Below are 56,095 nucleotides of genomic sequence, written 5' to 3'. Positions count from 1 at the left end.
ACCTGTCACGGCCAGGGCGAGGTCGCCGTGGTCCAGCGCTCCTTCCTCGGTGAGATCCGCACCCTGCGCCCCTGCGCGGCGTGCCGCGGGTACGGCTCGATCATCCCGGACCCCTGCCGTGAGTGCTCCGGCGACGGCCGGGTGCGCTCGCGCCGCACCCTGACGGTCAAGATCCCGGCCGGTGTCGACCACGGCACGCGCGTCCAGCTGACCGGTCAGGGCGAGGTCGGCCCGGGCGGCGGCCCGGCGGGTGACCTCTACGTGGAGATCCACGTCGACCCGCACCCCACCTTCACCCGCCACGGCAACGACCTGCACACCACGATCTCGCTGCCGATGACGGCGGCCGCCCTCGGCACCCAGCTCACGCTGCCCCTGCTCGAGGCCGACCTGCCCGCCTCGTCCGAGGAGTCGTCGGAGACGACGACGACCTACGACCTCGACATCCGGCCCGGCACGCAGGCGGGCAGCGAGCAGGTGATCCGCGGCTTCGGTGTCCCGAGCCTGCGCGGCGGTCGCGGTGACCTCGTCGTCAGCATCGCGGTGGAGACCCCCACCCGCCTCGACCCGCGCCAGGAGGAGCTGTTGCGCGAGCTCGCGGCGATCCGGGGCGAGGAGCAGCCCGACGGCAAGAACGAGGCGCCCCACAAGTCGATGTTCGGTCGGCTCCGCGACGCCTTCCAGGGCTGAGCCGGGGTGTCGCTCCCGGTCCACCTCGTCGAGTTGCTGGACGGAGCCGCGCCCGGCTCGCTCGTCGAGGTGACCGGCGACGAGGCGCACCACGCGGTCGCCGTACGACGCCTCCGCGAGGGTGAGCAGGTCGTCCTCACCGACGGCCGGGGCACGTCGGCCACCGGGACGGTCGCGTCGACGGGCAAGCGGGTCTTCTCCGTCACGGTCGGCTCCGTCGCGCAGGATCCCCGCCCGGAGCCGGCGATCACCGTGGTGCAGGCCCTGCCCAAGGGCGACCGCGGGGAGCTCGCGGTCGAGGTCCTCACCGAGGTCGGCGTCGACCGCATCGTGCCGTGGGCGGCCTCGCGGTCGGTCGCGGTCTGGAAGGGCGAGCGGGCCACGAAGTCCCACGCGAAGTGGCAGTCCACCGCTCGGGAGGCGGCCAAGCAGTCGCGCCGCTCCTGGCTCCCGGGCGTCACCCCGCTCGCCTCCACCGCCGACCTCGCGGCCGTCGTCGCGGAGGCCGACCTCGCGGTCGTGCTGCACGAGGACGCCACCCTGCCGCTGGGCGCGCTCGAGGTCCCCGAGGCCGGCCGGGTGGTGATCGTCGTCGGGCCCGAGGGCGGCATCAGCCCCGACGAGCTGGAGCAGCTGGGTGACGCCGGCGCCCACGCCGTACGCCTCGGGGCCGAGGTGCTGCGCACCTCCACGGCCGGCGTCGTCGCCGCGGCCGCGGTGCTGGCCCGCACCAGCCGCTGGGCCTGACGCGCCGGGAGCTACTCGACGACCGTGATCCGGCGGGTGTCGGAGTCGGTGGTGCCGTCGAGGTTCTTGACCGTCGCGATCACCTCGTACTCGCCGGGCCGGAGGTCGTCGCTGCGCTGGCCGATGGAGAAGGAGCCGGGGGAACCGTTCGTCTGGTCGAGCGTGGAGGTCGCGGGTCCCAGGACCACAGCGGTGCTGCCCACCCGCTGTATCCGCACCGTGACGAGGCCGTCGGCGCTGGTGGCGCGTCCGTCGACCCAGACCGTGCGGTCCGCGCGCACGGTCCGGCCATCCGAGGGCTCGGACAGCGACACCGGGGCGAGCACGTCTCGGTCGGGCGATCCCGTCAGCGGCGCCGTCGTCGGCACGCCGAGGATCGTGTCGGTGACCTGCCCCTCGAGCTGGACGTCGACGGGCACGCTGCCGTGGCCGTAGGTGGCCTGGGCGGTGCGCACGAGCTGCTCGAGCGCGAGCCGGGCGTCCTCCTCGCTCATGTCCGCCGGACGGTCAACCGGAGCGCCGTTGAGGATGACCGTGACCCCGTCCGGCCCGGGCAACCACTGGCGGAGGGCCACCCCCTCGGGCCAGGGGGAGCGGTAGTCGGGGTCGAGCGCGTCGCCCCGGAGGGCCGCGTCGATGCCGAGGACCACCCGCGAGTCGCGATCGATGTCGGGCCGGAGCTCGCGGTAGAGACGTGGGCCAGCCGCGGTGTCGCCCACGAAGTAGACGGCCCCCATCTCGACTGTCACGCCTCCGTCGGTCCCTGACTCGTCCGTCTCGGCTCCGTCGGTTGCGACAGGGTCGGAGGTCGACGCGGGGCCCACAGGGTCCGGCTCCTTCGTCTGCGTCGGGCCACCGGTCGTCACCGCGAGGGCCGTGACCACGGACGCGGCGACGAGCCCGGCGCCGCCGACCACCCACCACCCGCGACGGGTACGACGACCGGTGGGCGCGGTGGCGGCCCGGATGGCGTCCAGCCGGTCAGCAGGCTCGACGTCGTCGGCGACCTCGTGGAGCAGGTCCCGGATCAGCTGGTCGTTCATGACGGGTCCTCCCACCAGTCGCCGAGCAGGTCGCGCAGGGCAGCGCTGCCTCGGGATGCATGTGACTTGACGGCGCCGCGCGAGACACCGATCGCCTCCGCGATCTGCGCCTCCGACCAGTCCAGGTAGTAACGCAGGACGAGCACCTCGCGCTGGCGCTCGCTGAGCTGGCGCAGCGCTTCCCGGACGGCCTCACGGCGGGCGCCGGCCACGCTGGGTCCGTCGACGGTGCCCTCGCCCGGCGTGGTGGCGCGCACGTGCCGTTCGACGACGGCGCGGTGGCGCAGCGCCGACCGGGAGCGGTTCACGACGGCCTGGCGCAGGTAGGCGAGCGCCTTCTCGGGGTCGCAGAGCCGCGACCACTTGCCGTGCATCGCGACGAACGCGTCCTGCACGACGTCCTCCGCTGCCTGCTGGTCGTGGACGAGCAGGGTGGACAGCCGGACGAGCTGTCGCCAGTGGGCGGCGTACAGCTGCTCGACCGCGACGTCTGCGTCCGCGCCGACGAGGCTCAGGTGGTCGGGCACCGAAGTCCTTCCTCGGCGGGGGCTGGTCTGGATGGTCACGGCAAGGTGACGCGCCAGCACTCGATCCGGTTGACGGCTACTGCACCGTGATCGTCTTGGTGTCGACGGCCGGTCCGGGACCCTCGGTGCCCCCGGTGGGGTCGTCGGTCTCGCACTGCACCACGACCTCGCCGGTGACTCCGTCGAGCGGGAGGTCCACCTCGAACGGGAACAGCTTGTTCTCGATCCAGCCGCCCGTCTGGTAGCCCTCGAGCGCGATCTCCTCGCCGTCCTGCAGCAGGCGGCACGGCCCGCTGGCCTCGAACGAGTTCGCCACGCCGGTCACCGTCACCGTGTCGCCGGTGACGGTGTCGCCCTCGGCGGGCGAGGTGATGTTGACGAGGTTGAGGGTGCGCAGCACCGAGGCCGCCTCGAACGGCGCGTCCGTCGGCAGTCCGAGGAGCGGTGCCCCGCCCTCCCGCTGGACCTGCACGGGCACCCGCTCCTGCTGCACGCCCTGGAGGGTCCGGACGAGCTGCTGGACCGCGAGCTTCGCGTCGCGCCTCGACATCCCGTCAGGACGGTCGGTGAACCCGTCGGCGGGGATCTCGACCAGCAGCACCCCGTCCGTGGCCTGGACCGAGGAGATCTCCACGCCGGGCCAGAGGGTGCGGTAGTCCGGGTCGACGGGCTGGCCCCCACCGGCGACGATGCGAGCGGCGTCGGTCAGCGGGTCGCCCTCGACGCGCTGGAACTCCCGGAACAGCACGGTGCGTCCGCCCGGGCCGTCCCCGGCGAAGTAGACCGGGACCGCGGTGCCGGCCGCCGCAGGCTCCGACGGGGACTCGGCGGGCGACTCGGTCGGGGACGCCGGATCTGACTGGTGCCCGGCGTCGGACCCGGTCTCCGAGGGCTGCGGTTCCTCGGTCGCGGTGCCAGTGTCGTCCGAGACCGGCGTCGGGTCGTCGCTGCACGCGGCCAGGGCGAGGCCGCTCGCCACGACGACCGCCGTGGCGCCCGCCCAGCGTCGTACGGCATGGGCGCGAGCCGGTCGAGCGGTGGTGGGGAAGGTCATGCTCGTCACGGTAGTAGGACGCGCGGTCACCGCTTCCGGTCCCACGCCGCGCCGCCAGAGCCTAGGCTTGGCCCCATGAGCGAGACGGCCTCCGACTGCATCTTCTGCAAGATCGTCGCCGGCGAGGTCCCGGCCGACGTGCTCGGCCGCAACGACCACGCCGTCTCGATCAAGGACCTCAACCCGCAGGCGCCCTTCCACGCCCTGGTGATCCCGGTGGACCACCACGACAACGCCGCGGCCTCTGCGGCCGCCGACCCGGCCAGCATCGGTCACCTGGTCGTCCTCGCCGACGAGGTCGCGCGCGAGGCCGGCAACTCCGACTACCGGCTCGTCGTCAACACCGGCGCGGGTGTCGGCCAGACGGTGTTCCACACGCACGTCCACGTGCTCGGCGGCTCGTCGCGCCTGTCCGAGAAGCTGGTCTGAGGGCATGGTCGGCCGCACGAACCGCACCCGGCCCGCGCTCGCCGCGCTGCTCGCCGCCGGGCTCCTCGCCCTGTCCGCCTGCAGCGGGAGCGACGACGCCGGGACCGCTGACCAGACGGCGACCCAGCCTGCGGACTCCCCGACGAGCTCGTCCACCCCCGAGGCCGACGAGGCCGGCCAGTCCGCGCAGGCCGGCCACAGCGGGCACTACGCGGAGCCCGCGAGGTCCCGGCCGCTACGACCCGGCGAGACGCGGGCCACGATCGCCATGCCCGGCGCCTACACGCCCTCGGCTCCCTACGGCACCGGCACCGACGACTACCGGTGCTTCCTCCTCGACCCCGAGCTCGACCGGGACGCCTGGCTCACCGGCACGCAGGTGCTGCCCGGCAACCCCGACGTCGTGCACCACGTCATCCTGTTCCAGGTCCCTCCCCGACAGGTCGCCGCAGCCGAGGCGAAGGACGCCGCGGAGGAGGACGAGGGCTGGACCTGCTTCGGCGGCACCGGGCTCGACCGCTTCCAGAACGTCGACCGGTCCTCGTGGATCGGTGCCTGGGCGCCGGGGGGCAAGGAGTCGGTCACCAAGCCCGGCTACGGCATCCGCCTGCGCAAGGGGAGCCGGATCGTGATGCAGGTCCACTACAACCTGCTGGCCGGGCAGCAGCCCGACACCTCCGCCGCCCAGCTGCGCCTCGCGCCCGGCAAGCGCGACTACCAGGCGCTCAGCACGATGCTGCTGCCCGCGCCCGTGGAGCTGCCGTGCCGGCCGAAGCACTCCGACGGGGAGCTGTGCGACCGCGACGCGGCGCTCGCCGACGTCAAGGAGCGCTTCGGGGCGGAAGGCAACACCGCCGACCTCCTCTACTTCCTGTGCGGCGGCGAGCCGCGTGCGGGTGAGGTGCAGTCGTGCGTCCGCACCCTCGGCGAGCCGATCACGATCCACGGGGTCGCCGGCCACATGCACCTCCTGGGCCGCTCGCTGAAGATCGAGGTCAACCCGGGGACACCGCAGGCGCGCACCATCCTCGACATCCCCGTCTGGGACTTCGACGACCAGGGCAGCCGTCCGATCGACCCGATCCACCTCGAGCCCTTCGAGCAGGTCAAGGTCACCTGTCGCCACGTCCAGTGGCTCCGGGACCGGCTGCCCTCCTTCGAGGGGCAGCCGGACCGATACGTCGTGTGGGGCGAGGGCACCACCGACGAGATGTGCCTCGGGATGCTCCAGGTGACGCGGCCCTGACGGGGGCAACCCCTATACAGGTGGGCCGTACGCCGACGGCTCGGTAGCATGGTGGGGCTCTACCACCGACCCGGAAGGCCGCCCGCACGGGCATCCATGACTGCGACGAACCAGCCAGGCTCCCCCCAGGAGCGACCGACCCACACCGTGGTCGTCCCCAACAGCATCGACATGGTCTCCGTCCTGGGCCCGGGTGACGAGCACCTCCGGCTGATCGAGCGGGCCTTCGACGCCAGCGTCCACGTCCGGGGCAACCGGATCACGCTCGCCGGCGAGTCGGCCGAGGTCGCCACCGCCGAGCGCCTCCTCGACGAGATCGTGACGCTGGTCCGCACCGGCCAGGGCGTGACCGGCGAGACGGTCGAGCGGATCATCCAGATGCTGCGCACCGAGACGCAGGAGCGCCCGGCCGACGTGCTGAGCCTCAACATCCTGTCCAACCGGGGTCGCACGATCCGGCCGAAGACGCTCAACCAGAAGCGCTACGTCGAGTCGATCGACAAGAGCACGATCACCTTCGGCATCGGTCCGGCCGGCACCGGCAAGACCTACCTGGCGATGGCCAAGGCCGTGCAGGCGCTGCAGGCCAAGGAGGTCAACCGGATCATCCTGAGCCGTCCCGCCGTCGAGGCAGGGGAGCGGCTCGGCTTCCTGCCCGGCACGCTCAGCGAGAAGATCGACCCCTACCTGCGGCCGCTCTACGACGCGCTGCACGACATGGTCGACCCCGAGACGATCCCCAAGCTGCTCGCCGCCGGCACCATCGAAGTTGCCCCGCTGGCGTTCCTGCGAGGTCGCTCGCTCAACGACTCCTTCATCATCCTCGACGAGGCGCAGAACACCACGCCCGAGCAGATGAAGATGTTCCTCACCCGCCTCGGCTTCGGCTCGCGCATCGTCGTCACCGGCGACACCAGCCAGGTCGACCTGCCGTCCGGGACGAAGTCGGGCCTGCGGGTCGTGGAGGGCATCCTCGACGGCGTCGAGGACATCTCCTTCTGCCGCCTCACCGGCACCGACGTCGTACGCCACCGCCTCGTCGGTCGCATCGTGGAGGCCTACGAGGTCTTCGACGCCCGGACGCAGGACGGTGCGAGGTCGAAGCCGAAGTCCGGACCCAAGAGCACCACCGGCCCGCGGAGCCAGCGATGAGCATCGAGGTCCTCAACGAGTCGGGCCTCGAGTTCGACGTACGCCGTCTCTCCCGGCTCGCGCGCTTCGTGATGGAGCAGATGCGCGTCCACCCGCAGGCCGAGCTGTGCATCAAGGCGGTCGACGAGGACACCATCGCCGAGCTCAACGGCCAGTGGATGGAGAAGGAGGGCCCGACCGACGTGCTCGCCTTCCCGATGGACGAGCTGCGCCCCGGCAAGGTCAACGAGGAGCCCGAGGAGGGCGTCCTCGGTGACCTGGTGCTGTCGCCGGCGGTGGCCGAGCGGCAAGGCGAGGAGGCCGGTCACGGGCGCGAGGCCGAGATCGACCTGCTCACCGTCCACGGCATCCTGCACCTCCTCGGCTACGACCACGCCGAGCCCGAGGAGCACGCGGTGATGTTCGGGTTGCAGGGCGAGCTGCTGGAGAAGTGGCGCGCGTCGGTCGAGCCTGCCTGACATGACCGCCGACATCTGGCAGCTCGGCTCGGCCGCACTGCTGGTCGTCCTCGCCGGGCTCTTCTCGGCCGCCGACGCCGCCCTGGGTGGCTTCTCGCGCGCCCGGGCGGAGGAGCTGAAGGCCGAGGGCCGGCCCGGTGCCGTGCGCCTGGTCAAACTCCTCGACGACCCGGCCCGCTACCTCAACACCGCGCTGCTGATGCGCCTGCTGTGCGAGATCAGCGCGATCGTGCTGGTCGCGACATGGGCGCGCGACGCCTACCAGGGCTCGCCCGTCCCGACCTTCCTCACCACGATCGGCGTGATGCTGGTCGTGTCCTTCGTCGTGATCGGCGTCGCGCCGCGCACCATCGGCCGCCAGCACGACGTGCGCGTGGCGCTGGCGTCGGCGGGTCCGCTGTCGCTCGTGACGACGATCCTCGGCCCGATCCCGGCGCTGCTGATCCTCCTCGGCAACGCGATCACGCCCGGCAAGGGGTTCAGCGAGGGCCCGTTCTCGACGGAGACCGAGCTGCGCGAGCTCGTCGACCTCGCCGAGGCCGGAGCGATCATCGAGTCCGGCGAGCGCAAGATGATCCACTCCGTGTTCGAGCTCGGGGACACGATCACCCGCGAGGTGATGGTCCCGCGCCCCGACGTCGTCTACATCGAGCGCCACAAGAACATCCGCCAGACGCTCTCCCTCTTCCTGCGCAGCGGATACTCCCGCATCCCGGTCATCGACGAGAACCTCGACGACATCGTCGGCATGGCCTACCTCAAGGACCTCGTCCGCCGTGACTTCGAGGCCCCCGACGTCGAGTTCACGCAGCGCGTGGACGAGGTGATGCGGCCGGTGCACTACGTCCCCGACTCCAAGCCCGTCGACGCGCTGCTCACCGAGCTGCAGGCCCGGCGCCAGCACATCGCCGTGGTCGTCGACGAGTACGGCGGCACCGCCGGGCTCATCACGATCGAGGACGTGCTGGAGGAGATCGTCGGCGAGATCACCGACGAGTACGACGCCGAGGAGGTCGAGGTCGAGCACCTCGACGGCGGCGCGATCCGGGTGTCGTCGCGCTACCCGGTCGACGACCTCGACGAGCTGGTCGGCTTCGACGTCGAGGACGACGACGTCGACAGCGTCGGCGGGCTGATGGCCAAGCACCTCGGCAAGGTCCCGCTGCCCGGCTCGGTGGTGGAGTGCCACGGGCTCCGGCTCGAGGCCGAGCGCGCCACCGGACGACGCAACAAGATCGAGACCGTCCTGGTGACGGTGCTCGCGCCGGAGTCCGACGCCACGGACGACGACGCCCCGATCGGCTCCGCCGGCCGCTGACTAGGGTTGCTCGCATGAGCAACGACGCCGTCGACCTCAGTGCCGAGGACGCCAAGCTGGTGACCCTCGCCCGCGCGACGCGTGCGCGGGCGCGCGCCGACGAGGGCGCCGCGGTGCGCGACCTCGACGGCCGCACCTACGCCGCCGCCAGCGTGCGTCTCGAGCACCTCGACCTGTCGGCGCTCGACGTGTGCGTGGCGATGGCGGTGTCGTCCGGCTCGGCCGGTCTGGAGGCCGCTGTGGTGCTGGCCGACGGCGAGCCCGTCCTCGCCGCCGTCCGTGACTTCGCCGGCACCGGCGTGCCGGTGCACCTCGGTGACGCGCGCGGCGCCATCGCCCGCTCGCTGGCCACCTGAGAGCCGGCTCGACCGCAACCTGCTCGCGCGAGCGGCCCGGGATCGCTAGCGTGGAGACGTGCGAACGGCTGTTGGTCGCGAGCAGCATGCTGCCGGGGAGGCGAGGCTCAGGGAGTCCTACGCCGCCCTGCCGCCGGGTGCGCCCGTGCGGCTGGCCAAGCGCACCAGCAACCTCTTCCGCGGCCGGTCGGAGTCCCGGGTCGGCCTCGACGTCTCGGGGCTGACCGGTGTCGTCGAGGTCGACGGCGACGTTGCCGAGGTGCAGGGGATGTGCACCTACGAGCACCTCGTCGAGGTGACCCTCGCGCACGGCCGGATCCCGCTGGTCGTGCCCCAGCTCAGGACGATCACGCTCGGGGGCGCGGTCACCGGCCTCGGCATCGAGTCGACGAGCTTCCGCAACGGCCTCCCGCACGAGTCGGTCCTCGAGATGGACGTGCTCACCGGGGCCGGCGAGGTCGTCACGACCAAGCCGGGCGACGAGCTCTTCGACGCCTTCCCCAACTCCTACGGCTCCCTCGGCTACGCCACCCGGCTGCGGATCGAGCTCGAGCAGGTGCCGCCGTACGTCGAGCTCCGGCACGTCCGATTCCCCGACGCGGCCTCGCTCGCCGAGGCCGTCGCCCGCGTGGTCGACGAGCGGGCCTGGGCGGGGGAGAGCGTCGACGCAGTCGACGGCGTCGCCTTCGCCCCCGACGAGCTCTACCTCACGCTCGCGCGCTGGACCGACGCCCCCGGTCCGACGAGCGACTACGCGGGCCAGCAGGTCTTCTACCGCTCGCTCCAGCAGCGCAGCACCGACCGGCTCACGATCAACGACTACCTCTGGCGCTGGGACACCGACTGGTTCTGGTGCTCGCGCGCCTTCGGCGCACAGCACCCGCTCGTGCGGCGCGTCTGGCCGCGGCGGCTGCGGCGCTCGGACGTCTACTGGAAGCTGGTCGCGCTCGACCGCCGCCTCGGCGTCGCCGACCGGCTCGACCGGCGCGCCGGTCGAGCCCAGGGCGAGCGCGTCGTGCAGGACGTCGAGGTCCCGGTCGAGCGGCTCCCCGAGTTCCTGTCCTGGTTCGACCGGGAGGTCGGCATGCGCCCGGTGTGGCTGTGCCCGCTGCGGCTGCGCCGCGGTGCGGACGGCTCCGGCGACCGGCCGTGGCCCGGCTACCCGCTCAGCGCGGCCACGACCTACGTCAACGTGGGCTTCTGGGGCATCGTCAACGTCGGTCCCGACGCACCCACGTCCCCGCGCAACCGGGCGATCGAGGCGAAGGTCTCCGAGCTCGGTGGCCACAAGAGCCTCTACTCCGAGGCCTTCTACGCGCCGGAGGAGTTCGACCGCCTCTACGGCGGCCAGCACCTGGCCGCCGTCAAGGCCGCCCACGATCCCGACGACCGGCTGACGTCCCTCTACGACAAGGTGGTGCAACGACGATGACCTTCCACACGGACCCCGGCTCGCGACGCGGTGCGCCACGCCTGACGATCGGCGACGCGATGGACCGGCTGGTGAGGGGCGGACTGCCTCTGCACTTCACGGCCTACGACGGGAGCAGTGCAGGGCCGCCGAGCGCGGACGTCGGGATGCAGCTGCTCAACGAGCGCGGGCTCGCGTACCTGATGACGGCGCCCGGCGACCTCGGCATGGCGCGGGCCTACGTCAGCGGCGACCTCGACCTGTCAGGCGTCCACCCCGGCGACCCCTACGACGCGCTCGTGCTGCTCAAGGACCACACGAAGTTCCGGGTGCCGGCGCCGTCCGAGGCGGTGCACATCGCCCGCAGCCTCGGCCTGTCCCACCTGCGCCCGCCCGCCCCGCCCCCGCAGGAGCACCTGCCGCGGTGGCGCCGGGCGGTCGAGGGCCTGCGCCACTCGATGACGCGCGACGCCGAGGTGATCTCCCACCACTACGACGTCTCCAACCGGTTCTACGAGATGGTGCTCGGCCCGTCGATGGCCTACACCTGCGCACTCTACGAGACACCCGACGCGACCCTCGAGGACGCGCAGACGGCGAAGTTCGAGCTCGTCTGCCGCAAGCTCGACCTGCAGCCCGGCCAGCGCCTGCTCGACGTCGGCTGCGGCTGGGGGACCATGGTCCGCCACGCCGCCCGCGAGCACGGCGTACGCGCCCTGGGCGTGACGCTGTCGCTCGAGCAGGCCCAGTGGGCCAAGGACGCGATCGACCGCGAGGGCCTCGGCGACCTGGCCGAGGTGCGCCATCTCGACTACCGCGACGTCGTGGAGTCCGGCTTCGATGCCGTCAGCTCGATCGGCCTCACCGAGCACATCGGCGTGCGCAACTACCCCGCGTACTTCCGCCACCTCCGCGACCGGCTCAGGCCCGGCGGCCGCCTGCTCAACCACTCCATCACCCGGCGGCACAACCGCCGGACGGAGACCGGCCACTTCATCGACCGCTACGTCTTCCCCGACGGGGAGCTGATCGGCTCGGGCACGATCATCCGCGCCGCGCAGGACCAGGAGCTCGAGGTGCAGCACAGCGAGAACCTGCGCCTCCACTACGCCGCGACGCTCCGCGACTGGAACCGCAACCTCGTCGAGCACTGGGACGAGTGCGTGGCCGAGGTCGGGGAGGGGACGGCCCGCGTGTGGGGCCTCTACATCGCCGGCTCGCGCATCGGCTTCGAGCGTGACGAGGTCGAGCTGCACCAGGTCCTCGCGACCCGCAACCACGACGACGGCAGCTCCGACTTCCCGATGCGTCCCGACTGGTGAGCCACCGATAACCTCGTCGGGTGAGCACCCGTGCAGCCCAGTTCCAGGCGACCGTACGTCGCCGCGAACCGCTCTCGGACCACCTCGTCCGGCTGGTGCTGGGCGACATCGACGGCTTCACCTCGACCGGGATCCCCGACGAGTGGGTCGGCCTCGTGGTGCCCGGCCAGTTCCAGAGCCGCTACTACACAGTGCGCTCGTGGGACGGTCACGAGCTGACCCTCGACGTCGTGGTCCACGACGTCGGGCTCGTCACCGAGTGGGCCATGCGCGACTGCGTCGGCGACACCGTCACGATCACCGAGCCGAAGGCCTCGTTCGCCCCGCCCCCGGGGGCGTCCTGGCTGCTGCTCGTCGGCGACCTGACGGCCATGCCCGCGATGGCCCGCATCGCCGAGTCCCGACCCGACCTGTCCACCCGCGTCATGGCCGAGGTCCCCGACGACCTGGCCGGCTACCTGCCGGCCGGCGTCGACGTCACCTGGCTGGCCCCGCCGGCGCCCGGGCAGAGCGCGCTCGCGGAGGTGGTCGAGGGCATCGAGTGGCCGCAGGGCGAGGGCTACTTCTGGATGGCCGGCGAGTCCGCCCAGATGCGGGCGATCCGCAAGCACCTGATGCGCGAGGTGGGCCTGCCGACCAGCCACTACGACGTCATGGGCTACTGGCGGGCCACGGCCGCCCGGCAGCCACGCGCAGTCGACCCCGGACCGATCTGGCGCGCGGGCAAGGCGGCGGGCAAGACTGACGAGCAGATCTGGGCCGACTACGACGCTGCCAGGGAGACGAGCGATGGCTGACCACGACGACGAGCCGGACGCCGAGCTCGAGCTGGACGACGACGAGCTCGACGACGACGAGTTGGACGACGACTTCGACCTGTCCGGCGTCGCGCCCGCGGCCGCGTTCTACGAGGCACCGGAGGGCTACCGCAGCGGCTTCGCGTCGTTCGTCGGCCGTCCCAACGCGGGCAAGTCGACGCTGACCAACGCGCTCGTGGGGCAGAAGATCGTCATCACGTCGTCCAAGCCGCAGACCACCCGCAACGTGGTGCGCGGCATCGTCCACCGCGACGACGCCCAGCTGATCCTGGTCGACACCCCCGGACTGCACCGTCCCCGCACGCTCCTGGGCGAGCGGCTCAACGACCTCGTGCGCACGACGTGGGCGGAGGTCGACGTGGTGGCCGTCTGCTTCCCCGCCAACGAGAAGATCGGGCCGGGCGACCGGTTCATCGTCACCGAGCTCGCCAAGGTGCGCCGCACGGTGCGTATCGCGGTCGCCACCAAGACCGACCTGGTGACCCCCGAGCAGCTGGCGACCCACCTGATGGACATCGCCGCGCTGGGCGAGGAGACCGCCACCGAGTGGGCCGAGATCGTGCCCGTCTCCGCCGTGGCGGGCGACCAGGTCGACCTGCTCGCCGACCTGCTCGTCGGGCTGCTGCCGGAGGGGCCGCCGCTCTATCCCGACGGCGACCTCACCGACGCGCCCGAGGAGGCGCTGGCCGCCGACCTGATCCGCGAGGCCGCCCTCGAGGGCGTGCGCGACGAGCTGCCGCACTCGATCGCCGTGGTGGTGGAGGAGATGGGCCTGCGCGAGGGGCGTCCCGACGACAAGCCGCTGCTCGACATCGTGGCCAACCTCTACGTCGAGCGCGACTCCCAGAAGGGGATCATGATCGGCCACAAGGGCTCGCGCCTGCGCTCGGTCGGCACGGCTGCCCGCAAGCAGATCGAGGCGCTGCTCGGCACGCCGGTCTACCTCGACCTGCAGGTCAAGATCGCGAAGGACTGGCAGCGCGACCCGCGCCAGCTGCGCAAGCTCGGCTTCTGAGACCTAGGCCGGCAGCCAGCAGATGCCGTAGCGCTGGCCGGCAGCCCACTGCTCGCGCGTGGGGCTCTCCTGCGACCAGCTGAAGTCCAGCGGGTCGTCGGTGGCACCCGCCGCGACGTCGCGGCAGACCGGGTCCATCCGCGCGGCGACGGCGTCCCGTGCGGGCAGCTTCCGGCCGGGGATGTCCACGGTGGCGGCCGCCCGCCACGCGTGCTTCGCGCCGCACGTCACCCGCCGGAACCCGGGGGTTCCGGGCGCAGCGGTCGCGCACATCGCCGGGCCGTCCCACCCCTTCGTCCGCCGCGGGAGGCGCATCAACGTGCCGGGCGACGCCACGGCGACGATGTCGCAGCGGAACCAGTCGGCCCCGGCATCGGCCCGCGCCTGGCTCGGGCCGAACCAGACGGCTCGCACCATGCTCAGCCTCAGCTCGCGCGGCGTACGGCCGAGGTGCCGGGGGAGCCGGCCGGTGCAGGCGCGGCTCATCTGACGCTGGGCGGCCTCCGAGTCCACGCGCCGGGTGAAGCCGGCCTTCGTCGTGAGGTCGAGCGTGCCGACGAAGTAGGTCTGGGCGGTGTGCGGGCGGCGGCACGCCACCGGTGCGGTGCGGCCGACCACGGCGACGGCCTGGCGCATCGTCAGCGCGTGGCACTCGCCGACCTCGGGCGTCGGACCCGGGTCCGCGGTGGGCGTCTCGGCGGGGCTGGCGGACGCCGACGGCGAGGGCGCCGTGTCGTCGGCGGGTGCGCCGGTGGGCGAGGTGCAGGCCGGCAGCAGGACGGCTGCGACGAGAAGGCTCGCGAGTGTCGCGAGGACCCCTCTCACGGCATCACCAGGGCCGCGACGGTGGCGCCCAGCTCGTACGCCGACTCGCGCTCCGCCGCGCCCACGTCGCCCAGGACCTCGAGGACCGGCGCGCTCTGTCGCCACCCCAGCGCACCCACGATCGACTGCACGGAGCGCACGGCCCCCGTCGTGTCGTACCGGCCGTGCACGAAGAGCCCGAAGGGCTTGCGGCCGCCCTCCGCCATCGCGGCCGATCCGTCGTCGGTGAGGGCGCCGCCCGCCTGGAGGAAGATGGAGTCGAAGAAGTGCTTGAGCGCGCCGCTCATGTAGCCGAAGTTCGCGGGGGTCCCCAGCACGTAGCCGTCCGCGGCCAGCACGTCGTCCGCATCGGCCTCGAGCGCCGGACGGACGAGGACGTCGACGCCGGTGATCGCCTCGTCGGAGGCGCCGGCCACGACGGCATCGGTCAGCGCGGCCACCGAGGGCGTGGGCGAGTGGTGGACGATGAGCAGGCGCGGCACGGAGCCGAGGCTACTCACGGTCCCGTGAGCGGCGTACCGTCGTGCCGTGAGCTTCGAGGTGGCGGGTGAGGCCTACGACCGGTTCATGGGTCGCTACTCGCAGCCGCTCGCGGCCCGCTTCGCCGACCTGCTCGAGGTGGGCGCCGGGCAGCGGGCGCTCGACGTCGGCTGCGGGCCCGGTGCGCTCACCGCTCCGCTGGTCGCGCGTCTGGGCGCCGACCACGTGTCCGCCATCGACCCCTCGGCGCCGTTCGTCGAGTCGTGCCGGTCGAGGTTCCCCGGCGTCGACGTGCAGCAGGGCACCGCGGAGTCGCTGCCGTGGCAGGACGGCTCGTTCGACGTCACCGGCGCCTGCCTGGTCGTCCACTTCATGACCGACCCGGTCGGGGGGATGTCGGAGATGAAGCGGGTGACGAAGGCGGGCGGCTGGGTCGGAGCAACCGTGTGGGACCTCGCCGGGTCCCGCGCGCCCATGGCGCCGCTGTGGACCGCCTTCGCGGAGGTCGCGCCCGAGCAGCCCGACGAGACCGACTTCCAGGGCGGTTCGCGCGAGAGCCTGGTCTCGATCCTCGAGGGCGCCGCGCTGCGCGACGTCGAGGTCACCGAGCTGGCGGTCACGGTCACCCACCCGACCTTCGAGGAGTGGTGGCAGCCCTACCTCCACGGCGTCGGGCCGGCCGGCGAAGCCGTCGCGTCGCTCGACCCGGAGCGGCGGCAGCAGGTCGAGGCCGCGCTGCGGCGCGACCTCGGCGACGGCCCGTTCGACCTCACCGCGGTGGCCTGGGCCGGTCGCGGGCGGGCCTGACCCGTCTCATCCAGCGGGAGACCGGGGGCGGCTCGGGCCGTCGCGGGCTACTCTGGTCGCGTCATGATGCGCAGCCTTCTCCTCCTTCGCCGCCGCAGCGAGGCCTGAACCCGGCCCCCTCGTTGCGGAGTGTGGCGCGTGCCGGTCGCCCTTCGCACCCGAGCAGCACATCAGCAGGAGACCAGGACCTCATGACCAACCTGAGCAACACCGCCAACCAGCAGGGCACCAGCCCGATGCCGTTCGCCCGCTACACGCCGTTCGTGCCCGTCGACGTGCCGGACCGCACGTGGCCGACCAAGAAGGTCGAGAAGGCGCCGCGCTGGCTGTCCACCGACCTCCGCGACGGCAACCAGGCGCTGATCGACCCGATGACGCCGGCCCGCAAGCTCACGATGTTCGAGCTGCTGGTGTCGATGGGCTACAAGGAGATCGAGGTCGGGTTCCCCAGCGCCAGCCAGACCGACTTCGACTTCGTGCGCAAGCTCGTCGAGGAGGACCGCATCCCCGACGACGTACAGATCTCGGTGCTGACCCAGGCCCGTGAGGACCTGATCGAGCGCACCATCGACTCCTTGGTCGGCGCCCCCCGCGCGACGGTCCACCTCTACAACGCGACGGCCCCGCTCTTCCAGCGCGTGGTCTTCAACGTCACCCCCGACGAGTGCCGCAGCATCGCCGTCCGCGGCACCGAGATGGTGATGAAGTACGCCGAGGAGCGCCTCGGCGCGCTCGTCGGCAGCGAGGACTTCGGCTACCAGTACAGCCCGGAGATCTTCACCCAGTCCGACACCGACTTCGCGCTCAGCGTGTGCGAGGCCGTCTCCGACGTCTGGCAGCCCGAGGCCGGTCGCGAGATCATCCTCAACCTGCCGGCCACCGTCGAGATGTCGACCCCGAACACCTACGCCGACCAGATCGAGTACTTCGGCCGCGGCCTGACCCGCCGCGAGCACTCGGCCGTCAGCCTGCACCCGCACAACGACCGCGGCACCGCTGTCGCCGCCACGGAGCTGGGGCTGATGGCCGGGGCCGACCGCGTCGAGGGCTGCCTCTTCGGCCACGGCGAGCGCACCGGCAACGTCGACCTGGTCACCCTGGCCATGAACCTGTTCAGCCAGGGCATCGACCCGCAGGTCGACCTCGGCGACATCGACGAGGTCCGCCGCACCGTCGAGTACTGCACCAACCTCCCGGTCCACCCCCGCCACCCCTACGCGGGCGACCTCGTCTACACCGCCTTCTCCGGCTCCCACCAGGACGCCATCAAGAAGGGCCTGGAGGACCTCGACAGGAAGGCCGCCGCGCTCGGCGTCGACGTCGGCGAGCTGCCGTGGGAGGCGCCGTACCTGCCGATCGACCCCAAGGACGTCGGGCGCACCTACGAGGCGGTCATCCGCGTCAACAGCCAGTCCGGCAAGGGCGGTGTGGCCTACGTCCTCAAGTCCGAGCACAAGCTCGACCTGCCGCGTCGCGCGCAGATCGAGTTCAGCCGTGTCGTGCAGCAGCGCACCGACACCGAGGGCGGCGAGATCACGCCCGAGGAGATCTGGTCGGTCTTCCGATCGGAGTACCTCGACCGCGAGGTGCCGCTGAAGCTCAACTCGGTGCACACCTCCAGCGCGGCCGGCGAGAAGGACCAGCTCACCGTCGGGGTCTACGTCGACGGCGAGCGCCGCGAGCTCACCGGCGAGGGCAACGGCCCCATCGCAGCGTTCGTCGATGCGATCGCCGCGGTCGGCCACGACGTACGAGTCCTCGACTACCACGAGCACGCGCTGTCGTCGGGCGGCGACGCCATCGCAGCGGCCTACGTCGAGTGCGCCGTGGGCGAGAAGGTGCTGTGGGGCGTGGGCCTCGACGCCAACATCGTCACCGCGTCGCTCAAGGCGGTCATCAGCGCGCTCAACCGCGCCTGAGCGCGAGGCGGCGCTACATTCGGTCCATGTTGGTCAGCGAGCGGATCGGACAGTTCTTCGTCGAGTCCGACGGCGGGCGCGACCGGCTCGAGTACACCGAGTACGGCTCGGGTGACGACTGGGTGGTGCTGCTGCACGGCCTGCTGATGCCGCGCCGGATGCAGCAGCCGCTCGCCCGCGCGATGGCGGCGCAGGGGCTTCACGTGGTCACGCTCGACCTGCTGGGCCACGGTCGGTCGGACCAGCCGGCCGACCCGCTGGTCTACTCGATGACGTCGTTCGGCGAGCAGGTCGTCGCACTGCTCGACCACCTCGGCGCGGAGCAGGCCGTCATCGGAGGCACGTCGCTGGGCGCCAACGTCTCGCTGGAGGTGGCGGTCATCGCGCCCGAGCGCGTCAAGGGCCTGATCGTCGAGATGCCGGTGCTCAACAACGCACTGGTCGCCGGGATCCTCGCCTTCGTGCCGATCATGCTCGCGGCGCGCTACGTCCCGGTCACGGCCAACACGCTGCAACGGCTCGCCCGGTCCGTGCCGCGCGGGATCGTCCCGTTCTGGGCCGGCATCTGCCTCGACACCGTCGACCACCGGGCCGACTCGATCGCCTCCGTCCTGCACGGGGTGATCTTCGGCCGCCTCGCCCCGTCGCGCAGCCAGCGCCGCCGCATCGAGGCGCCGGTCTTCCTGGTCGGCCACCCGATCGACCCCATCCACCCCTTCGTCGACGCCGACATGCTGGCCGAGGAGCTGCCCCACGTCCGTCTCGAGCGGGCCACCTCGATCCTCGAGTGGCGCTTCCGCCCGGAGCGGCTGACCGCCGCGGCCGCCGACTTCGCGCTCGAGTGCTGGCAGGAGCGGGCGTCGACGAGGAGGGCGACGTCGAAGGCCAGGACCGGGAAACGCTGACGCCGCACCCCGCCCGTACCGGCCCGCACGGGCCCGGTGGGGGAGAATGACCCCGTGCCCCTCTACCGCGACGAGGCGGTCGTGCTCCGCACCCACAAGCTGGGCGAGGCCGACCGCATCATCACCTTGCTGACGCGTCAGCACGGTCGCGTGCGCGCGGTTGCCAAGGGAGTGCGTCGTACGACGTCCCGCTGGGGCTCGCGGCTCGAGCCGTTCACCCACGTCGACCTCCAGCTCGCGGAGGGGCGCAGCCTCGACGTGATCACGCAGGCCGAGACGCTCGACCCGTTCCACGCACGGCTGGGCCTCGACTACGACCGCTACACCGCCGGCACGGTGATGCTCGAGACCGCCGAGCGGCTGGTCACCGAGGAGAAGGAGCCGGCGGTCCAGCAGTTCCTGCTGCTCGTCGGCGGCCTGCGCGCGATGGCAGGTGCCGAGCACCCCGCCAAGCAGGTCCTCGACTCCTACCTGCTGCGATCGCTGTCCGTCGCGGGCTACGCGCCGTCGTTCGACCACTGCGTGCAGTGCGGCGTCGAGGGTCCCCACCGCTTCTTCAACCCGTCCGCCGGTGGCGTCCTCTGCGCCTCCGACAAGCTGCCGGGGTCGGCGACCCCCGCCACGGAGACCGTCCGCCTGCTCGGTGCGCTCCTCGTCGGTGACTGGCCCGTCGTTCACGCCGCCGAGCCGCGCCACCTGCGCGAGGCGAGCAACCTCGTCTCGGCCTACCTCGCCTGGCACCTCGAGCGCGGCCTCCGCTCGATGGCGTACGTCGAGCGCTGAGCGGTGGGGCGCCGGCCGAATCGATGAATCCGTGGACGCAGCGGCGCCCCGGCCGAGAGACTTCGCGCGTGCGTGCATGGGGACGGCGTGGGATGGCCGGATGTCTTCTGCCGGTCCTCCTCGGCCTCGTCGGCTGCGGTGACCAGCAGTCGCCCGACTCTGCGTCGGACCAGGCAGACGTCACGATGGAGCTTTCGCCCTGGGATCCCGAGGACGACGAGGAGATCGCGTCGAGGCTCGAGCTCCGAGGCTCGGCGGCGCAGTCACCGCCGACCGGGACGCCGGTCCCGACGCCGCCACCGAGCGTCGAGCCCCCGGAGCTGGACGACACCCAGATCGGGGCCGACCTGGCCGCCCTGTCGGCTGCCGACAGGGCCCTCGTCGACCACCACCTCAGCGCACCGCTCGGGGAGGGCACGTGGATCGTCGCTGCACCCATGACGGTCGAGGAGGCCAGGCTGCGGCTGCTCGGGCCGGACCCCACACCCGCGAGGCGGCGGGACTTCGTGGGCGCGGACTCCTCGGCGTACACGTTCCTGCAGGTGGGTGACGGGGTCGTCGCCTGGGAGCAGTCGGGCTTCGCCGATCCGCCGAGGCGCCTGCTCGCCGAGCTCTCCCGCGATGGCGCCGCGAGCGCCGTCGTGACGGACAACGTCGAGGCGATGACGCGCTTCGGCTACGCGCGTGACGGGCAGGTCGTCTTCGACGCCTTCGAGTACGCGTTCGTCGACAGCATCGACGAGATCCCCGCTGAGGTCCGTGACCTCGCCCGCCTCGCCTGGGTCGACCCCGACGGCCCGCTGGTCGAGACTGCCAGCTGGACCGCCGTCGGCATGGCCATGGCCGAGAAGGTCACGGGCGTGCGCGCCGACCCGGCCGCACGGCAGATGGAGGGGGAGACGGGCTGGTACGCCGTCCCGCTGCCGTGGGGTGCAGCGGAGGACGGTTGAGCCGCGTTCGGGTACGGCGATCGCCCGGGCCGTCCCGGGCTGTCGCACTCCGCCCGGCCGGGCAGGGGTGTCGAGACGGCGATCGTGCTTGGGCGTGACTGGACGTGCCTGTGGCCCCGCTACCTGGTGGGTGGCGGGGTGTGGGGCGGGGTCATGGTCGGCGCGGTCGCGGGATGTCGGGCGGGTCGGGTGGATCGACCGCTGATGGCTCGATCGCGGTGGTGCCGGTGCGGTCGCGTCGGTAGGTGTGGCCGTGGGGGCTGGTCCACTCGAAGACTCCGGGCTCGGTCATCTCGTAGTGCCAGGCGGTGTGGGTCTTCAGGCGGTGGTGGAACCGACACAGGGCCGCGAGGTTCCACGACGCGGTCGGGCCGGGTTGTGGTCGACCCTCGGCTGCGGCGTCGGGGTCGAACTCGGTGACGTGGTCGATGTCGCAGCCCCGCGCGGGACGGGTGCACCACGGGAACACGCACGTCCGGTCGCGCAGAATGATCTGCTCGCGGATCCGGTCAGGGACCTCGTACGCATCGGTCTGAAGCTGGGCGTTGAGGTCGATGACCGGCTTGATGGTGACCTTGGTGCGGGAGTCGCCGCACCAGTCGCGGATCTGGTCGAGCAGGATCAGCCGCTGGCCTTGCTCCATCCGACCGGTGGGACCGAAGACCGTGGTGTCTCCGGAGAGGGTGGCGTCGAAGTGGGCGTGGAGGACGATCTCCCGGGCGGCGGGCAGGCGCTCACGGTCGGCACCCGCCCCGGCCTCCTGGGTGTGGAGGTCGAGGGCGGTCTGGGTGCGGGCGAGGTCGCCGAGGGCCTTGGCCCGGCGGGCGCCGACGGACAACGCGGACCCCAGCGCCTTCTGCACCTCGGCACCCCGCGCGAGGGCCCGGTCGAGGTCCAGGGCGTCCGCGATGTCGACCTCGGCCTCGATCCGCATGGTGCCGGCGAAGTGGACGTCGTCGTCGTGGATGGTGACGTGGCGGGGGTCGACCGACAGGTAGCCGTCCTCCGGGTCCGCGGCCGGATCGGCGTCGGCGAGGTCGTAGCGTTTGATCGCCTCCGCGACGAGCCGGTCCAGCTGCGCCGGCCCGACCCTCCCCGCGACCGCCGCGACCTGCGCGTCCACGAACGCCGCCGCGTCACGAGTCAGGGCCGGAGCGCTGTGGATGGTGACCTCCGCGACCGCGCGGGCACGCCACGCCGGCACCCGGCCCGCCTGGACGAGGTCCCACAGTCGCGGGAGGCGGTGGCGCAGCTCGAGGGCGTGGCCGACGAGCTTCTTCGCCGCCGTTGTCGAGACCCCGAGCACCCCGCCGAGCTCGGCGAGGCAGAACTCCGCCACCAGCGGCGCACCCACGCCCGCGATCGGCTCCTCGTGCTCCGACCCGGGCACCACGAACGCAGCCGCGTCGTGGATCGACTCCGGCGGGTGCAGGTCCGCCCACCGAGCGGCGAGGACCAGCTGGTCGGCCGCCGCGCGCTCCTCGTCGAGACGTCGGGCCCGGATCGCACGCAGCAACCCGGAGGCGGTGAGGTCCTCGACCTCACCGGCTCCGCAGCCTGCCAGCGGCTCGATCATGTGTTCGATTGTATCGGCGACCACCGACACCAGGCGTGCACGCGACACCACGACAGAGCCGCCCAGCTCGCTCCGCAGGCACCACATTCTGGGGAAAGTCCTGCGAACCACTCTCGCGCGCGTACCCGCCCGGCACCGGACCTCGTTGGCCCGGCAAGAGCCTGAGGGCCACACCCGGCCCGGGCAAGACGGCTGTTCCGGGAGGCGATCATCATGACGAAGCAGACGCGCTCACCACGCCCACGACGACGGCTGGGCCGAGGCGCCGTCCTGGCCGCTGCCACGGTGGCCCTGTCGTTGTCCGCTGCTCCGGGCGCGCATGCCGGCGACGGCGGACTCCTCGGTGACGTCACCGGCGCCGTCGCAGGTGCGACCCAGCCCGTCGTGCAGCCGGCGGTCGAGGCGGCCCAGTCGGCGGTCCCGCAACCCGTGCAGGGAGCCGTCGAGCCGGTCGTCGAGAACGTCGTGGAGCCTGCGGTCGCCCAGGTCGAGCAGACCGTCACGTCCGTGCCGGGGGCCGGCAAGGCGACGGAGCCGGTGGTCAAGGTCGTCGAACCAGTGGTGCGTCAGCGCGACGACCGTGACGACGAACCGGCCGAGGAACCGGCCGAGGCACCGGCAAGGACGCCGGCCACCGAACCGGCCACGGAGCCAGCTGGCGAAGCGGGGGCCGGGTCCGTCGACGCTGCCGTCGCGTCCGACCAGCCCTCCATCGCGCCGCAGGAGCCCGGTGCCGGTGGCGGGGCAGGCAGCGACACGGTCGGCGGACCGGGGGACGGAGGAGCAGCCGGCTCCGCTGCCGCCGGCCCACCGCGCGACGAACGGCCGCCGTCCCGCACCGGGCTGTGCGACGAGCTGCCTTCGCGCCCGATGGCACTCTCGGCCGTCGGGCAGCACCCCGACGACCTGGACGCGGACCAGGCGCTATGGAACCTGACGAACGACCTCATGCACTCGTGGATGGACGGCGACATGCCGGGATCGGTCGACGTCGGCCCACCGAGTGACGAGGACGGCGAGGCGTGGGCGCTGCGCCCGATGGGGGCCGAGGACATGAACCTCCGGGCGGGCGGCCGGTGGGGCACGGTCGAGGTGCTGAAGCTGGTCGGGCTGTTCGGGCTGCTCATGCTGGTGGCCGCCGGGGTGGCAGTGGTCGTGGCGCGGCAGACCGAGTGACCCGGGGCGCCGCCTCTCGGCTGCTGCACCCGCCACGCGACCTAGTCTGTTCCCGTGAAGCGACAGGTGAAGCCGCCGACCCCGCACCCGAGCGGCGCGACGCCGCCGGAGGTCCCGCGCGACCTCGTTCCCGAGCACGTCGCGATCATCATGGACGGCAACGGCCGGTGGGCGAAGGAGCGGGGGCTGCCGCGCACCAAGGGGCACGAGCAGGGCGAGCACACGCTGTTCGACGTCGTCGAGGGGGCGATCGAGATCGGCGTGAAGGCGATCTCCGCCTACGCCTTCTCCACCGAGAACTGGTCGCGCTCGCCCGACGAGGTGCGCTTCCTGATGGGCTTCAACCGCGACGTGATCCGGCGTCGCCGCGACGAGATGCACGACCTGGGCGTGCGCGTGCGCTGGGCCGGTCGCGCCCCGCGGCTGTGGAAGTCGGTGATCAGGGAGCTGCAGGTCGCCGAGGAGATGACGAAGGACAACGACGTCCTCACCCTGACGATGTGCGTCAACTACGGCGGCCGGGCCGAGCTCGCCGACGCGGCCCGCGCGATCGGCCGTGAGGTCGCGGCCGGGCGGCTCGACCCGGGCAAGATCGACGAGAAGGTCTTCGCGCGCCACCTCTACGTCCCCGAGCTGCCCGACGCCGACCTGGTGTGGCGCACGTCGGGGGAGCAGCGGCTGTCCAACTACATGCTGTGGCAGGCGGCCTACAGCGAGATGGTCTTCACCGACGTGCTGTGGCCCGACGTCGACCGGCGGCACCTCTGGTCGGCGATCGAGACGTACGCCAGCCGCGACCGCCGCTACGGCGGAGCGGTCCCCAACCAGACCCCGCAGCAGACCTAGCGACAGGCCGGGCAGGTCCCGAAGATCTCCAGCGTGTGGCTGATGTCGGCGTAGCCGTGCTCGGTCGCGATCGCGCTGGTCCACCGCTCGACCGCCGGTCCCTCGACCTCGACCGTCGCCCCGCACGTACGGCACACGAGGTGGTGGTGGTGCGTGTCGGAGCAGCTGCGCCAGATGGCCTCGCCGTCCTCGTTGCGCAGCATGTCGACCTCGCCGGCGTCGGCGAGCGTCGCCAGCGTGCGGTAGACGGTCGCGAGACCGACGGACTCGCCCTGCTGCTGGATGAGGTCGTGGATCTCCTGCGCGCTGCGGAAGTCGTCGAAGCCGGCAAGGGCAGCGGCGACCGCGCGGCGCTGCCGGGTCGGCCGGACCGAGGGCCGCGGGGCCCCGGGGTCAGTGCTCGTCATAGTGCTCTCCGTGTACGGCGTGCCGGTGCCCGTCGTGGACGTAGTCGACGTGGTCCCCGTGCGGCACCGCCGGGTGCCCGCAGGCCTCACCGTGCTCGTGCGGGTGCTCGACGGTGGAGCGGTGCGGCGTCGCGGTGACCTCGGGGAAGGGTGCCATCAGCTCGCTGCGGCGGCGCAGCCACACGCCGAGCGGCCACGTCGCAGCGAACATCGCCAGTGCCAGCAGCACGATCGTCGGCCCCGGCGCGACGGTGACCCGGAACGACAGCGCAGCGCTCAGCACGAGGCCGCCCACGGCAGCCACGCAGCCGACGAGCATCGCCCCGACCAGCGTCGTGCGGAACGACCGCGCGACCTGCTGGGAGGTCGCCACCGGCACCACCATCAGGGCGGACACGAGCAGCAGCCCGACGGTGCGCATGGCGACGGTGATGCTGACGGCGGCGAGGACGGCGATGAGCAGGTTGTACGTCCGGACGCGCAGGCCGGCGACGCGCGCGAAGTCGGGGTCGCTGGAGACGGCGAAGAGCTGGGGGAGCAGGCCGAGGGTGACCGTCAGCACGACCACGGTCAGCACGATCGTCGACCACACGTCCTCGACCGAGATGGCGTTGAGCGAGCCGAAGAGGAACGCCTGCAGCGTCGCGGCACCCTCGCCGGCGATACCGGTGATCAGCACGCCGCCCGCCAGTCCGCCGTAGAAGAGGAGCGCGAGGGCGACGTCTCCGTTGGTGTGGCCGCGCTCGCGGATCAGCTCCATCAGCACCGCGCCGAGCACGGCCACGACGACCGCCGTCCAGGTGGGCGAGGTGCCGGTCAGCAGGCCGATGGCGACACCGGTGACCGCGACGTGCCCGATGCCGTCGCCCAGCAGCGCGAGGCGTCGCTGCACCAGGAAGGTGCCGATCGCCGGCGCGGCGAGCCCGGTGAGCAGCGCGGCGATCAACGCGCGCTGCATGAAGCCGAGCGAGAAGAGGTCGAGGAACGTCATGCGGGGTCCCTGCGGCGTTGTTCGGAGGAGCGAAGCGGAGGAGAAGAACGTCGTGGGGTGCTCATGACCGGTTCCTCCGCTCGAAGTCGAGCGGCGAGGCGACGTGGGGGACGTGGTCGTGGCTCCCGTGCCCGTCGGAGGAGTGGTCGTGCGCGTGGTGGGTGTGCGAGGCGACCTCCTGGGTGAGCGGCGGGCCGTCGTACGCCACCCGGCCGTCGCGCATGACCACCGACCGGTCGATGAGCGGCATCATCGGGCCGATCTCGTGGGCGACGAGCAGGATCGTCGCGCCGCGGGCCTTGAGGCGCCCCAGCGCGTCGGCGAGGGCCTGCTGGTTGGGGAGGTCGACGCCGGCGGTGGGCTCGTCGAGGACGAGCAGGTCGGGCTCGCCTGCGAGCGCCCGGGCGATGAGGACGCGCTGCTGCTGGCCGCCGGAGAGCTGCGAGACGCCGTACGACGCCCGGTCGGCCAGGCCGACGACCTCGAGCGCGGACTGCACGGCCGCCCGGTCCGCCGACCCCGAGGGTCGCAGGAGCGTACGGCGACCGACCCGTCCCGAGGCGACGACCTCGCGGACCGTGGCCGGGACGCCGCCGGCGGCCGAGGAGCGCTGCGGCACGAAGCCGAGGCGCGGCCAGTCCCGGAACTGCTCGATCGGGGTGCCGAAGAGCAGCACCGTGCCGCGGGTGTGGGGGAGCAGGCCGGTGACCGCGCGCACGAGGGTGGACTTGCCCGATCCGTTGGGTCCGAGCAGCGTCACCACCTCACCGCTGCGGACGGTCAGGTCGACGTCGCGCAGCACCGGCCGGCCCCCGATCGGGACGGAGACCTGGTCGAGGACGACGGGTGCGGACGGGTCGGACGAGGTCACGAGCAACCGTTGGCCTGCTGGAGGGCGGTGAGGTTCTCTCGCATGAGGGAAAGGTAGTCCTCGTCGGACGTCTCGTCCGAGAGGCCCTCGATCGGGTCGAGCACCGCGCTGGTCACGCCCATGTCGTCGGCCAGGGTGTCGGCCATCTTCGGGCTCACCAGCCGCTCGGAGAACACGGTCGTCACGCCCTCCTCGGTGATGAGCTCCTGGAGGTGGGCGAGGTCGGCGGCGGTCGGCTCGGCGTCGGGGGAGAGGCCGGCGATCGGCTCGAACTCGAGCCCGTAGCGCGCGAGGTAGCCGAACGCCTGGTGGCTCACCACCGTCGCGGAGCGCTCGCACGACGCGAGGCCGCTGGTGTACTCCTCGTCGACCGCCTCCAGGTCGGCGCGCAGGTCGGCCGCGTTGTCGGCGTAGGCCTGCGCCTGCTCGGGGTCGACCTGGGCCAGCTCGTCGGCGACCGCGTCGGCGAAGTCGGCCACGAGCAGCGGGTCGAGCCAGAAGTGCGGGTCGAGGTCACCGTGGTCGTGGCCCTCCTCCTCCGCGTGCTCGCCCTCGTGCTCGTGGTCGTGCGCGTCCTCGGTGGCGGGCATGAGGTCGACGACCGCGGCGGCGTCGACGACGTCCGCGTCGGTGTTCTCCGCAGCGGCGTCCACGGCCGGCTGGAAGCCCTCCTCCAGCACGACGAGGTCGGCCTCCTCGAGCGCTGCCGTCTGCGCGATGCTGAGGTCGAGGTCGTGCGGCTCCTGGCCGGGCTGGGTCAGGTTCTCGACCGTCCAGTCGTCGCCCGCCACCCGCTCGGTCACCCAGGCCAGCGGGTAGAACGACGCGACTGCCCGGCGACCACTTCCGGACGAGTCGTCACCCAGCGCCGCGCAGCCGGCAAGGAGGACGGTGGCGGCGACGAGGCCGGCGGTGACGGGAAGGGAGCGAGCGACGGACGACATGAGAACGATTCTCACGCTGTTTGAGAACGGTTGTCAAACTCGGCCCGGACTAGGCTGGCGCCCGTGCTCGTCGTGACCCGCCTCCGTACGCCCTCGCAGGACGCAGCCGCCGAGGGCGAGCTGCGCGCCGGACTTCTGCAGGCTCTCGGCATCCTGGCCGCCAAGCCCGGCTGGGTCGGGGGCGACGTCGGCCGCAACGTCGACGACCCGACGCTCTGGGTGCTGACCACGCGGTGGGAGAACGTCGGTTCGTACCGGCGCGCGCTGGGGTCGTACGAGGGCAAGATGCACGTCCAGCCGCTGATGGTCCACGCGCTCGACGAGCCCAGCGCGTACGAGGTGGTCGAGGAGGGGACCGACCTCAACGAGGCGCAGCCCCGCTCGATAGGCTGACCGCTCGCTTCTCCGAGCCGGCAGCCAGCCGGCCCGACCTGCCCACACCTGAAGGACCTGCACCGTGGCCAAGCCCGCTCCCACCGCCCTGGACAACGTCGTCTCCCTCGCCAAGCGCCGAGGTTTCGTCTACCCCTGCGGTGAGATCTACGGCGGCACGAAGTCGGCCTGGGACTACGGCCCGCTCGGGGTGGAGCTCAAGGAGAACATCAAGCGCCAGTGGTGGAAGTTCATGGTCACCCGGCGTGACGACGTCGTCGGCCTCGACTCCAGCGTCATCCTGCCGACCCGCACGTGGGAGGCCTCCGGCCACCTCAGCACGTTCAGCGACCCGCTCGTGGAGTGCCAGTCGTGCCACAAGCGGTTCCGCGAGGACCACCTGCAGGAGGACTACGCCGCCAAGAAGGGCATCGACGACCCCGACACGGTCGACATCAACGACTCGATCGCCTGCCCCAACTGCGGCACCCGCAACGCGTGGACCCCGCCGCGCAACTTCAACATGATGCTCAAGACCTACCTCGGCGTGATCGAGGACGAGTCCGGCCTGCACTACCTGCGGCCCGAGACTGCGCAGGGCATCTTCCTCAACTTCGCCAACGTGGTGACCTCGAGCCGCCAGAAGCCGCCGTTCGGCATCGCCCAGATGGGCAAGAGCTTCCGCAACGAGATCACGCCCGGCAACTTCATCTTCCGCACCCGCGAGTTCGAGCAGATGGAGATGGAGTTCTTCGTCAAGCCCGGCGAGGACGAGGAGTGGTTCCGCTACTGGATCGAGGAGCGCACCCGCTGGTACGTCGACCTCGGCATCAACCCCGACAACCTGCGCCACTACGAGCACCCGCAGGAGAAGCTGTCGCACTACTCCAAGGGCACGACCGACATCGAGTACCGCTTCGGGTTCTCCGGTCGTGACTTCGAGGAGCTCGAGGGCATCGCCAACCGCACCGACTTCGACCTCAAGCAGCACAGCGAGTACTCCGGCAAGGACCTGTCCTACTACGACCAGGCCGCCGACGAGCGCTACCTGCCCTACGTCATCGAGCCGGCGGCCGGCCTGACGCGGTCGCTGATGGCGTTCCTCATCGACGCCTACACCGAGGACGAGGCGCCCAACACCAAGGGCGGCGTCGACAAGCGCGTCGTGCTCAAGCTCGACCCGCGCCTCTCGCCGGTGAAGGTCGCGGTGCTCCCGCTCAGCCGCAACGCCGACCTCTCGCCCAAGGCCAAGGCGCTCGCGGCCGAGCTTCGCCAGAACTGGAACGTCGAGTTCGACGACTCCGGCGCCATCGGCCGCCGCTACCGCCGTCAGGACGAGATCGGTACGCCGTTCTGCGTGACAGTCGACTTCGAGACCCTCGACGACGACGCGGTCACCGTGCGCGAGCGCGACACCATGTCGCAGGAGCGGGTCAGCCTCGACGGCATCTCGCAGTACTTCGCCGGGAAGCTGCTCGGCTGCTGATCGCACCGGGTGCTCTCGCACCCCGTTGGTCGAGGAGGTCGCGCAGCGACCGTCACGAGACCTCTGCGCCATGATGGCGTCATGTGGCGGCCCCTGCTCCTCGCGACAGCCCTGACGCTGCCGGTGGCGGGATGCGGGGGCGGGGAGCCCGACGCGGAGGTCGAGCCGACGAGCACGGCGACAGCTGCCGTGGACGAGGGCACCGAGCCCGGGACCGAGCCCGGGACCGAGCTCGGGTACGGCGAGCCCGCGACCCTCGTGTGGAAGCCCACCACCGACCTCGTGGGGGAGCTCGAGCTGAGCGTCGACGAGGTCGCCGAGCAGCGGAGGTCCGTCTTCGACGGCTGGGCGAGTGAGGCGACGACGGGGCGGGCTCGGCCCTACTTCGCCACGGTGAGCGTCGCCAACACCGGCGAGTCCGACCTCGGCGGCCAGGACGTCCCGCTCTACCTGCGCGACACCGCGGGCACGCTCGGCGCGCCGTGGACGCTCGGGGGCGACTTCGCCGCCTGCCAGAGCGGTCCGTTGCCCGAGCCGTTCGAGCCGGGCGACGAGACCGAGATGTGCCTGGTCTACCTGGTCCCCGGCGGCGGTCGGGCCCGTGACCTGGTGTTCGAGCCGACCGAGGGCTACGACCCGATCTCGTGGACGGGCGAGGTGAAGGAGCCCGGCTGATTTGGGCCGCGCCCGATCCCGCTCCGACAATGGGGGCATGACCGTCGTGCCCGACTCCCTCACCCTGGGCTCGCTGCGCGTCGACACCCCCGTCGTGCTCGCGCCGATGGCCGGCATCACCAACGCCGCCTACCGACGCCTCTGCGCCGAGCAGGGCGCCGGCCTCTACGTCTGCGAGATGATCACCAGCCGCGGCCTCGTCGAGGGCGACGAGACGACGAGGAAGATGCTGGTCTTCGACGAGCTCGAGTCGGTGCGCTCCGTCCAGCTCTACGGCACCGACCCGGTCTACATCGGCAAGGCGGTGGAGATCCTCTGCGCCGACCACGGCGTGGCCCACGTCGACCTGAACTTCGGCTGCCCGGTGCCCAAGGTCACTCGCAAGGGCGGCGGGGGAGCGCTGCCGTGGAAGCGGGGCCTCCTCGGCGAGATCCTCGAGCACGCCGTAGCGGCCGCAGCGCCGTACGACGTGCCGGTGACGATGAAGACCCGCAAGGGCCTCGACGACGACCACCTGACCTACCTCGACGCCGGTCGGATCGCCCAGGAGAGCGGCGTCGCCGCGATCGCCCTGCACGGGCGCACCGTGCAGCAGGCCTACTCGGGTCAGGCCGACTGGGACGCCATCGCGGCCCTCGTCGACCACGTCGACATCCCCGTCCTCGGCAACGGCGACATCTGGGAGGCGGCCGACGCCGTCCGGATGGTCGAGCAGACCGGCGCCGCGGGCGTCGTCGTGGGTCGCGGCTGCCTGGGCCGTCCCTGGCTCTTCCGCGACCTGGCGGCAGCATTCCACGGCGAGGACGTCGCCACGCTGCCGACCCTCGGCGAGGTCAAGGCGATGATGCGCCGCCACGCCGAGCTGCTGTCGGAGCACATGGGGGAGGAGCGGGGCTGCAAGGAGTTCCGCAAGCACATCACCTGGTACCTCAAGGGCTTCCCGGCCGGCGGCGAGCTGCGCCACCAGCTGGCTCTCGTCGACTCCCTCGCCTCGCTCGACGAGCTGCTCGCGGGCCTCGATGACAGCGCGCCGTTCCCCGAGCGCGAGCTCGGCACGCCCCGCGGCCGGCAGGGGGCCCCGCGCAAGAGGGTCGTGCTCCCCGAGGGGTGGCTCGACGACACCGACGGGCGCGACGCGCACCTGCGCGAGGACGTCGACGAGACCACCGGCGGCTGATCCGGGGCCCCTGTGTCGTACGCACGGATCCGCGCACGGGTGAGCCGGAACACGCCGATTTTTACCGGGGAAGATTGGGACAGCCCGAGATTCCTGTGCTTCACTCGATGATCGCGTCGACGTGGGCACGAGTTCTTCCCCCGTTTCCGGGCTCGTGGATCGGCGCAACGTCCCCCGACAGCAACCGCAAAGGATCAGCGCTGTGGCTCAGCATCGCCACAAGCGGGAAACCCCTGCTACCACCACCCCCCGTCCGTCTCGGATCCCCCGCTCCGCCCTCGTCGCAGCACCGCTCGCCGTCGTGGCGACGCTCTCCGCAGTGACCATGGGAGTCCTCGCCGCAGAGCCGGCGACCAGCGACGACCTGCTGGCCTCGTCCAGCACCTCGCAGCCGACCGCCGAGCCGGGAGCCGACTCCGTCGACGACTCCGCGTTCCGTCGGCGCACCGAGACCACGACCGTCTCCCGCTCGCAGATCCGCACCGCCGCGAAGGCCGAGGCCGCCGCGCGCGAGAAGATCGAGGCGGCGCAGGTGGACAAGACGGCGCGCCGGCTCGCCAGGAAGACGGACGACTCGGTCTGGACGACCGACGTCCTCAACCTCTGGGACGGCCCGTCGGAGAAGTCCGACAAGCTCGGTGTCATCGGTGCCGTCAAGCAGGTATCGGTGACCGGTCGCACGCAGGCCGGCCGTACTCAGGTCGTCATCGACGGCCAGTCCCGCTGGGTCACCTCCGACTACCTCAGCGCGTCGAAGCCGAAGCCCGAGCCGAAGGAGCCCGCCGGCCCGAGCCTGGGCGGCGCGTGCACCAACGGCTCGTCCATCGACGCCGGTCGTGCGTCGCTCTACGACATCCACGACGTGGTGTGCGCCAACTGGCCGTCCATCACCAGCTACGGCACGTGGCGTGGTGACGGCGAGCACGGCCAGGGCCGTGCCATCGACATCATGGTCAGCGGCGAGACCGGCTGGGCCATCGCCAACTTCCTGCGCGCCAACTACTCCGCGCTGGGCATCGAGTACATCATCTACTCGCAGCAGATCTGGTCCGTGGAGCGCGCCGGCGAGGGCTGGCGCGGGATGTCCGACCGCGGGTCGGTCACCGCAAACCACTACGACCACGTCCACGTCACGGTCTACTGACCGGCACGTCGGAGCCGGGTCGTCGTCGGCGTCCGGCGTGCTCGCTAGGCTGACCCGCCGATGAGCATCGAGGAGCTGTACGACGACTCGGCGCGCGAGCGCGTCGTCGCCGAGCCGCCCAAGCGGGTGGAGGCGCCGGTGCGCCTGGCGTTCGAGCGCGACCGGGCGCGGGTCGTCCACGCGGCGGCGTCGCGCCGGCTGGCGGCCAAGACGCAGGTCGTCGGCCCGCAGACCGACGACTTCGTGCGCAACCGCCTCACGCACAGCCTCGAGGTGGCCCAGGTCGCCCGCGACCTCGCGCGCGCCATCGGGACGCACCCCGACATCGCGGAGACCGCGGCGCTTGCGCACGACCTCGGCCACCCGCCGTTCGGCCACAACGGCGAGCGGGTGCTCGCCGAGCTCAGCGCCGACTGCGGCGGCTTCGAGGGCAACGCGCAGACCCTGCGCCTGCTGACCCGGCTGGAGTCGAAGACCTTCGACGCCGACGGTCGCTCGGCCGGGCTCAACCTGACGCGCTCCACCCTCGACGCCTGCACGAAGTACCCGTGGGCGCGGGCGGAGGCGACCGGCCCCCACGGGGTCCACGCCGACGGCACGCCGCGCGTGGTCGTGAAGTTCGGCGTCTACGACGACGACCGGCCCGTCTTCGACTGGCTGCGGTCAGGGGTCGAGGGCCGTCGGCGCTGCCTCGAGGCGCAGGTGATGGACCTCGCCGACGACGTCGCCTACTCGGTGCACGACGTCGAGGACGGCATCGTGGCCGGTCGTCTCGACCTCACGCGGCTCGACCGCGACGCCCTCTGGGAGACCGTCCGCTCGTGGTACCTCCCCGGGATCGACGATGCCGCGCTCGACGTGGCGCTCGCCGACCTGCGCGCCGTGGGCAGCTGGCCCGGCTCGTCCTACGACGGCAGCAGGCGCAGCCTCGCCGCGATCAAGAACCTCACCAGCGACCTCATCGGCCGCTTCTGCGGCAGCGTGCAGCAGGCGACCCTCACCGCGACGGCGGGGGAGCCGCCCGTGCGGCACCGCGCCGACCTCGTGGTCCCGCAGGCCACCGAGGTCGAGATCGGCGTCCTCAAGGGGATCGCCGCCCACTACGTCATGCAGGCCGACGACCGCGTCGCGCTGATGGAGCGGCAGCGTCAGCTCGTCGCGGAGCTCGTCGAGGCGCTGTGGGCCTGTGGGGCCGACGCCCTCGACCCGGTCTTCGTCGAGGACTGGGAGAGGGCAGGCGACGACGCCGGCCGGAGGCGGGTGGTCGTGGACCAGGTCGCCTCCTTGACCGACGCCAGCGCCGTCGCGCGCCACGCCGCGCTCGTCTGAGCTACGGCAGGTTGCCCTGGGGGTAGGGGTCGTCCTGACGTGCCGTGCTGTCGGGGTGCAGCTGCTCCTCGAGGTCGGAGCGGTGCTCACCGTTGCTGTTGCCCGACGGGGTCACCTTGTCGGCGGCCGTGCTGGCGGCCGAGGTGACCTTGTCCTTCACCAAGGGGGCCTTGTCCTTGGCGAGGTCGGCGGCCTGGTGCGCCTTCTCCTGGACCCGCGGGTCCTCCTTGACGCGCGTGGCCGTCCTCTTGATCTGCTCGTAGCGCTCCCGGCCGGCACGGGCGCCGAGCACGTAGCCGACACCTCCGGCGATGAGCAGCGTGAGCTTGTTCATGGGGTCTCCCTTCCCTGGTTGTCTGCTGGACCTGGTTCAGTGGTCGCCGCGGCGCCGCCACAGCAGCAGCACCACGGCCATCGCCACGAGCGATCCGGCGGCCGCGATCACCTCGGTGCGCGGCTTGCCGGTGTCGGTCGTGGCGGCGTCCTTGATCGAGGCCACCCGCTGCTGCGCCTGCGACTTCACGTCGAGCTTCGCGGCGAGCTGGTCGACGGTGCCGGCCAGCTGCTCACGCTGCAGCGCGATCTCCGCCTCGAGCTGCTCGGGCGTCTTCTCCGGCGTCTGGTCACTCATGGTGGTCTCCCTTCACCGTCGCGATGTCCTCCTTCAGCCCGTGGATCGCCCGCTCCGGCGCCGGCGGCCCGGCCTCGGCGACCTTGTTGCGGCCGACCAGCCCGGCGACGGCGGCGCCGGCGAGGAGGACCAGCGCCACGATGAGGCCGGCCAGCCAGGCGTCGACGACGAGCGCGAGGGCGATGATCGCGGTCGCCACGAGCGACCCGAACGCGAAGAAGCCGAGCAGGCCGGCCACGCTGAACATGCCGATGCCGACACCCGCGCGCTTGCCCTTCTGGGCGACCTCCGCCTGGGCGAGGCGCATCTCCGAGCGGATGAGCTCGGGGAGCTGCTGGCTGAGCTGGTGGACGAGCGCTCCGAGGGTCTGGTCCTGCGCCTGACTCTCTGGCGCTCCGTGCTGAGCAGTCATGCTTCGACCTTCCCAGACGCCTCGGCGGGGCACCAGCGACGTACGCCCCAAGGGGTGGCCGTACGTCCACGCGGGCGGCTCCGACGGCCGTTGTGGAGACTCCGCCGTGGCCGTGGGAGGACGCCCGTAGACTCCCGGGCGTGGCAGGCCGGATTCGCGACGACGACATCGCCGAGGTGCGCGAGAAGGCGCGGATCGACGACGTGGTGTCGGGCTACGTCACGCTCAAGCGCGCCGGGGGCGGGTCGCTCAAGGGCCTGTGCCCCTTCCACGACGAGAAGACGCCGTCGTTCAACGTCAACCCGGCCCGCCAGTTCTTCCACTGCTTCGGCTGCGGCGAGGGCGGCGACGTCATCTCCTTCCTGATGAAGGTCGACGGGCTCACCTTCACCGAGGCCGTCGAGCGGCTCGCGGAGAAGTTCGGCGTCCAGCTGCGCCGCGAGGACGGCGACGACGAGCCCGTACGCCCGCGCGGACCGGCGCGCGGCCGGCTGATCGAGGCGCACAAGGTCGCCCAGGAGTTCTACGCCGAGCAGCTCTCCGGCCCCGACGCCGTGGTCGCGCGCCAGTTCCTGCACGAGCGCGGGTTCGACCAGGCCGCGGCCACCACCTTCGGGGTCGGCTTCGCACCCCGCGACGGCGAGGCGCTCGTGCGCCACCTCCGCGGCCGGCGCTTCACCGACGAGGAGTCGGTCGCCGCCGGGCTCGTCGCGCTCGGCCGCTCCCACTACGACCGCTTCCGCGGCCGCCTGGTGTGGCCGATCCGCGAGGCCAACGGCGACACGATCGGCTTCGGCGCACGCCGCATCTTCGACGACGACCGCATCGAGGCGAAGTACCTCAACACCTCCGAGACCGCGATCTACAAGAAGAGCCAGGTGCTCTACGGCATCGACCTCGCCCGCACCGCGATGAAGGACAGCCAGCAGGCCGTCGTCGTCGAGGGCTACACCGACGTGATGGCCTGCCACCTCGCAGGCGTGAAGACGGCCGTCGCCTCGTGCGGCACGGCCTTCGGCCAGGACCACGCGCGCGTGCTGCGCCGCTTCCTCGGCGACCACGGCACCACCAGCGGTGAGGTGATCTTCACCTTCGACGGCGACTCGGCCGGGCAGAAGGCGGCCATGAAGGTGCTCGACAGCGACCAGGTGTTCGCCTCGCAGACCTACGTCGCGGTCGCCCCCGAGGGGATGGACCCCTGCGACCTGCGCCTGAAGGAGGGCGACGAGGCCGTGCGCGAGCTGGTCGCCAGCCGCCAGCCGCTCTACCGCTTCGCCCTCGACAACGTCCTCACCCGCTACGACCTCGATCGCGCAGACGGCCGCGTCGACGCGCTGCGCGACGCCGCCGGCCTGGTCGCCGGCATCCGCGACAAGACCAAGGTCGAGTCGTTCTCCCGCGAGCTCGCCCACATGGTCGGGGTCGACCTCGACCAGGTGCGTGCGGAGGTGCGTCGGGCCGCGGAGCGACCCGCCGGCGGTGCCAGGGACGAGCGCCGGCCCGTCCGCGGCGGCGACGGCGCACAGGCGCCCGAGCCGGCCAGGCCGGCCCTGCCCAGCCTGTCCGACCCCCGCTTCCTCATCGAGCGTGAGCTGCTCAAGCTCGTCATCCAGCACCCCGCCGGGGTGGGTCGCACGACCACCCACGTGACCACGGCCGACTTCACCCACCCGACGTTCCAGGGCGTCTGGGAGGCGGTGACGGCGGCCGGCGGACCCGTCGCCGGGGTCGACGACGCCGGCTGGGCGGCCAAGGTGCGCGGGTCGGCCACGGATCCCGCCGTCGTCGCGGCGGTCACCGAGCTCGGTGTCGAGCCGGTGCGTGGCACGACCGACCCCAACCCGACGTTCGCCGTGGCCTACGTCTACCGGCTCCAGGAGCTCACCACGTCCCGCCGCATCGCCGACGTCAAGGCCCGCCTCCAGCGCACCAACCCCGTCGAGCACGCCCTCGACTACAACCGCATGTTCGGCGAGCTCGTCGTGCTCGAGCAGCACCGCCGCAAGCTGCGCGAGGGTGCCGTGGGCCAGCCGGGAGGTCAGTCCTGATGTTGCCCATCAGCTGGCGGCGCCGCTCGCTCGTGCCCTCCGTCGCGGTGCCGCGCGGCGAGAAGGTGCTCGCCATGACCACCGCATCCGACGGCGCGGTCCTCGCCGGCACCCGCGACGCCTTCTACGTCGTGCGCGACGGCGAGACCCGGCGCGTGCCCTGGGAGCAGGTCGAGGCGGCCAACTGGGACCGCGACACCGACGTCTTCCGCCTCGCCGAGGTCGGCAGCTGGGGCGAGGAACGTCCCGTGCACACCGCCACGCTCACCGACCCGGGCCGGCTGCTCGAGCTGGTCCGCGAACGCGTCACCGCGAGCGTCGTGCTCCAGCGCCACGTGTCCCTCGGACGACGTCGCGGCCTGCGGGTGATCGCGCGCCGCGCGCCGTCGGGCGCGGGTGGTGTCCAGTGGGTCTACGAGTACGACGAGGGTGTCGACCCCGCCGACCCGGAGGTCCGTGCCGCTGCCCTCGAGGCGCTCGAGCTGGCCCGCCGCGACGTCGGCCTGCCCTGATTTCACCCGCGGTGCCGCGGCTTGCTAAGGTTTCGCCTCGCTGCACAAGCGATCCCCTGTAGCTCAACTGGCAGAGCATTCGGCTGTTAACCGGAGGGTTGTTGGTTCGAGTCCAACCGGGGGAGCCGGAGAAGGGCCCTCGATCCGCGGAGACGTGGATCGAGGGCCCTTCGCCACGTGGTGCCCGCCGCGACGATCGGATGATGACGATCGGATGATGCAGCGGGATCGGGGTACGGCGTGCCATGGACTCCGACATCACGCTCGTCGTCGACGGCACACCCCACGCGGTCACGGTCGACACCCGGACCACCCTGCTGGACGCGATGCGCGAGCGCCTGGGCGTGACCTCGCCGAAGAAGGGGTGCGACCACGGCCAGTGCGGCAGCTGCACCGTGCTGCTCGACGGGCGCCGGCACCTCACCTGCCTGGCGCTGGCGGTCGCGCACGACGGCAGCGAGGTCGTCACCGCGGCCGGCCTGGCCGCCGGGGGGCTGCACCCGGTGCAGGAGGCGTTCCTCGCCCACGACGGCTACCAGTGTGGCTACTGCACCCCCGGCCAGGTCTGCTCAGCGGTCGGCATGCTGGAGGAGGTCCGGCAGGGGCACCCGAGCCACGCCACCTCGGACCTGGGGGCGGAGGTCGACCTGGACGACGACGAGATCCGCGAGCGGATGAGCGGCAACCTGTGTCGCTGCGGAGCGTACCCGGGCATCCTGGCCGCCGTGCGCGAGGCGGCGAGCCGATGATCCCGCTGGACTACCGGCGGGCCACGTCCGCACGGGAGGCCGTCGAGCTGGTGTCCGACCACCCGGGGGCGCGGTTCGTGGCCGGCGGCAGCAACCTGGTCGACCACCTCAAGCTCGGCGTGGCCGCGCCGCCCATGCTGGTCGACGTCAGCCGTCTGCCCCTCGACACGATCGAGGAGCGGTCCGGCGAGGACGCGTCCGACGGGTGGCTGCGCATCGGCGCCAACGTCCGCAACAGCGACATGGCAGCCCACGAGGTCGTGCGGTCGCGGTTCCCGGTCGTCGCGCGGGCGCTGCTCGCCGGGGCGTCCGGGCAGATCCGCAACCAGGCCACCACCGCGGGCAACCTGCTCCAGCGGACCAGGTGCGTGTACTTCCAGGACGTCACCACGCCGTGCAACAAGCGTGAGCCGGGCAGCGGCTGCTCGGCGATCGACGGCTACGGCCGCTACAACGCCGTCCTGGGCGCCAGCGCCGCCTGCGTGACGACCCATCCCTCCGACCTGGCGGTCGCACTGGCCGCCGTGGACGCGGAGGTCGTGGTGCTGGGTGCCGAAGGGGAGAGGCGCCTCGCCTTCGAGGACCTGCACCGCCTGCCCGGTGACCGCCCGGACGTGGACACCACCCTCGCCCCGGAGGACCTGGTGGTCGCCGTCGAGCTCCCACTGGGCCATGCGGCCGAGCTGTCGACGTACGCCAAGGTGCGGGACCGGGCCTCCTATGCCTTCGCCCTGGTCTCGGTGGCCGCGACCCTGCGGCTCCACGGCGACCGCATCGACGAGGTGCGCCTCGCGTGGGGCGGCGTGGCGCACAAGCCGTGGCGCGCGCGGCGTGCCGAGGCGGCGCTCGCGGGGGTCGCGCTCGACGAACAGGCCGTGCGTGCCGCCGTGGACGACGAGTTGCTCGCGGCCACCGTCACCGAGGAGACCGCGTACAAGCTGGCGATGGTGCGCAACACCACCACCGCGACGCTCCTGAGCCTTGCCGAGGAGGCAGCACGATGACCGAGCAGCAGACCCGTCCTCTCACCCCGCGCTCGATGGGCACCTCGCTCGACCGGGTCGACGGGGTGGAGAAGGTCACCGGGCGCGCGTCGTACGCCGTGGAGCACCCCACCGACGGAGCGGAGACGCCTCTCAGCCTCTGGCTGGTGACCTCGACCGTGGCCAAGGGGCGGGTGACAGCGGTGGACCCGGCGGCCGCGCTCGCCCATCCGGGCGTGACCGCGGTGATCGACCACACGAGCGCGCCCCGCCTCGCCCAGACCGACAACGCCGAGCTGGCGATCCTCCAGGGCGACCGGGTCGGCTTCCGCGGCCAGGTCGTCGCCCTGGTGCTCGCGGAGACGTCGGAGGCGGCCCGGGAGGGGGCAGCCCTGGTGCGGGTGTCCTACGACCAGGAACCGCACGAGGCCGAGCTCCGGGAGGACAACGCGACCTACCGGCCCGAGCAGGTCAACCCGGCGATGGAGACCGACACCGCGGAGGGCGACGTTGACGCGGCCCTGGCATCGGCGCAGGTGGTCGTCGAGCAGACCTACCGCACCCCCTACGAGCACAACAACCCCCTCGAGCCGCACGCCACCCTCGCGTGGTGGGAGCAGCACGAGGGCCGCGACGTCCTGTCGATGTTCGACTCGACCCAGGGCGTCCACGGTGTCGTCCAGTCCCTGGCGCCGATGCTCGGCCTCGAGCCGGACCAGGTGCGGGTCCGGGCGCCCTACGTCGGTGGCGGGTTCGGCAGCAAGGGGGAGGCGCACGCCCACGTGATGGCCACCGCCCTCGCGGCGCGGACGACGGGTGGACGTCCGGTCCGGCTGGCCGTGACACGACAGCAGATGTTCTCCCTCACCGGCTACCGCACCGCGACCATCTCCCACGTGCGTCTCGGTGCCGGCCGCGACGGCCGGCTGGTCGCCGTCGAGCACGCGGTGCAGGAGCAGACGTCGGCCATCCGGGAGTTCGCCGAGCAGACCGCCGCGCCGACCCGGATGATGTACGCCGCCCCGAACCGCCGGACGAGCCACCGGCTCGCGCGTCTCGACGTCGCCGTGCCGTCGTGGATGCGGGCTCCCGGTGAGATGCCGGGGATGTACGCCCACGAGGTCGCGATGGACGAGCTCGCCGTCGCGTGCGGGTTGGACCCGATCGTCGTGCGCGAGCGCAACGAGCCGGACGTCGACCCCGAGACAGGGAACCCGTTCAACGACCGGCGGCTGCTGGACTGCCTCCACCGCGGCGCCGAGCGCTTCGGCTGGGACGCGCGCCCCGCCGAGCCCCGGGCGACGCTCGACGGTGACTGGTTCGTCGGGACCGGGGTGGCATCGGCGACGTACCCCGCGATGAAGCAGCCGGGCAACAGCGCCCGGGTGACGTCGCTGGACGACGGTCGCTACGAGGTGGCCATCGGCTCGGTCGACATCGGGACCGGTGCCCGCACCGTGCTCACCCAGATCGCCGCGGACGCCCTCGACGTCGACCCGGCACTGGTCGACGTCGTGATCGCCGACAGCCTGCTGCCGTCGGCCACGGTCGCCGGCGGGTCGTCCGGCACCAGCTCGTGGGGCTCGGCGATCGTCGCGGCCTCGCAGCTGTTCCGCAGCGACCACGGCACGAGGCCCGACCCCGGCCTGCACACGACGGCGTCCGCAGCCGACGACCCCGCGGCCGACGAGCTCGCGTTCCACTCGTTCGGTGCCGTCTTCGCCGAGGCCCGCGTCAACCGCTGGACGGGGGAGGTACGGGTGCCCCGGCTCCACGGCGTCTACTCGGTCGGTCGGGTGATCAATCCCAGGACGGCCCGCTCGCAGCTCGTCGGGGGGCTCGTGATGGGCCTCTCCGCCGGCCTGTTCGAGGAGTCGCACCGCGACCCGCGCTTCGGGCACGTGGTCACCCAGGACCTCGCCACCTACCACGTCGCCTCGCACGCCGACGTGCTCGACGTCGACGCCGAGTGGCTCGACGAGGCCGATGAGGTGTTCACCCCCATGGGCTCCCGCGGCATCGGCGAGATCGGCATCGTCGGCACTGCTGCCGCGGTGGCCAACGCGACGTTCCACGCCACCGGCGTGCGCGTGCGCTCGCTCCCTCTGACAGCCGACCACTTCCTGGACGCCTGACCCGCGGACGGATCGGCGCCGGTTCCACGGGGTACCGCGGGCCAGGTCCGTGCGGCGTCGCGACTCCGCAGGGACCAGGCCCGGGCGGTCAAGAAGCGGCCGCCCGGGCCGCCCCGTGCTCCTCGGGTGCCTCTATACGATGCGGGCGGGGTCGTCATCGAGGGAGGCGCGGGGATGGATCGTCACGAGTTCGGCCGGAGGCTGGCCGAGGCCGCACGCGGGATGTCAGGCACGCGCCATCCCGCAGACACCCTGCAGCGCATCGCCGCGATGGCGGTCGACCTGATCGACTCCTGCGACGTCGCCGGTGTCTGCGTGCTCCGACCGGGCCGCAACGACACCTGCGCCCACACCCACGCATCGGTCCAGGTGATGGACGACCTCCAGCACGACCTCGCCGAGGGGCCGGCCATGGGTGGTCCGACGACCCACGACGTGATCTCCGTCGGCGACCTCACCGGCGACGCCCCGTGGCCGCGGTGGGCGACCGAGGTCGTCGAGAGGACCGGGGTGCGGTCCTACCTCGGCTTCCGGCTGTTCGTGGAGGGTGACGACAGCATCGGACTGCTCAACCTCTACGCCTACGAGCCCCACGCGTTCGACCACGAGGACCAGCTCGACGGCCTGGTGGCGGCCGCCCATGCCTCGGTCGCGCTCAGCGCCACCGTGCGCCACGACCAGCTGCACACCGCCCTGACCAGCCGCCAGCTCATCGGCGAGGCGACCGGCATCCTGCGTGAGCGGTTCGCGCTGACGTCCGACCAGGCCTTCGCCGTGCTCAAGCGGCTCTCCTCGCAGCAGAACATCAAGCTCTTCGCCGTGGCCCAGCAGGTGGTCGAGACGGGCACCCTGCCCGGCTCGGCGCCGTGACCCGGCCCTGGCTCCCGGTTGCCGTGGCGTAACGCTTCCGCGGTCGCGTGTGAACTGTGCGTTACGCCGCCCCGGTCCCGTGCCGAGCCGCGGCATGGTGGCTCCATGAGCGCAGGACCGATGGACGACGACCACGACCGCTGCGAGTTCGTCGTACGCCCCGATGGGACCGTGGTCGGGCACGACGGTGCGGCGGGAGCGCTGGCCGCCGCCCTGCCCTACACGGGTCGGCTGGCGCGTCGCGCCGGCGAGCTCGTGCACGTGGGTGACCTGCGGGCGATGGAGGCGCTGGGCGCGCGCCGCCTGACCGTCGGGGTGACCTGGACCCCCGCCGGTGAGGGCACCTACCGGGCTGTGCTGGTGCGCGCCGAGCCCCGCACGCTTCCCACCTTCATGGTGGTCGGGGGTGCGGACACGACCGCGACGGTGGTCCACTGCCTCGACCGCGTCCTGTCGGTGGACGGTGTGCGGTGGGCCGGGGTCGTCACGGCCGGGTCGCGGGTCGTCGCCACCGCGGGCGACCGGACGGCGACCGGCCACCTCGACGAGGTGGGCAACCGCATGCTCGCGATCCTGCGCTCGTTCGAGGACCAGCAGGTGGCCGGGTTCGTGCGGCTGCGGTTCGAGGAGGCGTCCGTCGTCGGCGCGTCGCTCGGCCGCCACGCGCTGGTGGCCTGCACGAATGCCACCGACGACGACGGGCTGCTCGCCACGGTCGACGAGGTGCGGGCCATCCTGGCCGACCGCGACCTGTCCACGGTGTCGATGCAGGACTCGGCAGTCGAGGCAGTCGAGGAACTCGAGGAGGGAGCCGACGAGGTCGTCGCCCCGGTGGCGCCCACTGCGCCACCGCTCGTGGGGGCGCGGTTCGCCGGCGCAGCGCCACGTGAGCCGCGGGAGTCGCGCAGGGGTCGGCGGAGGTTCGGGCGGGGGAGCCTCAGCCCCAGCCCAGGGGAAACACCTCGAACGTCGACGCGTGGGTGACGCCGAGCCCTTGGCCACCACCACGCAGGATCCCGTCGAGGAACTCCTCGGGGTCCCAGCCCTCCCAGCCGAGCCCCTCGATGTAGGCCCGGTGCTCCTTCAGTGACGCGACGCCGGCTGCGAACGTGTCCGTCACGTCCACGGCGTGCCCGGCCTGCGGTGACCCGCCCGCCCAGACCGCCTTCACGCCGCCCCACGGCTCGAGGCCGTCGGTCAGCTGCTCGGGGAACACCCAGCGGTTCCCCGCGTCGCGCACCGCGTCGAGGAGCGCCTTGCCGACGGCGATGTGGTCGGCCTGGTTGAGGCTGGTGCCGCCGAACGTCTCGCGGAAGTTGATGGTCAGGGCGACGTCGGGGCGCTGCTCGCGCACCACCTTCGCGAGCACGCGCCGCAGCTCTACGCCGTACTCCAGGACCCCGTCGGGCAGTCGCAGGAACAGCACCTCGTCGACGCCGACAGCGGCGGCCGACGCGATCTCCTCCGCCTCCCGCAGGGGGCCGCACTCGTCGGGGCGGATGCCGTCGATCCCGGCCTCACCGCTGGTCACCATGCAGTAGACGACGCGCTTGCCCTGTCCGGTCCACCGGGCGACCGCCGCCGCGGAGCCGTACTCGATGTCGTCCGGGTGCGCGACGACGAACAGGGCACTGTCCCAGTCCTCGGGCAGCGGTTCGAAGGACGGGGGCGTGGGGCGCTCGGCGGTCATGCTCCGAGCATGGCACCGGAGGAACGACCTGTCTGCGGATGCAAGTTGTGCAGTGAAACACAAGACTTACTCATATATGGTCATCGCATGACCTCGTACGCGCCCACCCGTCGTGGACTCCTCACCGCTGCCGCCGCCCTCGCCGGCGTCGCGGCCGCTCCCACCTCCGTGTGGCGCGCAACGCCCGCGTCGGCCGCGTCCCCCTTCATCCTCAAGCCCACCCCGCCCGACTACTTCACGGACTTCGGGACGAACGCCGAGATGCGCTGGGGCTCGGTCGACCCGCAGCGCTACCTCACGCCGCAGTCGCGGCTGTTCGTGCGCAACCACACCCGCACGCCCCGGATCGACCGGTCCACCTACGCGCTGCGGGTGTACGGCGACGGGCTGGCGACGCCGAGGGCGGAGGGAGAGGCGCTGACCCTGTCGTTCGCCGACCTCCAACGGCTGCCGCACCACGAGCTCACCGCCGTCGTGGAGTGCACCGGCAACGGACGGAGCCACTTCAAGGCCCAGCAGGGCCAGGCCGTGTCCGGCACCGCCTGGACGCTCGGCGCCGTCGGGACCGTGCGCTGGACGGGCGTGCGGCTGCGCGACGTCCTCGCCTCCGTCGGGCTGTCACCCGACGCGGTGTCCATCCAGGCCACCGGGCTGGACGACCCCTTCGTCTCGGGCGGCACGGACTACGGCCGGGTGCGTCGGCCGTTCCCGGTGGAGAAGGCGCTCGACGACGCGCTGCTCGCGTGGGGGATCAACGGCCAGGACCTGCTGCCCGACCACGGCTATCCGCTGCGACTGGTGCTGCCGGGCTGGGTGGGCATCGCGAGCATCAAGTGGCTCGGGTCGCTCGAGGTGTCGACGACCCAGCTGACGTCGCCGTGGAACACCACCTTCTACCGGATGGTCGGCCCCGACTGGCCTGCCGACTCCCCGCCCCTCACGGTCAACCCGGTGCGCTCGGCATGGGAGCTGGCCCCCGACCAGGTGCTGCCGTCGCGGCCGGTCACCCTCACCGGTCGGTCGTGGAGCGGCGCGGGGCGCATCAGTCGCGTCTCGGTGAGCCTCGACGGCGGGGAGCGCTGGCGTCCCGCCGTCCTGGACCGACGGTCGCGCGAGGACGGGGGCTGGACGCAGTGGTCGGTGCGCTGGGGCAACCCGCGCCGCGGGCGCCACGAGCTGCTCGCCCGGGCCACCGACGAGCAGGGACGCACGCAGCCGCTCGTGGCCGCCTTCAACACCCAGGGCTACTTCTTCGACGCGGTCGTGCGCCACCCCGTGCAGGTCGTCTGACCGGCAGGTGGCTCCGGGGTCGGCGTCAGGCCATCACGCCGACGGTCTGCGGGGCGAAGCCCGGGAAGACCTGCGCGACCGAGACCCCGAACCTCCGGGTGACGACCTCCGCCAGCACGCTGCGGTAGTCGGTGGTCACGAGGAGGTCGGCGTCGAGGGTGTCGGACAGGCCCGGCCACGAGCCGTAGTAGCGCCCGCCCCGGACCCCGGCACCGGCGACGAACATGACGTTGCCGAAGCCGTGGTCCGTGCCGTAGCCGTCGTTCTCGCGCACCCTGCGGCCGAACTCGCTCAGGGTCACGAGCGTCACCCGCTCGGCAGCCGGGCCGAGGTCGGCGAAGAAGGCCGCGATCGAGCTCGCGAGGTCGCCCGCGTTGCGCCTCATGTCGCCCCACTCGAGCGTGCCGGCGTCGGTGTGCATGTCCCAGTCGCCCTGGTCGACGGTGACCACCTCCGTTGCGACGCCCGAGCGCACGATCCGGGAGACGTCCGAGAGCGCCCTGCCCAGCCCGCTGTCGGGGTAGGCGGGGGCGGGTACGCCGACGGGGGTGTCCCGGGCGGCACCGAAGGTCTGCGCCCCCGAGATCGCGTCGCGCACCGCGCGGCTCATCGGGTCGCGGCCCCGCCACGCGTGCGCCAGGGAGGCCAGCCGCCGGCCCTCCTCGTCGGTGCCGGCCACCCTGGCCTGGTCGACCCGGCCGACCACGAACGCCGGCTGGGCGCCGAAGAGGGAGGTGGGGGCCTGGTTGCCCATGGCGGTGCCCTGCAGCGGCGAGGTGCCGGGCAGCTCGCCCAGGAGGCGGTTGAGCCAGCCGGTGCGCTCGGACGAGCCGGGCGCCGCGTCCTCGATGGCCTCCATCGCCGCGAAGTGCGACCGGTTGGGCGTGGCCATGCCGGTGGCGTGCACGGCGGCCAACCGGCCGGCGTCCCACATGGGCAGCAGCGGCGCGAGGGCGGGGTGCAGGCCGAACATCGCGTCCGGCGCCAGCAGCGCGGTGTGCGGGATGCCCAGGCGCGGACGCGCGGCGTAGTAGACGGGGTCGCCGTGCGGCACGACGAGCGACAATCCGTCGGCCGCGCCGCGCAGGGAGAGGAGGACCAGCACCGAGCCACCCGGCGCTGCCAGCCGGGCGGCGCTGTGACCGGTGACGGCGTACGCCGACGGGCCGGCGCCGGTCAGCGACGGACCGAGTGCGACGGCGCCGCCGGCGAGGGCGGTGCCGAGCAGGGCACGCCGGCTCAGCGCCAGACGGGCCTCGTCGTAGTCGGGGCAGCCGCAGGGAGCCGTGGGGGAGGAAGTCATGTCAGCATGCCAGGTGGTCGGGGGAGTCGAGGACGGCGGCCAGCAGCCGCGGGAAGCCCCACTGGTACAGGGCGTGGTCGCGGTCGATCTTCTCCCGGGCCTTGCAGCCGGTGGCGAGGACCGCGGTCTGCACCAGGCGCTTGCTCGCCGGGCGGTGCAGCAGGTCGCGACTGACCGCGTCGACGAGGTCCTTGAAGCGCACCGGCTTCTTCGCCGGCACCCAGGCGCCCGGGGTGCGGTAGCGGATGCCCTCGGAGGGCCACCAGCCACCGGCCATCGCGTAGTGCACGTCCATCGAGCCGAGCGCGCGTGATGGGGACGCCCACACGGCGTCGGTGACGGGTGTGCCGTCGGGGCGCGGCCAGGCGTGGGGCGTGAGCCCGAGCCGGGACGCCTGCCAGAGGATCGCGTTGGAGGCGGAGTCGTTGCGGCTCGGGCGACCGACCTCGACGCCCAGCGCCCGGTAGGTGGCGACGACGTCCTCGCTCGGGTCGCGCAGCTTGTCGCCCGCAGAGGACCGGAACTCCTTGCTGGCCACGAGGGCGCGGAGCACCGGCACGATCTCGGTGTCGTTGCGCAGGTAGACCTTCGCCAGCCGCTTCACGAGTGCCCGCGGCGGGTCGTCGCGCACGAACTTCGTCGCCAGCCGCTCGCAGACGTGGTGCGCGGTCAGCGGATGGTGGGCCAGGTAGCGGAGGTACTCCCGGGTGACATCGCGGCCGTCGGCCTTCCGGTTCTTGTGGGCGAACCCCTTGACCTGCACCTTCCCGGTCGCGTGGTCCTCCTTGACGTAGGACGCCTTCCACGTCTCCCAGAGGTCGACGTGGTGGCCGGTGAGGATGCGGGCCGACGCCTTGACGTCGTCCTCGTCGTAGTTGCCGGCACCGAGCGTGTGCAGCTCGAGCAGCTCACGACCCAGGTTCTCGTTCGGCGCACGCTTCGTCGACGTCGCGGCGGACAGGAAGATCAGCATGGCCGGGTGCGTCGTGGTCGCGGCCAGCAGCTCGTCGAAGCGACCGAGGGCGTGGCGCCGGACCGTGTCGCCGTAGTCCACCCGCCAGGTGAAGTGGGCGTCGCCGCTCACCGGCACGTGGAGCATCGCCTCCCAGAACTCGGTCATCTTCTCCAGCACCGGCCGCCGCGTGCGGATGCGGCGCACGAGCAGCCACCGGCCGTAGTCCTCCATGACCTGCCAACCGCCGCGGACCTCCTGGACCTGGCGCTGCCACAGGTCGCGCGGCTTCCGGTCGAGGTCGGGCCACCACCGTCGCACGGCATCGGCCGCCCCGTCCGGGAACGAGCCCGGCCGGGTGAGCTGCCGCTCGAACCACGCTGGTGCCCCGCCGGCACGGCGTACGTCGCGCGCGAGCGTTGCGTCGATGCCGTAGCCGAAGCGCGTCACCAGGTGACGCTGCGACGGGGGCAGCAGAGCAGACCGATCCTTGGCCACCGAGGTCCTCCCGTACCCGAGCCGCTTCGAAAGACGCATCACTGTCCCACGAGCGGCCGCGGACGCGAAGTCGAACGCCGAATCGCGTTTGCCTGTGGGGCGACGGGTGGGGTCGGATGGTGCGGTGGAGATCGAGGAGCTGGACGCGACCGACCCCGCCGCCCGAGCCGTCTGGCACGCCGTGATGGACCGGTCGGTGCGGGCCGACCGCCCGCACGCGCTGGTCACCACGGCCGCGGCGTTCGAGGTCACCGCCACCGCGCCGAGCCCCCACTACGCCCGCACGTGGTTGCAGGCCGTCGCCGCGGGCGAGGTCGTCGGGGTCGCCGAGCTCGAGCTGCCGTTGACCGAGAACACCGACGTCGCGTGGGCGGAGGTCGACGTCCTGCCCACCCACCGGCGCCGCGGCGTCGGTCGCGCTCTGTGGCAGGCCGTGGTGGCGCGCGCCCGGGCCGAGGGCCGCGCGAGGCTCGGGGGAGAGGTGACGGTCGACCTCACCTCCCCGGGCCCCGCCCACGAGTTCGCCGCCGCGATGGGCTCGGTCGACAAGCACCGCGAGGACCACCTCGTCGCCGAGCTCCCGGTCGTCACGTCACCCGTCGACCCGGCGTACGACGTCGTCACCTGGCGAGGCCGCTGCCCCGACGAGCACCGGGCGGCCTACCTCGCGATGCGCAACCAGATGAACGTCGACGTCCCGACCGGTGACCTCGACCTCGAGCCCGAGGTGCTCGACGACGCGCGGCTGGCTGCGTCGGAGGAGCGACTCATGAGGGCGTACGACGTGCGGGTGGCCGCAGCCCGCCGACGCTCGGACGGCTCGTTCGGCGGCTACTCGCTGCTCTTCGTCCCGCACGGCACCGACTACGGCTGGCAGGACGACACGCTGGTGATGCCCCAGCACCGTGGGCACCGGCTCGGCGCCGCCCTCAAGTGCGCCAACTACGCCCGCCTGCCGGACGACGTCCGCCTCGTCCACACCTGGACCGCACCGTCGAACACGGCCATGCACCACACCAACACCGCGCTCGGCTTCCGCGTCGTGGAGCACGTGTACGAGGTCGAGGCGCCCATCGCCTAGGGTTTCGGCCCGAGGGGCGGTAGCTCAGTCGGTCAGAGCAGAGGACTCATAATCCTTGGGTCGTGGGTTCGAGCCCCACCCGCCCTACGCAGTGCATGTCCCGACGCGCTATCCCTCACCGGCGATGAGGAAGCTGTCACCCTCCTGCGCGAGCTGCAGCTGTCCCTGCTCGGTCCGCGTCCGGCCCGCCGTGGTCACGTAGTCGATCGTGTACGTCGTGGTCAGCGACCGCGGGTCGGCCTTGATGGCCCGCGGGCTCGCCGACTCGATCGTGCTCCAGAAGCCGCTGTAGCGGTCGAAGCCGCCGCTCTCCGCCTGGAACTCCGGCGTGAGCATCGCGAAGGTCGTCTCGGGGTCGGAGGTGACCGTCGAGAAGTAGTCCTCGACGAACGCGCGCATCGCCGCGGGGGTGCCGCCGGACGCGTTGGACGGGCTGGGCTCGGTGGTCGGCTCGTCGGTGGTGGACGGGCTCTCGCTGGGGCTGTCGCTCGGGCTCTCGGACGGGGTGTCCGAGGTCGGCTCCTGGGATGCGCTCGGTGACTCGCCGCCCCCTCCCGCGTTGCTCGGCTCCTCGTCACGCGGCCACAGCAGCCAGGCGCCGATGCCCGCCACCAGGACGAGCGCGAGCACCGCGGCCAGCCAGCCCGCCGGGGACCGGCGCGACCTCGTGGGCGCCGGTGTCGGAGCCGGGGCCGGAGCCGGGGCCGGTGTCGGGGTCGGTCTCGGCGCCGCGACAGGAGCCGCAGCCGGTACGTCGTCCTCTGTCGGTTGCTGCGCGGTCATGACGGCCGTCGGCGGCTCGTCCTGCATCCGCGCACCGCCACCGGGGACCGGCGCCTCCGAGCGCTCGCCGCGCGCGATCCGGCGCAGGTCGTCGCGCACCCTCGCCACGGGCCAGCGCTGCGCGGGCTCCTTGACGAGCATCGTCGCCAGCAGCCCGGCGGCCGGGTGGTCGTCGGGAAGGCGGGGCGGCTCGTCGTGGACGATCTTGTAGAGCCCGCCCAGCACGTTGTCCCCGACGTCGTACGGCGGCCTGCCGACCAGCGCGTGGAACAGCGTGGCGCCGAGCGACCAGACGTCGCTGGCCGCCGTCGCCGGCTCGCCGGTCGCCACCTCCGGCGCGAGGTAGGCGGGGGAGCCCGTGATCAGTCCGGTCTGGGTGAGCACGGTGTCGCTGGCGGCCCGCGCGATGCCGAAGTCGCCGAGCTTCGCGCGGTCGTCACCGCCCACGAAGATGTTGCTCGGCTTGACGTCGCGGTGCACGATGCCGGCCGTGCCGGCCTGGACGAGCGCGTCTGCGGCCTGGGCCAGGATCGCCGCCGCGCGGCGGACGGGGAGCGGGCCGCCGGCCGTGACGAGCTCGGCGAGGGTGTGCCCCTCGACGTGCTCCATCACGAGCCAGTAGCAGTCCTCGTCCTTGACGAGGTCGAAGATCGACACGACGTGCTGGTGGTTGATGCCCGCCGCCAGGCGCGCCTCGCGCTGGGCGCGCGACACGTCGTCGGCAGTGGTCCCGGGCAGCAGGCCGATGCGCTTCACCGCGACCTGGCGGTCCAGCAGCTCGTCGTGCGCGAGGTGGACGACACCGGCGCCTCCGCGGCCGATCTCCTTCTCCACGCGATACCTGCCTGCGATCACGTAGTCCCCTTCCGTGGCTGACGTTCAAGGCTAGCCACGAGCACGAAGGCGGCCTCACACCCGTTGGGACCAGTCGGGCCACGAGTCGGGTACTAGCACCATCGGCCATCTCGCCCGCGCCGCCGCGGGCGACGAGGCTGGGTCCACCTACTGAGGAGGACCCATGAACAGCACGATCAGCAGCACCACCCACCTCGCCCGGTCGCTCGCCGTCGGGGTGGCCCTCGCCGGGCTGGGCGTCGGCACCGTGGGCGCGGGCACCGCCGGAGCCGCACAGGTCGACCACCCGTCCTCGCTCCGCGGTGGTCACGACGACCCGCCCGGCGACGACAACGGCGGGCACGGTGGCGACGACGGCGCGGGCGACGACCACGGCGGCGGCGGTGGCGGCGGGGGTGACGACGACGACCGGGTGATCCGCACCGGGAGCTGCAGCGGCGGAGCCCGCTGGAAGCTCAAGGTCAAGACCGACGACGGCCGCCTCGAGGTCGAGGGCGAGGTCGACTCCAACGTCGCCGGCCAGCGCTGGCGCTGGGCGCTGCGCCACAACGGCTCCGTGAGCGATCGCGGGGTCGCCACCACCACCGCGCGCAGCGGCTCGTTCGAGGTCGAGCGCAAGGTGGTCAACCTCGCCGGCACCGACGCCCTGGTGTTCCGCGCCGTGCGTGACGGCCAGGTGTGCCGGGGTGTGGTCAACTACTGACCTCATCGGAGGTACGCCCCATGCGCTGGTTGACGAATCCCGTGGCTCAGTTCCTGGCCGCGGGATTCGTCACGCTCGTCGTCGTCGTGGTCGCCACCGGCGCCCTGAGCCGCTCGGCCGCCGACGAGGAGGCGATCGCCGACGCGCGCTCGCTGACCTGGGTGCTCGCCCGGTCCGTGGCCCAGCCGGCGATCCCGCCCGGTCTGGTCGACGGCGACGCCGCCGCGATCGACCGCATGGACCGTACGGCGCTCGACCGGCTGCTCGTCGACGACGTGCTGCGCATCAAGCTGTGGGATGCCGACGGCACCGTGCTCTACAGCGACCGGACCGAGCTGATCGGCGCGGTCTACCCGCTCGGCGACGACGAGCTGGAGGTGCTCGCGGACGGGGGCACCGATGCCGAGCTGTCCGACCTCAGCCGGCCGGAGAACCGCTTCGAGCGTGACCTGGGCGGCGACCTCCTGGAGGTCTACACCCGCGTCCGCTCGCCAGAGGGGGAGCCGCTCCTGTTCGAGGCCTACCTCGGCGTCGACGACATCCGCGCGAGCCGGACGCAGATCCTCGACCGGTTCCTCCCCATCACCATCGGCGCCCTGGCCGCGCTCGTCGCCCTCGGCACCCCGCTGGTCGTCCTGCTGTCCCGGCGGCTGTCACGTGCCGCCCGCGAGCGTGAGCGCCTGCTCGAGGCGGCCGTCCGCGCCTCCGACGCGGAGCGGCTGCGCATCGCCCGCGACCTCCACGACGGCGTCGTGCAGGACCTGTCCGGCTCGTCCATGGCCCTGTCGGCGCTGGCCGCCCATGCGGACGGGCCGCGCCGTCGCGAGCTCGAGGACGTCGGGCGCTCCCTGCGGGTGAGCATGCGGTCGCTGCGGTCGCTGCTCGTCGAGATCTACCCGCCGGACCTGCACACCGCCGGCCTGGCCGCCGCGGTCGACGACCTGGTCGCCCCGCTCGTCGCAGCCGGTACGACGGTCGACGTCGACGTCAGCGACGCCGACCGCGCGCCCCGCCCGGCCGTCGCACTCGTGTGGCGGGTCGCCCAGGAGTCGGTGCGCAACGTGGCACGCCATGCCCGCGCGGAGCGCATGTCGCTGACCGTCCGGCGCGAGGACGACCGGCTGGTGCTCGAGGTGGTCGACGACGGTGTGGGCTTCGACCCCGGCGCCGTGGCGACCGACGACCACTTCGGCCTGCGCGCAGCCGAGAGCCTCGTGCGCGAGCACGGCGGCACCTGGGAGGTGGAGTCCACGCCGGGCTCGGGCACGATGGTCCGCGTGGAGGTGCCGGTCGGATGATCCGCGTCGTGGTGGCCGACGACCACGCCGTCGTACGGCGGGGCCTGGCGGGCCTCATCGAGTCGACCGACGACCTCGAGGTGGTCGGTGTGGCCAGGGACGGCAGCGAGGCCGTCGACCTGGTGCGGGAGCACCGGCCCGACGTGGCGGTGATGGACCTCCAGATGCCCGTCCTCGACGGTGTCGCAGCCACCCGCGCGATCGTCGGCGAGGGGACCGGCACGGAGGTCCTGGTTCTGACGTCCTTCTCGGACTTCGCCCGCATCGACGCCGCCATCGAGGCCGGGGCGGTGGGCTACCTGCTCAAGGACGCCGAGCCCGACGTGCTCCTCGACGGCATCCGCGCGGTCGCGCGCGGCGGGTCACCGCTGGACCCGCGCGCCGCGCGCCGGCTGCTGTCGCGCCGGGCGACGGCGGCCGGCTCAGCGCCGTCGGAGGACGTCGACGGCGCCGCGCTGTCGCCCCGTGAGGCGGAGGTGCTCCGGCTCGTGGTCGAGGGCCTGCTCAACAAGCAGATCGCTCAGCGGCTCGGCATCACCGAGCGCACCGTCAAGGCACACCTCACCTCGGCCTACCAGCGCATCGGCGTCGCCGACCGCACCCAGGCCGCCCTGTGGGCGCAGCGCCACGACCTCGGTGGACCAGCGACCGGGTGACTATCCCTCGCCGGCGATGAGCAGCTGGTCGTCGAACCGCTCGAGCTGCAGCCGCACGCGCTGGGTGTTCCGGTCGCCGGACTTCATCACGTAGTCGACCGTGTAGCCCACCGTCAGGTCCGACGGGTCGCTGGCGACCTCGGCCAGGGACGCGGACCGCACCCGGCCCCACCACCCCATGTAGCCCTCGTAGCCGCCGCTCGCCTGCTGGAACTCGGGCGTCAGCCGGTCGAAGGCCGCGCGGGGGTCGCTCGTGACGGTCGCGAGGTAGGAGGTGATGAAGGCGTCCATCTGCTCGCGGGTGTCCTCCGCCGTCACGGTCGGAGCGCTGCTGCTGCTCGTGGCCTCCGACGTCTCGGCCGAGCGCGTCTGCTGCTCGTCGGGCAGCGCCTCGGGTGTGCCCCGACCTGCCCAGACGTACGCCGCCACGACGGCCGCGACCGCGAGCACCGCGGCGGCCGCCAACCACCCCCATCGGGCGCCGTGGCGGCGGGCCGGGGCAGGGGACGGCGCGGGCTGCGCCTGCGGCAGCACGCCGGTCGCCTGGCGGGTCGGCGCCGGAGCGGGCGCGGCGACCACGGTGGAGCGCTGCCCGCGGGCGATGCGTGCGAGCTCGTCATGCACCTGCGGCATCGACCAGCGCGCCTCGGTGTCGCGGTTCATCATCACCGTCAGCAGGCCGGCCATGGGGTGGTCGTCGGGCAGCCGCGGCGGGTCCTCGTGGACGATCTTGTAGAGCGCACCGATCAGGTTGTCGCCGACGTCGTACGGCGGCTTGCCGGTGACCGCGTGGTAGAGCGTCGCGCCGAGCGACCACACGTCGCTCGCGGGCGTGGCCGACGAGCCGGACGCGACCTCGGGCGCGAGGTAGGCGGGGGAGCCGGTCACCAGCCCGGTCTGGGTGAGCGAGGGGTCGTCCTCCGAGCGGGCGATGCCGAAGTCGTTCAGCTTCGCCCCGCCGCCGGCGATCATGATGTTGCTCGGCTTGACGTCACGGTGCACGATGCCGTGCCCGTGCGCCTCGACGAGGGCGTCCGCGGTCTGCGCCAGCAACGTCGCCGCCTCGGTGGCGGCCAGGGGACCCGAGGTGCGCACCCGCTCGCTCAGCGTCTCCCCGTCGACGTACTCCATCACCAGCCAGCGCACGTCCTCCTCGTCGACGAGGTCGAACACGGACACCACGTGCGGGTGGTTGAGGGCGGCGGCGAGCCGGGCCTCGCGCTCGGCGCGCTCGAGCTCGGCACTGTCCGAACCCGGGATCAGGCCGATGCGCTTGATCGCCACCTGGCGTCCGAGGACCTCGTCGAGCGCGAGGTGCACCGTTCCGGAGCCACCGCGGCCGATCTGCCTCTCGAGCCGGTACCTGCCTGCGATCACGTGCCGAACCTCCTGCGTCCTCGACCTAGGCTAGTGCCCACAGACCAGTCCACCTCACCCGAAGGAACTCACGTGACCAGCCCCAACGTCCTCGACGAGCTGGAGTGGCGCGGCCTCATCGCGCACTCCACCGACCGCGACGCGCTCCGCGCTGCGCTGGGCGAGGGGAGCATCAAGTTCTATGTGGGCTTCGACCCGACCGCGCCGAGCCTCCACATGGGCAACCTGGTCCAGCTGGTGACCGCCCGCCGTCTCCAGGACGCGGGGCACACGCCCTACATCCTCGTCGGCGGCGCCACCGGCATGATCGGCGACCCGCGTGACTCGGGCGAGCGCACGCTGAACTCGCTGGACACGGTCAAGGAGTGGACCGAGCGCGTCCGCCAGCAGGTCTCGCGCTTCGTCACCTTCGAGGGCGCCAACGCGGCCACGACGGTCAACAACTACGACTGGACCGCCTCGCTCTCGACGATCGACTTCCTGCGCGACATCGGCAAGCACTTCCCGGTCAACCGGATGCTCGCCCGCGACACCGTCAAGCGACGCCTCGAGTCCGGGATCAGCTACACCGAGTTCTCCTACGTGCTGCTGCAGTCGATGGACTACCTCAACCTGTTCCGCGAGCACGGGGTGGCGCTCCAGTTCGGTGGCTCCGACCAGTGGGGCAACATCACGGGCGGCGCCGAGCTGGTGCGCCGCGTCACGGGCGAGAGCGTCTACGCCTTCGCCACGCCACTGATCACCAAGGCCGACGGCACCAAGTACGGCAAGACCGAGGGCGGTGCGCTCTGGCTCGACCCGGGGATGATGTCGCCCTACGCCTTCCACCAGTTCTGGCTCAACGTCGAGGACGAGAAGGTCGGGGAGCTGCTGCGCATCTTCACGTTCCTCTCCCGCGAGGAGATCGAGGACCTCGAGCAGCAGCATGCGGACAAGCCGTTCCTGCGCGCCGGCCAGAAGCGCCTGGCCGACGAGGTCACCGCGCTGGTGCACGGTGCCGACGAGGTCGAGCACGCCAAGGCCGCGGCCGCCGCCCTGTTCGGTGGGGGAGACCTGTCGGGCATCAAGCCCGACACCCTCGCCGCCGCACTCAGGGAGGCGGGCGGTACGACGCTCCCCGCCGGCGACCTGCCCGGCATCCTCGACCTCCTCGTGGCCGCCGGGCTCGCGAAGAGCAAGGGGGAGGCCCGGCGCACCGTCGCCGAGGGCGGCGCCTACCTCAACAACGTGCGCGTGGAGGACCCCGACCTCCAGCCCACCACCTCGGACCTGGTTGCCGGCGCCTGGCTCGTGCTGCGTCGCGGCAAGAAGAACTTCGCGGGCGTCGAAGTGGCCTGAGGGCGTCGGTCGGATGGCCGGCAGATGACCCCGCGATGGGGCGTCGGAGGGAAGCGGACACGCTCCTCCCCGGCGCCCCATCCGTCACAACATGCCTCTGACCTGCGGAAACGAAGATGTGCTCGCGGTCACACCGTTTCGATTTGCACGATCCCAGCGGTCCGCATAATGTTCTCTCTGTCGCCAGGGAGCGGCGGGGAGCAAGACCGGTCAGGTCGGGCTCCCGGCCCCGGGCAGGACAACCCGAAGCGGTCATCGGTCACGGTGACACCACCGGGTCAGAGCGAAACAGCCGAGGATTTGCCTCGCCAGAAAGTCGCTCGCTACGTTTGACCAGTTGCCCCACGCAACCGAGATCCTCACCGGATCGCGATGTGGGTGCGTCTGATTCTTGAGAACTCAACAGTGTGTTTGATTAGTCGACGAATTAGTTTGTTATGCCCCGTTGACATCAGCGTTTGCTCGTCATCTTTGGTGGTGGGTGTTGGTGTCGCGGTTTCTTTGACAATGATTCTGGCGATGCCTCTGACTGTGATGGTTGGGGGTGTCTTTCGCTAGTTTTGTTCAGTCGGGGGATGTGGCTCTTATTGATAGTCGCCTGGCCCTTTTTTGTGGGGGTTGGGTTGATGGTTTTCGATGGAGAGTTTGATCCTGGCTCAGGACGAACGCTGGCGGCGTGCTT

Annotated in this window: 56 protein-coding genes and 2 tRNA genes (1 of these 58 cut by a window edge); 40 read left to right on the top strand and 18 right to left on the bottom strand. The window is 72.3% G+C overall.

The window, feature by feature from the left end; translation table 11 throughout:
- Positions 1–690: the 3' portion of a molecular chaperone DnaJ gene (gene dnaJ, locus AC3A3L_RS00290; protein WP_487638034.1), read on the top strand. The gene continues 480 nt to the left of window position 1, outside the view; only the last 690 of its 1,170 coding nucleotides appear in the window; its start codon lies off the left edge, out of view; its stop codon occupies positions 688–690.
- Between the two features lie 6 nt (positions 691–696).
- Positions 697–1,437, top strand: coding sequence for a 16S rRNA (uracil(1498)-N(3))-methyltransferase (locus AC3A3L_RS00285; RefSeq protein ID WP_487638033.1), 741 nt, complete (start codon positions 697–699; stop codon positions 1,435–1,437).
- A gap of 11 nt (positions 1,438–1,448) precedes the next feature.
- Here AC3A3L_RS00285 and AC3A3L_RS00280 read toward each other — a convergent pair whose 3' ends face one another.
- The 3 genes from AC3A3L_RS00280 to AC3A3L_RS00270 all read right to left on the bottom strand — a co-directional run bounded on the left by AC3A3L_RS00280 (position 1,449) and on the right by AC3A3L_RS00270 (position 4,061).
- Positions 1,449–2,480 carry a GerMN domain-containing protein gene (locus AC3A3L_RS00280; protein ID WP_487638032.1) on the bottom strand — a complete coding sequence of 344 codons (1,032 nt, stop codon included), beginning with the start codon at positions 2,478–2,480 and terminating at the stop codon, positions 1,449–1,451.
- Positions 2,477–3,007: a SigE family RNA polymerase sigma factor gene (locus tag AC3A3L_RS00275; RefSeq protein WP_487638031.1), complete on the bottom strand. Its 531-nt coding sequence runs from the start codon at positions 3,005–3,007 to the stop codon at positions 2,477–2,479. The genes AC3A3L_RS00280 and AC3A3L_RS00275 overlap by 4 nt, the downstream gene beginning before the upstream one ends.
- A 76-nt stretch (positions 3,008–3,083) precedes the next feature.
- Positions 3,084–4,061: a Gmad2 immunoglobulin-like domain-containing protein gene (locus AC3A3L_RS00270; protein WP_487638030.1), complete on the bottom strand. Its 978-nt coding sequence runs from the start codon at positions 4,059–4,061 to the stop codon at positions 3,084–3,086.
- Between the two features lie 75 nt (positions 4,062–4,136).
- On the opposite strand from AC3A3L_RS00270, the gene AC3A3L_RS00265 reads away from it, so the two are divergent.
- From AC3A3L_RS00265 to era, 10 genes are all read left to right on the top strand, one after another.
- Positions 4,137–4,490: an HIT domain-containing protein gene (locus tag AC3A3L_RS00265; RefSeq protein ID WP_487638029.1), complete on the top strand. Its 354-nt coding sequence runs from the start codon at positions 4,137–4,139 to the stop codon at positions 4,488–4,490.
- A gap of 4 nt (positions 4,491–4,494) precedes the next feature.
- Positions 4,495–5,736, top strand: a complete 1,242-nt coding sequence (locus AC3A3L_RS00260; protein ID WP_487638028.1) for a hypothetical protein — start codon at positions 4,495–4,497, stop codon at positions 5,734–5,736.
- 96 nt (positions 5,737–5,832) lie between these two features.
- Positions 5,833–6,888, top strand: coding sequence for a PhoH family protein (locus AC3A3L_RS00255; RefSeq protein WP_487638027.1), 1,056 nt, complete (start codon positions 5,833–5,835; stop codon positions 6,886–6,888).
- A complete protein-coding gene (gene ybeY, locus AC3A3L_RS00250) occupies positions 6,885–7,346 on the top strand; it encodes an rRNA maturation RNase YbeY (protein WP_487638026.1) in 462 nt (153 codons plus the stop codon). Before AC3A3L_RS00255 ends, ybeY begins: the two co-directional genes overlap by 4 nt.
- 1 nt (position 7,347) lies before the next feature.
- Entirely contained in the window at positions 7,348–8,664 is a 1,317-nt protein-coding gene (locus AC3A3L_RS00245) for a hemolysin family protein (protein ID WP_487638025.1), read from the top strand.
- 14 nt (positions 8,665–8,678) lie between these two features.
- A complete protein-coding gene (locus tag AC3A3L_RS00240; RefSeq protein WP_487638024.1) occupies positions 8,679–9,020 on the top strand; it encodes a cytidine deaminase in 342 nt (113 codons plus the stop codon).
- A gap of 58 nt (positions 9,021–9,078) precedes the next feature.
- Positions 9,079–10,452 carry an FAD-binding oxidoreductase gene (locus AC3A3L_RS00235; protein ID WP_487638023.1) on the top strand — a complete coding sequence of 458 codons (1,374 nt, stop codon included), beginning with the start codon at positions 9,079–9,081 and terminating at the stop codon, positions 10,450–10,452.
- Positions 10,449–11,753 (top strand): class I SAM-dependent methyltransferase, encoded by a 1,305-nt coding sequence (locus tag AC3A3L_RS00230; RefSeq protein ID WP_487638022.1) that lies wholly within the window; start codon positions 10,449–10,451, stop codon positions 11,751–11,753. The genes AC3A3L_RS00235 and AC3A3L_RS00230 overlap by 4 nt, the downstream gene beginning before the upstream one ends.
- Positions 11,754–11,773: 20 nt before the next feature.
- Positions 11,774–12,550, top strand: a complete 777-nt coding sequence (locus AC3A3L_RS00225; RefSeq protein ID WP_487638021.1) for a siderophore-interacting protein — start codon at positions 11,774–11,776, stop codon at positions 12,548–12,550.
- Positions 12,543–13,586, top strand: coding sequence for a GTPase Era (gene era, locus AC3A3L_RS00220; RefSeq protein ID WP_487638020.1), 1,044 nt, complete (start codon positions 12,543–12,545; stop codon positions 13,584–13,586). Before AC3A3L_RS00225 ends, era begins: the two co-directional genes overlap by 8 nt.
- A 3-nt stretch (positions 13,587–13,589) precedes the next feature.
- Here the strand turns inward: era and AC3A3L_RS00215 are convergent, their stop codons facing one another.
- The gene (locus AC3A3L_RS00215) at positions 13,590–14,411 is read right to left on the bottom strand and encodes a septum formation family protein (RefSeq protein ID WP_487638019.1); all 822 of its coding nucleotides are present in this window, start codon (positions 14,409–14,411) and stop codon (positions 13,590–13,592) included.
- The gene (locus AC3A3L_RS00210; RefSeq protein ID WP_487638018.1) at positions 14,408–14,893 is read right to left on the bottom strand and encodes an NAD(P)H-dependent oxidoreductase; all 486 of its coding nucleotides are present in this window, start codon (positions 14,891–14,893) and stop codon (positions 14,408–14,410) included. Before AC3A3L_RS00210 ends, AC3A3L_RS00215 begins: the two co-directional genes overlap by 4 nt.
- 46 nt (positions 14,894–14,939) lie before the next feature.
- On the opposite strand from AC3A3L_RS00210, the gene AC3A3L_RS00205 reads away from it, so the two are divergent.
- The 5 genes from AC3A3L_RS00205 to AC3A3L_RS00185 all read left to right on the top strand — a co-directional run bounded on the left by AC3A3L_RS00205 (position 14,940) and on the right by AC3A3L_RS00185 (position 20,255).
- On the top strand, positions 14,940–15,698 hold the full coding sequence (locus AC3A3L_RS00205) for a class I SAM-dependent methyltransferase (RefSeq protein WP_487638017.1): 759 nt from the start codon (positions 14,940–14,942) through the stop codon (positions 15,696–15,698).
- 191 nt (positions 15,699–15,889) lie between these two features.
- Positions 15,890–17,617 (top strand): 2-isopropylmalate synthase, encoded by a 1,728-nt coding sequence (leuA, locus tag AC3A3L_RS00200; protein ID WP_487638016.1) that lies wholly within the window; start codon positions 15,890–15,892, stop codon positions 17,615–17,617.
- Positions 17,618–17,643: 26 nt separating this feature from the next.
- Positions 17,644–18,522, top strand: a complete 879-nt coding sequence (locus AC3A3L_RS00195) for an alpha/beta fold hydrolase (RefSeq protein ID WP_487638015.1) — start codon at positions 17,644–17,646, stop codon at positions 18,520–18,522.
- Between the two features lie 54 nt (positions 18,523–18,576).
- A complete protein-coding gene (recO, locus tag AC3A3L_RS00190) occupies positions 18,577–19,305 on the top strand; it encodes a DNA repair protein RecO (RefSeq protein WP_487638014.1) in 729 nt (242 codons plus the stop codon).
- Between the two features lie 68 nt (positions 19,306–19,373).
- A complete protein-coding gene (locus AC3A3L_RS00185) occupies positions 19,374–20,255 on the top strand; it encodes a DUF6461 domain-containing protein (protein ID WP_487638013.1) in 882 nt (293 codons plus the stop codon).
- A gap of 151 nt (positions 20,256–20,406) precedes the next feature.
- Here the strand turns inward: AC3A3L_RS00185 and AC3A3L_RS00180 are convergent, their stop codons facing one another.
- The gene (locus AC3A3L_RS00180; RefSeq protein ID WP_487638012.1) at positions 20,407–21,831 is read right to left on the bottom strand and encodes an HNH endonuclease signature motif containing protein; all 1,425 of its coding nucleotides are present in this window, start codon (positions 21,829–21,831) and stop codon (positions 20,407–20,409) included.
- Between the two features lie 213 nt (positions 21,832–22,044).
- Here AC3A3L_RS00180 and AC3A3L_RS00175 point away from each other — a divergent pair, with 213 nt between their 5' ends.
- On the top strand, positions 22,045–23,007 hold the full coding sequence (locus AC3A3L_RS00175) for a hypothetical protein (protein ID WP_487638011.1): 963 nt from the start codon (positions 22,045–22,047) through the stop codon (positions 23,005–23,007).
- 54 nt (positions 23,008–23,061) lie between these two features.
- Positions 23,062–23,853, top strand: coding sequence for an isoprenyl transferase (locus AC3A3L_RS00170; protein ID WP_487638010.1), 792 nt, complete (start codon positions 23,062–23,064; stop codon positions 23,851–23,853).
- Here AC3A3L_RS00170 and AC3A3L_RS00165 read toward each other — a convergent pair.
- The 4 genes from AC3A3L_RS00165 to AC3A3L_RS00150 all read right to left on the bottom strand — a co-directional run bounded on the left by AC3A3L_RS00165 (position 23,850) and on the right by AC3A3L_RS00150 (position 27,066).
- Positions 23,850–24,260 carry a Fur family transcriptional regulator gene (locus AC3A3L_RS00165; protein WP_487638009.1) on the bottom strand — a complete coding sequence of 137 codons (411 nt, stop codon included), beginning with the start codon at positions 24,258–24,260 and terminating at the stop codon, positions 23,850–23,852. The two genes, AC3A3L_RS00170 and AC3A3L_RS00165, sit on opposite strands and share 4 nt — an antisense overlap.
- Complete coding sequence (locus tag AC3A3L_RS00160) at positions 24,247–25,251, bottom strand: metal ABC transporter permease (RefSeq protein WP_487638008.1); 1,005 nt, start codon at positions 25,249–25,251, stop codon at positions 24,247–24,249. Before AC3A3L_RS00160 ends, AC3A3L_RS00165 begins: the two co-directional genes overlap by 14 nt.
- Before the next feature lie 61 nt (positions 25,252–25,312).
- Positions 25,313–26,122 (bottom strand): metal ABC transporter ATP-binding protein, encoded by an 810-nt coding sequence (locus AC3A3L_RS00155; RefSeq protein WP_487638007.1) that lies wholly within the window; start codon positions 26,120–26,122, stop codon positions 25,313–25,315.
- Positions 26,119–27,066, bottom strand: a complete 948-nt coding sequence (locus tag AC3A3L_RS00150) for a metal ABC transporter substrate-binding protein (RefSeq protein WP_487638006.1) — start codon at positions 27,064–27,066, stop codon at positions 26,119–26,121. The genes AC3A3L_RS00155 and AC3A3L_RS00150 overlap by 4 nt, the downstream gene beginning before the upstream one ends.
- Positions 27,067–27,129: 63 nt before the next feature.
- Here AC3A3L_RS00150 and AC3A3L_RS00145 point away from each other — a divergent pair, with 63 nt between their 5' ends.
- From AC3A3L_RS00145 to AC3A3L_RS00120, 6 genes are all read left to right on the top strand, one after another.
- Positions 27,130–27,459, top strand: coding sequence for an antibiotic biosynthesis monooxygenase family protein (locus AC3A3L_RS00145; RefSeq protein WP_487638005.1), 330 nt, complete (start codon positions 27,130–27,132; stop codon positions 27,457–27,459).
- A gap of 64 nt (positions 27,460–27,523) precedes the next feature.
- Complete coding sequence (locus tag AC3A3L_RS00140; RefSeq protein ID WP_487638004.1) at positions 27,524–28,924, top strand: glycine--tRNA ligase; 1,401 nt, start codon at positions 27,524–27,526, stop codon at positions 28,922–28,924.
- Between the two features lie 81 nt (positions 28,925–29,005).
- Positions 29,006–29,599, top strand: a complete 594-nt coding sequence (locus AC3A3L_RS00135) for a hypothetical protein (protein ID WP_487638003.1) — start codon at positions 29,006–29,008, stop codon at positions 29,597–29,599.
- 37 nt (positions 29,600–29,636) lie between these two features.
- A complete protein-coding gene (dusB, locus tag AC3A3L_RS00130; protein WP_487638002.1) occupies positions 29,637–30,776 on the top strand; it encodes a tRNA dihydrouridine synthase DusB in 1,140 nt (379 codons plus the stop codon).
- A 325-nt stretch (positions 30,777–31,101) separates the two neighbouring features.
- Entirely contained in the window at positions 31,102–31,920 is an 819-nt protein-coding gene (locus AC3A3L_RS00125) for a VldE C-terminal domain-containing protein (protein ID WP_487639813.1), read from the top strand.
- Positions 31,921–31,980: 60 nt separating this feature from the next.
- On the top strand, positions 31,981–33,249 hold the full coding sequence (locus AC3A3L_RS00120) for a deoxyguanosinetriphosphate triphosphohydrolase (protein ID WP_487638001.1): 1,269 nt from the start codon (positions 31,981–31,983) through the stop codon (positions 33,247–33,249).
- A 1-nt stretch (position 33,250) separates the two neighbouring features.
- On the opposite strand, the gene AC3A3L_RS00115 is transcribed toward AC3A3L_RS00120, so the two are convergent.
- Genes AC3A3L_RS00115 through AC3A3L_RS00105 form a run of 3 tightly spaced genes read right to left on the bottom strand, consistent with a single transcriptional unit; the run spans position 33,251 to position 34,292 of the window.
- Positions 33,251–33,583, bottom strand: coding sequence for a hypothetical protein (locus AC3A3L_RS00115; protein ID WP_487638000.1), 333 nt, complete (start codon positions 33,581–33,583; stop codon positions 33,251–33,253).
- A 36-nt stretch (positions 33,584–33,619) separates the two neighbouring features.
- Entirely contained in the window at positions 33,620–33,880 is a 261-nt protein-coding gene (locus AC3A3L_RS00110) for a DUF3618 domain-containing protein (RefSeq protein WP_487637999.1), read from the bottom strand.
- On the bottom strand, positions 33,873–34,292 hold the full coding sequence (locus tag AC3A3L_RS00105) for a phage holin family protein (protein WP_487637998.1): 420 nt from the start codon (positions 34,290–34,292) through the stop codon (positions 33,873–33,875). The genes AC3A3L_RS00110 and AC3A3L_RS00105 overlap by 8 nt, the downstream gene beginning before the upstream one ends.
- Before the next feature lie 140 nt (positions 34,293–34,432).
- Here AC3A3L_RS00105 and dnaG point away from each other — a divergent pair, with 140 nt between their 5' ends.
- The 8 genes from dnaG to AC3A3L_RS00065 all read left to right on the top strand — a co-directional run bounded on the left by dnaG (position 34,433) and on the right by AC3A3L_RS00065 (position 42,573).
- Entirely contained in the window at positions 34,433–36,340 is a 1,908-nt protein-coding gene (dnaG, locus tag AC3A3L_RS00100; protein ID WP_487637997.1) for a DNA primase, read from the top strand.
- Positions 36,340–36,852, top strand: coding sequence for a hypothetical protein (locus AC3A3L_RS00095; RefSeq protein WP_487637996.1), 513 nt, complete (start codon positions 36,340–36,342; stop codon positions 36,850–36,852). Before dnaG ends, AC3A3L_RS00095 begins: the two co-directional genes overlap by 1 nt.
- A 52-nt stretch (positions 36,853–36,904) precedes the next feature.
- A tRNA-Asn gene (locus AC3A3L_RS00090) sits at positions 36,905–36,977 on the top strand.
- Between the two features lie 120 nt (positions 36,978–37,097).
- Positions 37,098–37,601 (top strand): 2Fe-2S iron-sulfur cluster-binding protein, encoded by a 504-nt coding sequence (locus tag AC3A3L_RS00085; protein WP_487637995.1) that lies wholly within the window; start codon positions 37,098–37,100, stop codon positions 37,599–37,601.
- Positions 37,598–38,605, top strand: coding sequence for an FAD binding domain-containing protein (locus AC3A3L_RS00080; protein ID WP_487637994.1), 1,008 nt, complete (start codon positions 37,598–37,600; stop codon positions 38,603–38,605). The genes AC3A3L_RS00085 and AC3A3L_RS00080 overlap by 4 nt, the downstream gene beginning before the upstream one ends.
- The gene (locus AC3A3L_RS00075) at positions 38,602–40,719 is read left to right on the top strand and encodes a xanthine dehydrogenase family protein molybdopterin-binding subunit (RefSeq protein WP_487637993.1); all 2,118 of its coding nucleotides are present in this window, start codon (positions 38,602–38,604) and stop codon (positions 40,717–40,719) included. Before AC3A3L_RS00080 ends, AC3A3L_RS00075 begins: the two co-directional genes overlap by 4 nt.
- 174 nt (positions 40,720–40,893) lie before the next feature.
- Positions 40,894–41,589 (top strand): GAF and ANTAR domain-containing protein, encoded by a 696-nt coding sequence (locus tag AC3A3L_RS00070; RefSeq protein ID WP_487637992.1) that lies wholly within the window; start codon positions 40,894–40,896, stop codon positions 41,587–41,589.
- 105 nt (positions 41,590–41,694) lie between these two features.
- Complete coding sequence (locus tag AC3A3L_RS00065) at positions 41,695–42,573, top strand: hypothetical protein (protein WP_487637991.1); 879 nt, start codon at positions 41,695–41,697, stop codon at positions 42,571–42,573.
- Here the strand turns inward: AC3A3L_RS00065 and AC3A3L_RS00060 are convergent.
- A complete protein-coding gene (locus tag AC3A3L_RS00060; RefSeq protein WP_487637990.1) occupies positions 42,527–43,279 on the bottom strand; it encodes a PIG-L deacetylase family protein in 753 nt (250 codons plus the stop codon). The genes AC3A3L_RS00065 and AC3A3L_RS00060 overlap by 47 nt on opposite strands.
- 87 nt (positions 43,280–43,366) lie before the next feature.
- Between AC3A3L_RS00060 and AC3A3L_RS00055 the strand changes: the two genes are divergently transcribed.
- Complete coding sequence (locus AC3A3L_RS00055) at positions 43,367–44,569, top strand: sulfite oxidase (RefSeq protein ID WP_487637989.1); 1,203 nt, start codon at positions 43,367–43,369, stop codon at positions 44,567–44,569.
- Between the two features lie 25 nt (positions 44,570–44,594).
- Here AC3A3L_RS00055 and AC3A3L_RS00050 read toward each other — a convergent pair whose 3' ends face one another.
- Positions 44,595–45,872 (bottom strand): DUF1501 domain-containing protein, encoded by a 1,278-nt coding sequence (locus tag AC3A3L_RS00050; RefSeq protein ID WP_487637988.1) that lies wholly within the window; start codon positions 45,870–45,872, stop codon positions 44,595–44,597.
- Between the two features lies 1 nt (position 45,873).
- Complete coding sequence (locus AC3A3L_RS00045) at positions 45,874–47,274, bottom strand: DUF1800 domain-containing protein (RefSeq protein ID WP_487637987.1); 1,401 nt, start codon at positions 47,272–47,274, stop codon at positions 45,874–45,876.
- A gap of 172 nt (positions 47,275–47,446) precedes the next feature.
- On the opposite strand from AC3A3L_RS00045, the gene AC3A3L_RS00040 reads away from it, so the two are divergent.
- Positions 47,447–48,403, top strand: a complete 957-nt coding sequence (locus AC3A3L_RS00040; RefSeq protein WP_487637986.1) for a GNAT family N-acetyltransferase — start codon at positions 47,447–47,449, stop codon at positions 48,401–48,403.
- A 13-nt stretch (positions 48,404–48,416) separates the two neighbouring features.
- Positions 48,417–48,490 (top strand) — tRNA-Ile (locus AC3A3L_RS00035).
- 21 nt (positions 48,491–48,511) lie between these two features.
- On the opposite strand, the gene AC3A3L_RS00030 is transcribed toward AC3A3L_RS00035, so the two are convergent.
- On the bottom strand, positions 48,512–50,041 hold the full coding sequence (locus AC3A3L_RS00030; RefSeq protein WP_487637985.1) for a serine/threonine-protein kinase: 1,530 nt from the start codon (positions 50,039–50,041) through the stop codon (positions 48,512–48,514).
- A 163-nt stretch (positions 50,042–50,204) separates the two neighbouring features.
- Between AC3A3L_RS00030 and AC3A3L_RS00025 the strand changes: the two genes are divergently transcribed.
- The 3 genes from AC3A3L_RS00025 to AC3A3L_RS00015 are packed head-to-tail and all read left to right on the top strand — an operon-like array spanning position 50,205 to position 52,698.
- The gene (locus AC3A3L_RS00025; RefSeq protein WP_487637984.1) at positions 50,205–50,744 is read left to right on the top strand and encodes a hypothetical protein; all 540 of its coding nucleotides are present in this window, start codon (positions 50,205–50,207) and stop codon (positions 50,742–50,744) included.
- A gap of 41 nt (positions 50,745–50,785) precedes the next feature.
- Complete coding sequence (locus AC3A3L_RS00020) at positions 50,786–52,042, top strand: sensor histidine kinase (RefSeq protein WP_487637983.1); 1,257 nt, start codon at positions 50,786–50,788, stop codon at positions 52,040–52,042.
- Positions 52,039–52,698, top strand: a complete 660-nt coding sequence (locus tag AC3A3L_RS00015) for a response regulator (RefSeq protein ID WP_487637982.1) — start codon at positions 52,039–52,041, stop codon at positions 52,696–52,698. Before AC3A3L_RS00020 ends, AC3A3L_RS00015 begins: the two co-directional genes overlap by 4 nt.
- Here AC3A3L_RS00015 and AC3A3L_RS00010 read toward each other — a convergent pair whose 3' ends face one another.
- Positions 52,699–54,075 (bottom strand): serine/threonine-protein kinase, encoded by a 1,377-nt coding sequence (locus AC3A3L_RS00010; protein WP_487637981.1) that lies wholly within the window; start codon positions 54,073–54,075, stop codon positions 52,699–52,701.
- A 72-nt stretch (positions 54,076–54,147) separates the two neighbouring features.
- Between AC3A3L_RS00010 and tyrS the strand changes: the two genes are divergently transcribed.
- Positions 54,148–55,413 carry a tyrosine--tRNA ligase gene (tyrS, locus tag AC3A3L_RS00005; RefSeq protein ID WP_487637980.1) on the top strand — a complete coding sequence of 422 codons (1,266 nt, stop codon included), beginning with the start codon at positions 54,148–54,150 and terminating at the stop codon, positions 55,411–55,413.
- The last annotated feature ends 682 nt before the right edge of the window (positions 55,414–56,095 follow it).

The organism is Nocardioides sp. Soil_C_8 (assembly GCF_057656315.1).
Note: the sequence above shows the minus strand (reverse complement) of the source record. Positions and strands in the feature narration are given on the sequence as shown.

Coding starts and splice junctions, on each gene's coding strand:
- AC3A3L_RS00280 (WP_487638032.1), bottom strand. CDS start 2,480: ATGAACGACCAGCTGATCCGGGACCTGCTCCACGAGGTCGCCGACGAC.
- AC3A3L_RS00270 (WP_487638030.1), bottom strand. CDS start 4,061: ATGACCTTCCCCACCACCGCTCGACCGGCTCGCGCCCATGCCGTACGA.
- AC3A3L_RS00265 (WP_487638029.1), top strand. CDS start 4,137: ATGAGCGAGACGGCCTCCGACTGCATCTTCTGCAAGATCGTCGCCGGC.
- AC3A3L_RS00260 (WP_487638028.1), top strand. CDS start 4,495: ATGGTCGGCCGCACGAACCGCACCCGGCCCGCGCTCGCCGCGCTGCTC.
- AC3A3L_RS00255 (WP_487638027.1), top strand. CDS start 5,833: ATGACTGCGACGAACCAGCCAGGCTCCCCCCAGGAGCGACCGACCCAC.
- ybeY (WP_487638026.1), top strand. CDS start 6,885: ATGAGCATCGAGGTCCTCAACGAGTCGGGCCTCGAGTTCGACGTACGC.
- AC3A3L_RS00245 (WP_487638025.1), top strand. CDS start 7,348: ATGACCGCCGACATCTGGCAGCTCGGCTCGGCCGCACTGCTGGTCGTC.
- AC3A3L_RS00240 (WP_487638024.1), top strand. CDS start 8,679: ATGAGCAACGACGCCGTCGACCTCAGTGCCGAGGACGCCAAGCTGGTG.
- AC3A3L_RS00230 (WP_487638022.1), top strand. CDS start 10,449: ATGACCTTCCACACGGACCCCGGCTCGCGACGCGGTGCGCCACGCCTG.
- era (WP_487638020.1), top strand. CDS start 12,543: ATGGCTGACCACGACGACGAGCCGGACGCCGAGCTCGAGCTGGACGAC.
- leuA (WP_487638016.1), top strand. CDS start 15,890: ATGACCAACCTGAGCAACACCGCCAACCAGCAGGGCACCAGCCCGATG.
- AC3A3L_RS00195 (WP_487638015.1), top strand. CDS start 17,644: ATGTTGGTCAGCGAGCGGATCGGACAGTTCTTCGTCGAGTCCGACGGC.
- AC3A3L_RS00180 (WP_487638012.1), bottom strand. CDS start 21,831: ATGATCGAGCCGCTGGCAGGCTGCGGAGCCGGTGAGGTCGAGGACCTC.
- AC3A3L_RS00175 (WP_487638011.1), top strand. CDS start 22,045: ATGACGAAGCAGACGCGCTCACCACGCCCACGACGACGGCTGGGCCGA.
- AC3A3L_RS00165 (WP_487638009.1), bottom strand. CDS start 24,260: ATGACGAGCACTGACCCCGGGGCCCCGCGGCCCTCGGTCCGGCCGACC.
- AC3A3L_RS00160 (WP_487638008.1), bottom strand. CDS start 25,251: ATGACGTTCCTCGACCTCTTCTCGCTCGGCTTCATGCAGCGCGCGTTG.
- AC3A3L_RS00150 (WP_487638006.1), bottom strand. CDS start 27,066: ATGTCGTCCGTCGCTCGCTCCCTTCCCGTCACCGCCGGCCTCGTCGCC.
- AC3A3L_RS00135 (WP_487638003.1), top strand. CDS start 29,006: ATGTGGCGGCCCCTGCTCCTCGCGACAGCCCTGACGCTGCCGGTGGCG.
- dusB (WP_487638002.1), top strand. CDS start 29,637: ATGACCGTCGTGCCCGACTCCCTCACCCTGGGCTCGCTGCGCGTCGAC.
- AC3A3L_RS00125 (WP_487639813.1), top strand. CDS start 31,102: ATGGGAGTCCTCGCCGCAGAGCCGGCGACCAGCGACGACCTGCTGGCC.
- AC3A3L_RS00120 (WP_487638001.1), top strand. CDS start 31,981: ATGAGCATCGAGGAGCTGTACGACGACTCGGCGCGCGAGCGCGTCGTC.
- AC3A3L_RS00115 (WP_487638000.1), bottom strand. CDS start 33,583: ATGAACAAGCTCACGCTGCTCATCGCCGGAGGTGTCGGCTACGTGCTC.
- AC3A3L_RS00110 (WP_487637999.1), bottom strand. CDS start 33,880: ATGAGTGACCAGACGCCGGAGAAGACGCCCGAGCAGCTCGAGGCGGAG.
- AC3A3L_RS00105 (WP_487637998.1), bottom strand. CDS start 34,292: ATGACTGCTCAGCACGGAGCGCCAGAGAGTCAGGCGCAGGACCAGACC.
- AC3A3L_RS00095 (WP_487637996.1), top strand. CDS start 36,340: ATGTTGCCCATCAGCTGGCGGCGCCGCTCGCTCGTGCCCTCCGTCGCG.
- AC3A3L_RS00085 (WP_487637995.1), top strand. CDS start 37,098: ATGGACTCCGACATCACGCTCGTCGTCGACGGCACACCCCACGCGGTC.
- AC3A3L_RS00080 (WP_487637994.1), top strand. CDS start 37,598: ATGATCCCGCTGGACTACCGGCGGGCCACGTCCGCACGGGAGGCCGTC.
- AC3A3L_RS00075 (WP_487637993.1), top strand. CDS start 38,602: ATGACCGAGCAGCAGACCCGTCCTCTCACCCCGCGCTCGATGGGCACC.
- AC3A3L_RS00070 (WP_487637992.1), top strand. CDS start 40,894: ATGGATCGTCACGAGTTCGGCCGGAGGCTGGCCGAGGCCGCACGCGGG.
- AC3A3L_RS00065 (WP_487637991.1), top strand. CDS start 41,695: ATGAGCGCAGGACCGATGGACGACGACCACGACCGCTGCGAGTTCGTC.
- AC3A3L_RS00060 (WP_487637990.1), bottom strand. CDS start 43,279: ATGACCGCCGAGCGCCCCACGCCCCCGTCCTTCGAACCGCTGCCCGAG.
- AC3A3L_RS00055 (WP_487637989.1), top strand. CDS start 43,367: ATGACCTCGTACGCGCCCACCCGTCGTGGACTCCTCACCGCTGCCGCC.
- AC3A3L_RS00050 (WP_487637988.1), bottom strand. CDS start 45,872: ATGACTTCCTCCCCCACGGCTCCCTGCGGCTGCCCCGACTACGACGAG.
- AC3A3L_RS00025 (WP_487637984.1), top strand. CDS start 50,205: ATGAACAGCACGATCAGCAGCACCACCCACCTCGCCCGGTCGCTCGCC.
- AC3A3L_RS00015 (WP_487637982.1), top strand. CDS start 52,039: ATGATCCGCGTCGTGGTGGCCGACGACCACGCCGTCGTACGGCGGGGC.